The organism is Ruegeria sp. AJ12 (genome assembly GCF_056536245.1).
Map to the genome: position 1 here is coordinate 630,001 of NZ_JBQFJJ010000001.1, position 57,260 is coordinate 687,260.

The 57,260-nt window shown below is 57.8% G+C and carries 54 protein-coding genes, 1 tRNA gene and 2 rRNA genes (2 of these 57 only partly in view); 23 read left to right on the forward strand and 34 right to left on the reverse strand.

The annotated features are described in order from the left end of the window. From ACR3E0_RS03115 to ACR3E0_RS03125, 3 genes are all read left to right on the forward strand, one after another. Positions 1–2,353: ribosomal RNA gene (locus tag ACR3E0_RS03115) — 23S ribosomal RNA — on the forward strand; it begins 589 nt to the left of the window's first position. Between the two features lie 188 nt (positions 2,354–2,541). Further along, a 5S ribosomal RNA gene (rrf, locus tag ACR3E0_RS03120) occupies positions 2,542–2,656 on the forward strand. A gap of 125 nt (positions 2,657–2,781) precedes the next feature. Next, positions 2,782–2,858: transfer RNA gene (locus ACR3E0_RS03125), tRNA-Met, on the forward strand. Between the two features lie 107 nt (positions 2,859–2,965). Here ACR3E0_RS03125 and ACR3E0_RS03130 read toward each other — a convergent pair. Then, positions 2,966–4,006 (reverse strand): GlxA family transcriptional regulator, encoded by a 1,041-nt coding sequence (locus ACR3E0_RS03130; protein WP_480476068.1) that lies wholly within the window; start codon positions 4,004–4,006, stop codon positions 2,966–2,968. Positions 4,007–4,138: 132 nt separating this feature from the next. On the opposite strand from ACR3E0_RS03130, the gene ACR3E0_RS03135 reads away from it, so the two are divergent. The 5 genes from ACR3E0_RS03135 to glnT all read left to right on the forward strand — a co-directional run bounded on the left by ACR3E0_RS03135 (position 4,139) and on the right by glnT (position 9,409). Continuing rightward, positions 4,139–4,768, forward strand: coding sequence for a helix-turn-helix domain-containing protein (locus ACR3E0_RS03135; RefSeq protein WP_480476070.1), 630 nt, complete (start codon positions 4,139–4,141; stop codon positions 4,766–4,768). Positions 4,769–5,039: 271 nt separating this feature from the next. Beyond that, the gene (locus tag ACR3E0_RS03140; protein WP_480476072.1) at positions 5,040–5,969 is read left to right on the forward strand and encodes a class II glutamine amidotransferase; all 930 of its coding nucleotides are present in this window, start codon (positions 5,040–5,042) and stop codon (positions 5,967–5,969) included. A 1-nt stretch (position 5,970) separates the two neighbouring features. Next, positions 5,971–6,654, forward strand: coding sequence for a protein GlxC (locus ACR3E0_RS03145; RefSeq protein WP_480476074.1), 684 nt, complete (start codon positions 5,971–5,973; stop codon positions 6,652–6,654). Positions 6,655–6,673: 19 nt separating this feature from the next. Further along, positions 6,674–8,002, forward strand: a complete 1,329-nt coding sequence (locus tag ACR3E0_RS03150; protein ID WP_480476076.1) for an FMN-binding glutamate synthase family protein — start codon at positions 6,674–6,676, stop codon at positions 8,000–8,002. 78 nt (positions 8,003–8,080) lie between these two features. Further along, on the forward strand, positions 8,081–9,409 hold the full coding sequence (gene glnT / locus ACR3E0_RS03155; RefSeq protein ID WP_480476078.1) for a type III glutamate--ammonia ligase: 1,329 nt from the start codon (positions 8,081–8,083) through the stop codon (positions 9,407–9,409). 213 nt (positions 9,410–9,622) lie between these two features. Here glnT and ACR3E0_RS03160 read toward each other — a convergent pair whose 3' ends face one another. The 7 genes from ACR3E0_RS03160 to ACR3E0_RS03190 form a co-directional block, all read right to left on the reverse strand. Continuing rightward, a complete protein-coding gene (locus tag ACR3E0_RS03160; protein ID WP_480476080.1) occupies positions 9,623–11,749 on the reverse strand; it encodes an acetate--CoA ligase family protein in 2,127 nt (708 codons plus the stop codon). After that, positions 11,746–12,894 carry an acyl-CoA dehydrogenase family protein gene (locus ACR3E0_RS03165; protein WP_480480934.1) on the reverse strand — a complete coding sequence of 383 codons (1,149 nt, stop codon included), beginning with the start codon at positions 12,892–12,894 and terminating at the stop codon, positions 11,746–11,748. The genes ACR3E0_RS03160 and ACR3E0_RS03165 overlap by 4 nt, the downstream gene beginning before the upstream one ends. A 38-nt stretch (positions 12,895–12,932) precedes the next feature. Continuing rightward, on the reverse strand, positions 12,933–13,706 hold the full coding sequence (locus ACR3E0_RS03170) for an ABC transporter permease (RefSeq protein ID WP_480476082.1): 774 nt from the start codon (positions 13,704–13,706) through the stop codon (positions 12,933–12,935). Positions 13,707–13,717: 11 nt separating this feature from the next. Next, a complete protein-coding gene (locus tag ACR3E0_RS03175; RefSeq protein ID WP_480476084.1) occupies positions 13,718–14,548 on the reverse strand; it encodes an ABC transporter permease in 831 nt (276 codons plus the stop codon). A gap of 131 nt (positions 14,549–14,679) precedes the next feature. Then, on the reverse strand, positions 14,680–15,786 hold the full coding sequence (locus ACR3E0_RS03180) for an extracellular solute-binding protein (RefSeq protein WP_480476086.1): 1,107 nt from the start codon (positions 15,784–15,786) through the stop codon (positions 14,680–14,682). A 61-nt stretch (positions 15,787–15,847) separates the two neighbouring features. Beyond that, positions 15,848–16,852, reverse strand: coding sequence for an ABC transporter ATP-binding protein (locus ACR3E0_RS03185; protein ID WP_480476088.1), 1,005 nt, complete (start codon positions 16,850–16,852; stop codon positions 15,848–15,850). Then, the gene (locus tag ACR3E0_RS03190; RefSeq protein WP_480476090.1) at positions 16,849–17,745 is read right to left on the reverse strand and encodes a beta-keto acid cleavage family enzyme; all 897 of its coding nucleotides are present in this window, start codon (positions 17,743–17,745) and stop codon (positions 16,849–16,851) included. Before ACR3E0_RS03190 ends, ACR3E0_RS03185 begins: the two co-directional genes overlap by 4 nt. A 139-nt stretch (positions 17,746–17,884) precedes the next feature. Between ACR3E0_RS03190 and ACR3E0_RS03195 the strand changes: the two genes are divergently transcribed. After that, positions 17,885–18,934 (forward strand): GlxA family transcriptional regulator, encoded by a 1,050-nt coding sequence (locus tag ACR3E0_RS03195; RefSeq protein WP_480476093.1) that lies wholly within the window; start codon positions 17,885–17,887, stop codon positions 18,932–18,934. Positions 18,935–18,951: 17 nt separating this feature from the next. On the opposite strand, the gene ACR3E0_RS03200 is transcribed toward ACR3E0_RS03195, so the two are convergent. The 4 genes from ACR3E0_RS03200 to ACR3E0_RS03215 all read right to left on the reverse strand — a co-directional run bounded on the left by ACR3E0_RS03200 (position 18,952) and on the right by ACR3E0_RS03215 (position 23,341). Further along, positions 18,952–19,893 carry a 3-hydroxyacyl-CoA dehydrogenase NAD-binding domain-containing protein gene (locus tag ACR3E0_RS03200; protein WP_480476095.1) on the reverse strand — a complete coding sequence of 314 codons (942 nt, stop codon included), beginning with the start codon at positions 19,891–19,893 and terminating at the stop codon, positions 18,952–18,954. 3 nt (positions 19,894–19,896) lie between these two features. After that, complete coding sequence (locus tag ACR3E0_RS03205) at positions 19,897–20,700, reverse strand: enoyl-CoA hydratase-related protein (RefSeq protein ID WP_480476097.1); 804 nt, start codon at positions 20,698–20,700, stop codon at positions 19,897–19,899. Positions 20,701–20,759: 59 nt separating this feature from the next. Then, positions 20,760–21,794: an LLM class flavin-dependent oxidoreductase gene (locus ACR3E0_RS03210; RefSeq protein WP_480476099.1), complete on the reverse strand. Its 1,035-nt coding sequence runs from the start codon at positions 21,792–21,794 to the stop codon at positions 20,760–20,762. Positions 21,795–21,883: 89 nt separating this feature from the next. Continuing rightward, a complete protein-coding gene (locus ACR3E0_RS03215; RefSeq protein WP_480480936.1) occupies positions 21,884–23,341 on the reverse strand; it encodes an aldehyde dehydrogenase in 1,458 nt (485 codons plus the stop codon). 164 nt (positions 23,342–23,505) lie between these two features. Here ACR3E0_RS03215 and ACR3E0_RS03220 point away from each other — a divergent pair, with 164 nt between their 5' ends. Genes ACR3E0_RS03220 through ACR3E0_RS03235 form a run of 4 tightly spaced genes read left to right on the forward strand, consistent with a single transcriptional unit; the run spans position 23,506 to position 27,460 of the window. Next, positions 23,506–23,916, forward strand: a complete 411-nt coding sequence (locus tag ACR3E0_RS03220) for a RidA family protein (RefSeq protein WP_480476101.1) — start codon at positions 23,506–23,508, stop codon at positions 23,914–23,916. Beyond that, positions 23,909–24,724, forward strand: coding sequence for an alpha/beta fold hydrolase (locus tag ACR3E0_RS03225; RefSeq protein ID WP_480476103.1), 816 nt, complete (start codon positions 23,909–23,911; stop codon positions 24,722–24,724). Before ACR3E0_RS03220 ends, ACR3E0_RS03225 begins: the two co-directional genes overlap by 8 nt. After that, the gene (locus tag ACR3E0_RS03230) at positions 24,721–26,835 is read left to right on the forward strand and encodes a CoA transferase (RefSeq protein WP_480476105.1); all 2,115 of its coding nucleotides are present in this window, start codon (positions 24,721–24,723) and stop codon (positions 26,833–26,835) included. Before ACR3E0_RS03225 ends, ACR3E0_RS03230 begins: the two co-directional genes overlap by 4 nt. A gap of 22 nt (positions 26,836–26,857) precedes the next feature. Beyond that, positions 26,858–27,460: an amino acid synthesis family protein gene (locus tag ACR3E0_RS03235; RefSeq protein ID WP_480476107.1), complete on the forward strand. Its 603-nt coding sequence runs from the start codon at positions 26,858–26,860 to the stop codon at positions 27,458–27,460. A 281-nt stretch (positions 27,461–27,741) separates the two neighbouring features. Here ACR3E0_RS03235 and ACR3E0_RS03240 read toward each other — a convergent pair whose 3' ends face one another. The 9 genes from ACR3E0_RS03240 to ACR3E0_RS03280 form a co-directional block, all read right to left on the reverse strand. Beyond that, positions 27,742–28,863: a hypothetical protein gene (locus ACR3E0_RS03240; protein WP_480476109.1), complete on the reverse strand. Its 1,122-nt coding sequence runs from the start codon at positions 28,861–28,863 to the stop codon at positions 27,742–27,744. Further along, a complete protein-coding gene (locus tag ACR3E0_RS03245; protein ID WP_480476111.1) occupies positions 28,860–29,576 on the reverse strand; it encodes an SDR family oxidoreductase in 717 nt (238 codons plus the stop codon). The genes ACR3E0_RS03240 and ACR3E0_RS03245 overlap by 4 nt, the downstream gene beginning before the upstream one ends. Before the next feature lie 35 nt (positions 29,577–29,611). Next, positions 29,612–30,361 carry an SDR family NAD(P)-dependent oxidoreductase gene (locus ACR3E0_RS03250; RefSeq protein ID WP_480476113.1) on the reverse strand — a complete coding sequence of 250 codons (750 nt, stop codon included), beginning with the start codon at positions 30,359–30,361 and terminating at the stop codon, positions 29,612–29,614. A 1-nt stretch (position 30,362) separates the two neighbouring features. Then, positions 30,363–31,160 (reverse strand): ABC transporter permease, encoded by a 798-nt coding sequence (locus tag ACR3E0_RS03255; RefSeq protein WP_480476115.1) that lies wholly within the window; start codon positions 31,158–31,160, stop codon positions 30,363–30,365. Further along, entirely contained in the window at positions 31,157–31,996 is an 840-nt protein-coding gene (locus tag ACR3E0_RS03260; protein WP_480476117.1) for an ABC transporter permease, read from the reverse strand. Before ACR3E0_RS03260 ends, ACR3E0_RS03255 begins: the two co-directional genes overlap by 4 nt. After that, positions 31,993–32,982 (reverse strand): ABC transporter ATP-binding protein, encoded by a 990-nt coding sequence (locus ACR3E0_RS03265; protein ID WP_480476119.1) that lies wholly within the window; start codon positions 32,980–32,982, stop codon positions 31,993–31,995. Before ACR3E0_RS03265 ends, ACR3E0_RS03260 begins: the two co-directional genes overlap by 4 nt. Before the next feature lie 3 nt (positions 32,983–32,985). Next, positions 32,986–34,173, reverse strand: a complete 1,188-nt coding sequence (locus tag ACR3E0_RS03270; protein WP_480476121.1) for a mandelate racemase/muconate lactonizing enzyme family protein — start codon at positions 34,171–34,173, stop codon at positions 32,986–32,988. Between the two features lie 80 nt (positions 34,174–34,253). Continuing rightward, entirely contained in the window at positions 34,254–35,252 is a 999-nt protein-coding gene (locus tag ACR3E0_RS03275) for an ABC transporter substrate-binding protein (RefSeq protein WP_480476123.1), read from the reverse strand. Positions 35,253–35,291: 39 nt separating this feature from the next. Continuing rightward, positions 35,292–35,918 (reverse strand): GntR family transcriptional regulator, encoded by a 627-nt coding sequence (locus tag ACR3E0_RS03280; RefSeq protein ID WP_480476125.1) that lies wholly within the window; start codon positions 35,916–35,918, stop codon positions 35,292–35,294. Between the two features lie 63 nt (positions 35,919–35,981). Here ACR3E0_RS03280 and ACR3E0_RS03285 point away from each other — a divergent pair, with 63 nt between their 5' ends. Beyond that, positions 35,982–36,770 (forward strand): SMP-30/gluconolactonase/LRE family protein, encoded by a 789-nt coding sequence (locus tag ACR3E0_RS03285; protein WP_480476127.1) that lies wholly within the window; start codon positions 35,982–35,984, stop codon positions 36,768–36,770. Positions 36,771–37,171: 401 nt separating this feature from the next. Here ACR3E0_RS03285 and ACR3E0_RS03290 read toward each other — a convergent pair whose 3' ends face one another. Next, positions 37,172–38,209, reverse strand: coding sequence for a LacI family DNA-binding transcriptional regulator (locus ACR3E0_RS03290; RefSeq protein WP_480476129.1), 1,038 nt, complete (start codon positions 38,207–38,209; stop codon positions 37,172–37,174). A 232-nt stretch (positions 38,210–38,441) separates the two neighbouring features. Between ACR3E0_RS03290 and ACR3E0_RS03295 the strand changes: the two genes are divergently transcribed. From ACR3E0_RS03295 to ACR3E0_RS03330, 8 genes are read left to right on the forward strand one after another with little or no spacing between them, the layout of a single operon-like run. Beyond that, entirely contained in the window at positions 38,442–39,500 is a 1,059-nt protein-coding gene (locus ACR3E0_RS03295; RefSeq protein ID WP_480476131.1) for a sugar ABC transporter substrate-binding protein, read from the forward strand. Beyond that, a complete protein-coding gene (locus ACR3E0_RS03300; protein ID WP_480476133.1) occupies positions 39,481–40,305 on the forward strand; it encodes an ATP-binding cassette domain-containing protein in 825 nt (274 codons plus the stop codon). The genes ACR3E0_RS03295 and ACR3E0_RS03300 overlap by 20 nt, the downstream gene beginning before the upstream one ends. Next, positions 40,302–41,279: an ABC transporter permease gene (locus ACR3E0_RS03305; RefSeq protein ID WP_480476135.1), complete on the forward strand. Its 978-nt coding sequence runs from the start codon at positions 40,302–40,304 to the stop codon at positions 41,277–41,279. Before ACR3E0_RS03300 ends, ACR3E0_RS03305 begins: the two co-directional genes overlap by 4 nt. Positions 41,280–41,320: 41 nt before the next feature. Beyond that, entirely contained in the window at positions 41,321–42,610 is a 1,290-nt protein-coding gene (rhmD, locus tag ACR3E0_RS03310; protein ID WP_480476137.1) for an L-rhamnonate dehydratase, read from the forward strand. 29 nt (positions 42,611–42,639) lie between these two features. Beyond that, positions 42,640–43,386, forward strand: a complete 747-nt coding sequence (locus ACR3E0_RS03315; RefSeq protein ID WP_480476139.1) for an SDR family NAD(P)-dependent oxidoreductase — start codon at positions 42,640–42,642, stop codon at positions 43,384–43,386. A gap of 27 nt (positions 43,387–43,413) precedes the next feature. Next, entirely contained in the window at positions 43,414–44,259 is an 846-nt protein-coding gene (locus ACR3E0_RS03320) for a fumarylacetoacetate hydrolase family protein (RefSeq protein ID WP_480476141.1), read from the forward strand. A 35-nt stretch (positions 44,260–44,294) separates the two neighbouring features. After that, a complete protein-coding gene (locus tag ACR3E0_RS03325) occupies positions 44,295–45,110 on the forward strand; it encodes a sugar phosphate isomerase/epimerase family protein (protein WP_480476143.1) in 816 nt (271 codons plus the stop codon). A 1-nt stretch (position 45,111) separates the two neighbouring features. Further along, the gene (locus ACR3E0_RS03330; protein WP_480476145.1) at positions 45,112–45,429 is read left to right on the forward strand and encodes an L-rhamnose mutarotase; all 318 of its coding nucleotides are present in this window, start codon (positions 45,112–45,114) and stop codon (positions 45,427–45,429) included. A 3-nt stretch (positions 45,430–45,432) separates the two neighbouring features. On the opposite strand, the gene ACR3E0_RS03335 is transcribed toward ACR3E0_RS03330, so the two are convergent. The 7 genes from ACR3E0_RS03335 to ACR3E0_RS03365 all read right to left on the reverse strand — a co-directional run bounded on the left by ACR3E0_RS03335 (position 45,433) and on the right by ACR3E0_RS03365 (position 51,901). Continuing rightward, positions 45,433–46,194 carry an SDR family NAD(P)-dependent oxidoreductase gene (locus ACR3E0_RS03335; protein ID WP_480476147.1) on the reverse strand — a complete coding sequence of 254 codons (762 nt, stop codon included), beginning with the start codon at positions 46,192–46,194 and terminating at the stop codon, positions 45,433–45,435. 302 nt (positions 46,195–46,496) lie between these two features. Beyond that, complete coding sequence (locus ACR3E0_RS03340) at positions 46,497–47,240, reverse strand: aspartate/glutamate racemase family protein (protein WP_480476149.1); 744 nt, start codon at positions 47,238–47,240, stop codon at positions 46,497–46,499. A gap of 9 nt (positions 47,241–47,249) precedes the next feature. Then, a complete protein-coding gene (locus tag ACR3E0_RS03345; RefSeq protein WP_480480938.1) occupies positions 47,250–47,972 on the reverse strand; it encodes an ABC transporter ATP-binding protein in 723 nt (240 codons plus the stop codon). 2 nt (positions 47,973–47,974) lie between these two features. After that, positions 47,975–48,757 carry an ABC transporter ATP-binding protein gene (locus ACR3E0_RS03350; protein ID WP_480476151.1) on the reverse strand — a complete coding sequence of 261 codons (783 nt, stop codon included), beginning with the start codon at positions 48,755–48,757 and terminating at the stop codon, positions 47,975–47,977. Further along, a complete protein-coding gene (locus ACR3E0_RS03355) occupies positions 48,754–49,740 on the reverse strand; it encodes a branched-chain amino acid ABC transporter permease (protein WP_480476153.1) in 987 nt (328 codons plus the stop codon). Before ACR3E0_RS03355 ends, ACR3E0_RS03350 begins: the two co-directional genes overlap by 4 nt. A 4-nt stretch (positions 49,741–49,744) precedes the next feature. Beyond that, positions 49,745–50,614, reverse strand: coding sequence for a branched-chain amino acid ABC transporter permease (locus ACR3E0_RS03360; protein WP_170437940.1), 870 nt, complete (start codon positions 50,612–50,614; stop codon positions 49,745–49,747). Between the two features lie 99 nt (positions 50,615–50,713). Beyond that, positions 50,714–51,901 carry an ABC transporter substrate-binding protein gene (locus ACR3E0_RS03365; RefSeq protein ID WP_480476155.1) on the reverse strand — a complete coding sequence of 396 codons (1,188 nt, stop codon included), beginning with the start codon at positions 51,899–51,901 and terminating at the stop codon, positions 50,714–50,716. 214 nt (positions 51,902–52,115) lie between these two features. Here ACR3E0_RS03365 and ACR3E0_RS03370 point away from each other — a divergent pair, with 214 nt between their 5' ends. Beyond that, positions 52,116–52,820: a GntR family transcriptional regulator gene (locus tag ACR3E0_RS03370; RefSeq protein WP_480476157.1), complete on the forward strand. Its 705-nt coding sequence runs from the start codon at positions 52,116–52,118 to the stop codon at positions 52,818–52,820. A 248-nt stretch (positions 52,821–53,068) separates the two neighbouring features. Here ACR3E0_RS03370 and ACR3E0_RS03375 read toward each other — a convergent pair whose 3' ends face one another. The 5 genes in view from ACR3E0_RS03375 to ACR3E0_RS03395 are tightly spaced (at most 54 nt apart) and all read right to left on the reverse strand, a layout consistent with a single transcriptional unit that may run on beyond the window. After that, positions 53,069–53,749, reverse strand: a complete 681-nt coding sequence (locus ACR3E0_RS03375; protein WP_480476159.1) for a GntR family transcriptional regulator — start codon at positions 53,747–53,749, stop codon at positions 53,069–53,071. Between the two features lie 45 nt (positions 53,750–53,794). Next, positions 53,795–54,820 carry a trans-3-hydroxy-L-proline dehydratase gene (locus ACR3E0_RS03380; protein ID WP_480476161.1) on the reverse strand — a complete coding sequence of 342 codons (1,026 nt, stop codon included), beginning with the start codon at positions 54,818–54,820 and terminating at the stop codon, positions 53,795–53,797. Between the two features lie 14 nt (positions 54,821–54,834). Next, positions 54,835–56,085: an NAD(P)/FAD-dependent oxidoreductase gene (locus ACR3E0_RS03385; RefSeq protein ID WP_480476163.1), complete on the reverse strand. Its 1,251-nt coding sequence runs from the start codon at positions 56,083–56,085 to the stop codon at positions 54,835–54,837. 54 nt (positions 56,086–56,139) lie between these two features. Continuing rightward, positions 56,140–57,072: a 4-hydroxyproline epimerase gene (locus tag ACR3E0_RS03390; protein ID WP_480476165.1), complete on the reverse strand. Its 933-nt coding sequence runs from the start codon at positions 57,070–57,072 to the stop codon at positions 56,140–56,142. After that, positions 57,063–57,260: the 3' portion of a dihydrodipicolinate synthase family protein gene (locus tag ACR3E0_RS03395; RefSeq protein WP_480476167.1), read on the reverse strand. 762 nt of this gene lie beyond the right edge of the window; the window shows 198 of its 960 coding nt (coding positions 763–960); its start codon lies off the right edge, out of view; its stop codon occupies positions 57,063–57,065. The genes ACR3E0_RS03390 and ACR3E0_RS03395 overlap by 10 nt, the downstream gene beginning before the upstream one ends.

Here is a 57,260-nt window from a genome sequence, read left to right on the forward strand (position 1 = left end):
TATAATGGGTCATCGACTTGGTCTCACGAGCAAGCTTAAGCCGTTAGGTGTAGGCGTAGCGAAAGCGAGTCTTAATAGGGCGAATGAGTTCGTGGGATCAGACCCGAAACCGAGTGATCTAGGCATGGCCAGGTTGAAGGTAAGGTAACACTTACTGGAGGACCGAACCCACATCCGTTGAAAAGGATCGGGATGAGCTGTGCCTAGGGGTGAAAGGCCAATCAAACTCGGAGATAGCTGGTTCTCTGCGAAATCTATTTAGGTAGAGCGTCATCCGAATACCCCGGGGGGTAGAGCACTGGATGGGTAATGGGGCCCCACAGGCTTACTGATCCTAACCAAACTCCGAATACCCGGGAGTACTAGATGGCAGACACACTGCGGATGCTAACGTCCGTAGTGGAGAGGGAAACAACCCTGACCTACGACTAAGGCCCCCAATTCATGGCTAAGTGGGAAAGCAGGTGGGACGACCAAAACAACCAGGAGGTTGGCTTAGAAGCAGCCATCCTTTAAAGATAGCGTAACAGCTCACTGGTCTAAATAAGTTGTCCTGCGGCGAAGATGTAACGGGGCTCAAGCCATGAGCCGAAGTCTAGGGATGCGTAAGCATCGGTAGCAGAGCGTTCTGTGAAAAAACGTCCTGCCTCTTCATAAACCTTTGTTTGACGGAAGATCGGGCCGCCGCGACGCTGGGGCGGGTTCCTGTGGAGAGATCTGCAGGGCCTCAAGTAGCGAAGCGATAGGCCAACAAAAGATCTTCTGATCTGCAACATGTGGTTTATGCGCAGGCATGGACGTTTGCGATGAAGCCAGGCTGTGAGGCACTGGTGGAGCGATCAGAAGTGAGAATGATGACATGAGTAGCGACAAAGAGTGTGAGAGACACTCTCGCCGAAAGTCCAAGGGTTCCTGCTTAAAGCTAATCTGAGCAGGGTAAGCCGGCCCCTAAGCCGAGGCCGAAAGGCGTAGGCGATGGGAACTAGGTTAATATTCCTAGGCCAGGAGGATGTGACGGATCACAGGTGTAGTTCAATCTTATCGGATTGATTGGGCTGCTGAGTGGTTCCTGGAAATAGCCCTCCATCAGACCGTACCCTAAACCGACACAGGTGGACTGGTAGAGCATACCAAGGCGCTTGAGAGAACGATGTTGAAGGAACTCGGCAAAATACCTCCGTAAGTTCGCGAGAAGGAGGCCCGGTTCCTAGGCAACTAGGGGCTGGGGGCACAAACCAGGGGGTGGCGACTGTTTATTAAAAACACAGGGCTCTGCGAAGTCGCAAGACGACGTATAGGGTCTGACGCCTGCCCGGTGCCTGAAGGTTAAAAGGAGAGGTGAGAGCCTTGAATTGAAGCCCAGGTAAACGGCGGCCGTAACTATAACGGTCCTAAGGTAGCGAAATTCCTTGTCGGGTAAGTTCCGACCTGCACGAATGGCGTAACGACTTCCCCGCTGTCTCCAACATCGACTCAGCGAAATTGAATTGCCTGTCAAGATGCAGGCTTCCCGCGGTTAGACGGAAAGACCCCGTGCACCTTTACTACAGCTTCGCACTGGCATCAGGATTGTGATGTGCAGGATAGGTGGTGGGCTTTGAAGCCGGGACGCAAGTCCCGGTGGAGCCTCCCTTGAGATACCACCCTTCGCACTCTTGATGTCTAACCGCGGTCCGTTATCCGGATCCGGGACCCTGCGTGGCGGGTAGTTTGACTGGGGCGGTCGCCTCCTAAAGCGTAACGGAGGCGCGCGAAGGTTGGCTCAGAGCGGTCGGAAATCGCTCGTTGAGTGCAATGGCAGAAGCCAGCCTGACTGCGAGACTGACAAGTCGAGCAGAGTCGAAAGACGGCCATAGTGATCCGGTGGTCCCGAGTGGAAGGGCCATCGCTCAACGGATAAAAGGTACGCCGGGGATAACAGGCTGATACTGCCCAAGAGTCCATATCGACGGCAGTGTTTGGCACCTCGATGTCGGCTCATCTCATCCTGGGGCTGGAGCAGGTCCCAAGGGTACGGCTGTTCGCCGTTTAAAGAGGTACGTGAGCTGGGTTTAGAACGTCGTGAGACAGTTCGGTCCCTATCTGCCGTGGGTGTAGGAGACTTGAGAGGAGTTGCCCCTAGTACGAGAGGACCGGGGTGAACGATCCACTGGTGGACCAGTTGTCGTGCCAACGGCAGTGCTGGGTAGCTATGATCGGACAGGATAACCGCTGAAGGCATCTAAGCGGGAAGCCCCCCTCAAAACAAGGTCTCCCTGAGGGCCGTGGAAGACCACCACGTCAATAGGCCGGAGATGTAAGCGCAGTAATGCGTTCAGTTGACCGGTACTAATCGCCCGATAGGCTTGATTTGATCCAGTAATGGAAAGACAAATCACCAGAAGCATACACACCTTGAACAAGGACAGCGTCGCAGCGCCAAGCCGCGATGTTGGTTGATTATATAACCGTGCGGCAACGCGCCTTTATCTGCGATAAAGACGCTGCCTGCCGCGCGTCGCGCTTTGCTCCGCAAAAGTCGCGACGTGGGCTTTTCCTCGGTTTGGTGGTCATAGCGCAAGTGAAACACCCGGTCCCATCCCGAACCCGGTCGTTAAGCACTGCAGCGCCAATGGTACTTGGGCTTAAGCCCCGGGAGAGTAGGTCACCGCCAAACCTAGCAAAAGCCCACAATCTCTCTAAAACGATATCAGAATTACCGACCCCGGCCTCAAGTAGCGTAAGCGATAGGCCAACAATGGTCTCAAGTAGCCGAATAGGCGGTAGACCAAACCAAAGTGTCGCGGGATGGAGCAGCCCGGTAGCTCGTCAGGCTCATAACCTGAAGGTCGCAGGTTCAAATCCTGCTCCCGCAACCAAATCGGAATAGCCCAGATCAGCCCGGTCGATCTGCAAGTAAGCCCCAAGATCAATCGCTTGATCCTTCCTTCGCGATCTTGTTTGGGTGTGTAAGCAGGCTGTGATTTCAACCGACATCTGAACGGTAGCCTCCGGATAGGTTTGACGGCAACGGCGTGTTACCCTCGATCCGAAACTGGTTGATACGACGGCGATCTTCACTGGGGGTGAGGCCAAAAGCGGAACGGTAGTGTGTGACGAGGGGGCCAACAGAGCTGTATCCGATTGCCGTGGCGATATCGGCAATTGAATCCCTTGTATAGATAACCATCTGCCGAGCGGCCTTCATGCGCATTGCGCGATAGTAATGACTGGGGCTCAGCCCCGTTGCTTTTTTGAACGCGCGTTCAATCTGGCGAGGTGTCACACCCGTCCGAACCCCGATCTCTGCGATCGAGATCGGGTCACCAATGTGACTTGCAAACAAATCAATGCAGGCTTTCACGAGCGCTGGCAGCTTTTCGCCCGTGTCTGACCGGGTGGTGTTTGGCACCTCTTGTCTCACACCCGCCCCCCGCATCAGAGGGTGCTGAAACCAGCAGGCAACCTCGTGCGCGATCTCGCAGCCCAAACGGTGTTCGATCATATGCAAAGCCAGATCAAACGCAGCCGCCGCGCCGGCCGCAGTGTACCGTGAGGCTTCTGACACGATCACCTCGCGTCGCGCATCAATTTCAGGAAACTCGGCTGTAAATGCAGCTTCGTAGCACCAATGCACTGACACTGAGTGGCCGTTCATGACGCCGGATCGTGCCAAGGGGAAAACGCCTCCGCTGATGGCCCCGAGAACAGTTCCGTGACGCGCCAGGGCGCGCAGCTTGCCGTCACCTTGCCCCGGATTCTCAAACCCCGAGGTTGGGCCGCCGAGCAAGAATAATACGTCAACTGATCGGCAATCGGACAAGGCGAGTTCAGCTTCCAGCCGGACATTCGCACTCGATATGACTTTGTTTCCATCCTCAGTTACCAGCGACCAGGAAAACGCAGCCCGTCCAGCAATCTCGTTTGCTGCTCTAAGAGGTTCGATCACCGAAGTTAAGCAGGCCAGCGGGAACCCATCGAACAGTAAAAATCCAATCCTGCTTCTTTTTTCTGTCGGAATTGTCATTAAGCTATCGGGAGCAAAGATGTACAAACGGTCAATGCCGGACGTCCACCCCTTGGCGCGTTATTGCAGAACTGGTTCGCGCAAGTGTAGCAAGATACTGAAAGAACAGAATAGAAAAGTTGCAATGCAGAAATGGTGAAAAACCTGACGCAAAATCCACATTCCGTTCGGACGGGTGAAAAGGAAAAAGTGCTCGAGGTGGCAATCGGGCGCGAAGTACGCACCTTTCGTAAACGGCAAAACATCACTGTCGCAGAGTTGGCCCAATTGACGGGGCTGTCGATCAGCATGTTGTCAAAAATTGAAAACGGCAACACTTCGCCGTCCTTGACGACATTGCAGGTCTTGGCGGACGCGCTGTCAGTCCCGTTGACCGGCTTTTTTCGCCAGTTTGAAGAACGCCGCGAAGCGGTGCATACCAAAGCCGGAGAAGGCGTGGAGTTGGAACGCCAAGGAACGCGGGCCAACCATCAATACAATCTCTTGGGGCACCTAGGTGCAAACGGGTCCGGTGTGATTGTCGAGCCATATTTGATTACGCTGACCGCAAAATCGGATGTATTTCCGGCCTTCCAGCACGGAGGTATCGAGACGCTCTACATGTTGGAAGGTGAAGTTGACTATCGCCACGGGGATCAGATTTATCCTCTAAAACCGGGCGACACGCTGTTTTTTGACGCCGATGCTCCGCACGGTCCGGAACGATTGGTCGTTCTTCCGGCGCGTTACCTTTCGGTGATCAGCTACCCTCAGACAAGCTGATCAACCTACATCACGCAAAGTCACTGGGTTCGTCGTTGCGTTGATGCGCACACCAGCAAGCGAGAATTCGAACTCTGATAAGACGGCCTGGTTTTCTGTGGGGTTGCGCGCGTTTCCAGTTCCGGGACCGAAGGCCGAGCAAACACAAGGCGGGTGCTTGATGCCGTGTTTATTTCCTAGAGGGAAATAAATTTTCCTTAAAATATTGATGTCATGCAGATTTGTTGGTACCGTCCGCCCTTGATGAAAAGTTCAAGGAGGGCTGTCGGTCATGTGCGGAATTGTTGGATTGTTCCTGAAAGATCAGTCTCTTGCGCCCCAATTGGGCACGATGCTGACGGATATGCTGATCACCATGTCGGATCGCGGGCCCGACAGTGCAGGGATTGCCGTTTATGGCGATGCTTCACACGGGCAAACCAAACTGACAGTTCAATCCGCCCGTCCTGAAACAGATTTCGCTGGTCTGGCGGAAGATCTGAGTGAAGCCTTGGGTGCGGCTGTGACACAGTCAGACAACGACACGCATACAGTTTTACACATTCCGGCAGACCAATTCGATGCGGCGCGTGCCGCGCTGGCTGACATCCGTTCCTCGGTCCGGATCATGAGCCGCGGCGAAGTGCTGGAAATCTACAAGGAAGTTGGCTTGCCGAAAGATGTTGCTGATCGCTTTGGCATTCGTGACATGTGCGGAACGCATGGGATTGGTCACACGCGTATGGCAACCGAGTCTGCAGTTACGACGATGGGTGCACACCCCTTCAACACCGGACCAGACCAGTGTCTTGTCCACAATGGCTCGCTTTCGAACCATAACGCCTTGCGTCGCAAACTGCGGCGCGAAGGTGTGATCACCCAGACCGAAAACGACACCGAAGTTGGCGCTGCCTACCTGACATGGAAGATGATGAACGGTGCAAGCCTGGGCGAGGCTTTACAATCCGGTCTGAGCGATCTGGACGGGTTCTTCACCTTTGTCGTCGGTACAAAGGACGGCTTTGGCGTTGTGCGTGATCCAATTGCATGTAAGCCGGCTGTCATGGCCGAAACAGACGAATATGTCGCATTTGGCAGTGAGTACCGCGCCCTCGTGAACTTGCCGGGCATCGGGCATGCAAGAGTGTGGGAACCCGAACCCGCCACGGTCTATTTCTGGTCCCATGAAAACAGTCCCACGACCCACGAAAGGGCGGCCTGACATGCAAAGGTATGATCTTGAAGCAGATGGCCTGCGGGGGCTGAATTCAACGCTGCAGTCGCAGACCGTTGAGACCAATCAGACGAGCTGGGAAATTGTCAACCCAAAGGGCAGTCATGCGATTGCTGTTGGATTGGATGCGGCAATCGAGGTGACCGTCAAGGGCTCGACCGGGTATTATTGCGCCGGCATGAATCAACAGGCGACCATCAAAGTTGAAGGGTCCGTGGGGCCGGGTGTCGCCGAAAACATGATGTCCGGTCAGGTCATCGTTGATGGCGATGCAAGCCAATACGCCGGAGCGACGGGTCATGGCGGGCTGCTGGTGATCAAGGGTAACGCAAGCTCGCGCTGCGGAATCTCGATGAAGGGGATCGACATCGTGGTGCACGGCAATATCGGGCACATGTCGGCTTTTATGGCGCAAACCGGAAACCTGGTGGTTTGCGGCGATGCGGGGGATGCGCTGGGGGACTCGATTTACGAAGCACGCTTGTTCGTTCGAGGCTCAGTCAAAAGCCTCGGTGCCGATTGTATCGAAAAAGAAATGCGCCCTGAGCACGAAGAGATCCTACAGGACCTGTTGGACCGCGCTGGATCAGATGCAAAACCGGCAGAGTTCAAACGCTACGGCTCGGCTCGTAAGCTGTACAATTTTGACATCGACAAAGCCGCCACCTATTGAGCAAGAAGGTTACTAAAACATGAGTGACAAGCCTCCTGGTACGCTGCCTGTTCAGTCGGCAACATTCACCAATCCGATCAATTCTGAAATCCGCCGTGCAGCTGCGACCGGAATTTACGACATCCGAGGTGGTGGCGCTAAGCGTAAAGTCCCACATTTCGACGATCTGCTGTTTCTAGGTGCCAGTGTTAGCCGGTATCCCTTGGAAGGCTATCGAGAACGTTGCGATACGTCAGTTACACTGGGAACACGATTTGCCAAAAAACCGGTTGAGCTGGATATCCCGATTACGATCGCTGGTATGAGCTTTGGCGCCTTGTCGGGACCGGCGAAAGAGGCTTTGGGCCGCGGTGCCTCCATGGCCGGAACATCCACGACCACCGGAGACGGCGGTATGACACCCGAAGAAAGAAACCACTCTTCCAAGCTGGTCTACCAGTGCCTTCCTTCGCGCTATGGAATGAACCCAAACGACCTGCGCAAAGCAGATGCGATTGAAATCGTTGTCGGTCAGGGTGCTAAGCCAGGTGGCGGCGGGATGCTGCTGGGTCAGAAAATCAGCGATCGCGTCGCCGAGATGCGCACGCTGCCCAAAGGGATTGACCAGCGCTCGGCGTGTCGTCACCCGGATTGGACCGGGCCGGACGATCTTGAGATCAAGATTCTGGAACTGCGAGAAATCACCGATTGGCAGGTACCTATTCATGTCAAGGTTGGCGCGACGAGGCCCTATTATGACACGGCGCTGGCTGTGAAGGCCGGGGCCGATGTGGTGGTGATGGACGGGATGCAGGGCGGCACGGCGGCAACTCAGGATGTATTCATTGAACATGTCGGCATACCGACGCTGGCCTGTATCCGCCCCGCAGTTCAGGCCCTAGAGGATCTGGGCGTGCATCGCGAGGTACAGTTGGTTATTTCGGGTGGCATTCGTACCGGAGCCGACGTGGCCAAGGCGCTGGCATTAGGCGCGGATGCGGTCGCAATCGGGACTGCAGCCCTGGTCGCGATTGGCGACAATGATCCAAAATGGGAATCCGAATACCAGAAACTGGGCAGCACTACCGGCGCCTATGACGATTGGCACGAAGGTCAGGATCCGGCAGGTATCACGACACAGGATCCGGACCTTGCCGCACGTTTGAGCCCGGTCGATGCCGGTCGTAGATTGCGCAACTATCTCAAGGTGATGACGCTTGAGGCACAGACTATCGCACGTGCCTGTGGCCACAACCACCTGCACAATCTTGAGCCGGAGGATTTGTGCGCCTTAACGATCGAGGCTGCCGCCATGGCGCGGGTTCCGCTGGCAGGAACCAATTGGTACCCAGGCAAGGAAGGGATTTGAGAGAAGATACACGGCCACCGAACGGTGGCCGTGTTTCACTGTAAAAGACGAATAATCAACAGGGAAAGGAAAGCAATCGTGACGACAGATCTCGCAGCTTTCGCAAAAGAAAAAGATATCAAGTACTTCATGATCTCGTTCACCGACCTGTTCGGCGGACAGAGGGCGAAACTGGTTCCGGCGCAAGTCATCTCCGAGATGCAGGAAGATGGTGCGGGCTTTGCCGGGTTCGCCACTTGGCTAGACATGACACCCGCTGATCCGGATATGCTGGCGCTGCCGGATCCGTCTTCGGTGATCCAATTGCCCTGGAAACCCGAGGTCGCCTGGGTCGCAGGCAATTGTGTGATGGAAGGCAAAGACGTGGCCCAGGCCCCGCGAAATGTACTGCGACGCCTGATCAACGAAGCCGCCGAGATGGGCTTGCACGTCAAAACCGGTATTGAGGCCGAGTTTTTTTTGTTGACCCCGGACGGGGACCAGATCAGCGACGCGTACGATACAGCCGAAAAACCGTGCTATGACCAGCAGGCCGTGATGCGGCGCTATGACGTTGTGCGCGAAATCTGCGACTACATGCTCGAGCTTGGTTGGTGCCCATATCAAAACGACCACGAGGATGCGAACGGGCAGTTTGAAATGAACTGGGCGTTCGATGACGTTCTGCGCACTGCCGACAAGCATTCCTTTTTCAAGTTCATGACAAAATCAGTTGCAGAAAAACACGGATTGCGGGCGACATTCATGCCCAAGCCGGTTGAAGGCTTAACCGGCAATGGCTGCCATGCCCATATCTCTGTTTGGGATGCGCCGGGCGACGCGGCCACAACCAATGTTTTCGCGGGGGAAGGAAATGGTCCAACTGGTGAGGTTGGTTTGGGTGAACTGGGAAAACACTTCCTCGGCGGGATCATGAAACACGCCAGCGCTCTGGCGGCGATTACAAATCCCACGGTCAATTCCTACAAACGTATCAATGCGCCTCGCACACTGTCCGGTGCGACTTGGGCACCGAATACGGTCACATGGACCGGCAACAACCGAACTCACATGGTTCGCGTCCCAGGTCCCGGCCGGTTTGAACTGCGCCTGGCCGACGGGGCGGCCAATCCATACCTTCTGCAGGCGGTCATAATAGCGGCTGGACTGTCTGGTATCCGCTCGAAGGCTGATCCGGGGCGGCGGTATGATATTGATATGTATGCAGAAAGCCATATCGTCACCGATGCACCCAACCTACCTCTGAACATGCTTGATGGATTGCGTGAGTATGACAACGACACGGAATTGAAAGCGATGATGGGGCAGGAGTTTTCCAGTGCGTTTCTCAAGATGAAACATCGGGAATGGGACTCTTTCGTCTCCCATTTCTCGCGTTGGGAAAAAGATCATACGTTGGATATATGATCCACTGAAAGCCACATCACAAGAATTGGGGTTGAACCCGCACCTGCGTGTTCAGCCCGAGATTCTGCTATGCGACCATTCGCAGGTACAAAATCTGCCCAGTGAAATCGAGTTTCGGTCGCTAACTCCCGCCATGCCGATCTGACCAAGCGAACTTCCAGCGAGGGTGTGATTGAAACAGCTGAGGCGGGACACGCACCTCCGATCTCAAAGCTACGTGATCCTGTTTCCTGTGCCAGGTTGCCTTTTGCCGATTACATGAATCAAGGCATCCACGGCAGTTACACTGCTTTCATACACGAACAGCGGGTTGATTTCGATCTCGGCAATGTCCTTGGCATGGGCCAAAGCAAAATCGCCCAGTTCCACCAGCCGTGCGGCCAGCCCGTCCAGATCCACTTTGGATCTGCCACGGAACCCGCTCAGAAGTTTGCTGAGCTTCAGCCTTTCCAGCGCGCGCCGAATATCCGCCGCGCTTGTGGGCAAGAGCAGCGTTTCGGTGTCCCGCAACAATTCGACCAACACGCCGCCGCTGCCGATAGTCATCGCCAAGCCGAATTGCGGGTCATGGCGAATGCCCACAATCATCTCGGCTACCGGCTGAGCGACCATACGCTCAATCAAAAACAGATCCGAGACGGCCTCGGGATTATGTCGGGCCACTGTTTCTACCATTGCGGCAGCCGCTTCTGCGACCGCTTCGGCGCTGTTCAGGCCCAGTCGCACGGCGCCTGCTTCGGTTTTATGCGGCAGCTTGGGGCTCATCATCTTAAGCGCCACCGGAAACCCAAGTCCGACGGCCGCCGCAGGTGCATCTTTCTCGCAGACCAAAGCGCTGTCGGGCAGGGTCACTCCGCTACCGTCGAGAAAGGCCTTGCTGGCGGCTTCGTGCAGGACCATAACCTGATCAGGTGCTGGTGTCTGGAACAACGGCTCGGGAGGGCAGGCACTGATACGGTCGCGGGCTTTGGCCCAGCTGGCTGCCTGGGCGGTGGCATTCAACGCTTCGTGAATTCCCATCATTGGCGCGATACCGCGCGCGATCAACTCAGTCCTCGTGCCCACATCCATATTTTCATGGATTGTGGAGCAGATCGCGGCGGGCAGTCCGATTTCCTGTACCGCATCGGCCAGTGCCATTGCATCGGCAAGGTAACAGGGCCTGGTCTCGTCCAAACCCGGCGCTGGGTAATCCTGCACAAGCATAACGGAATCTGCGCCTGACCGGGTAACCGCTTCGGAAAAGACAGGTCTTGTATGGTCCGGCTGGCCCCAGATCGGCGTGGTGTAATCCAGCGGGTTGGACACAGTTGCAATGTCGGGCAGCAGGTCTTGCAGAAACACCCGGTCGGTTTCGTTGAATTCAGGGTAGGAAAGCCCGATGGTTTCAGAGTGATCCGCCAGCATGGTTGCGCCGCCGCCGGAGCAGGTGAACCCCATGACGTTGGGCCCTTCCGGCGCCCCGGCTACGCACAGGTATTTCAGTGTTTCCACAAACTGCGACGGGTTGGAAACCGCGATCACACCAGTTCGATCAAAAAGCGCATCATAGAGTTCGTTGGCTCCCGACAGTGATCCGGTATGGCTCTCGGTCAGTGCAGCACCGATCTGAGAGCGACCGGTTTTGAGTGCCACGATGGGGGTGCCGCTCCGGATTGCGTCCACCGCCGCGCGTTCAAAGCGGGCCACATCGCGCAAACCTTCGATATGGAGGCCAATGGCCCGCACGGCCGGGTTGCCGGCCAATACGCCGACAAAATCCTCAAGCGCCAGTACCGCCTGATTGCCAGCCGAGATCATATGGGTTAGCGGCAGCGACCGCTGGCACATGGTGATGTCAGAAGAAAACATGCCCGACTGGGTGATCACTGCAGCACCATATCCAGGACAGTCTCCGCCGTGGGCGAACGGCCACAGCGCTGCGGCGTCCAAGTAGTTGATGATGCCGTAGCAATTGGGGCCGATCAGAGCCATCCCGCCCGCTGCTTCGCGCAATGCCGCCTCGCGGATGGTCCCGCGCCCTCCGGTTTCCCCGAAACCGGCTGTGTAACAGACCACCCCTCCTGCGCCAAGGGTTGCAAGCTTGCCGACAGCTTCAATCGCTGGCTCTGGCGGAATCGCCAAGAATACGGCGTCCGGGGCGCAGGGCAAATCATCCAGCGAAGCAAAACAGGGCAGCCCGGCCATTTCAGTTCTACGTGGGTTTACAGGCAAAATGTCGCCCGCATAGCCGCGACGCCGCGCCTCGCCGATGGCCACGATGGCGTCCGCCCCACCGACAAATGCGATCTGTCTCGGCCGCAGCAGGCGTTCAAAGTTTCGTCTCTGTTCCGGTGTCATGCGCCAAGCGGCCTCAGGATCGAGCGCGTCACGATGTGACGCTGAATCTCGCTGGTGCCATCCCAGATGCGCTCGATGCGGCTGTCGCGCCACATGCGTTGCACCGGAACCTCCTCCATCAGCCCCATGCCGCCAAAAATTTGCACCGTGTCGTCGGCGACCTTGTTCAGCATCTCAGAGCAGAACACCTTAACCATGGCTGCGTCTTCGTCTTTGAGACTGTCCGCATCGGCCCGGCGCACCGCATCCCAGACCAGAAGATCGGCCGCCCGCAGGTTGATCGCCATGTCGGCCAGCCGGAAACCCGTCGCCTGGAAACTGCCAATGGGCTTGCCGAACTGCCGGCGCGTGGCAGCCCAGTCCGTGGCCATCTCCATCATCCGTTCGGCTTTGCCGCAGCACGTCGCTCCGACCCAGATCCGGCCCATCCCAAGCCATTGACCGGCCAAATCAAACCCGCGACCTTCTTCGCCGAGCACCTGATCCGGCCCCAGTCTGACATCATCGAAAATCAGCTCGTAGGTCCTGTACCCCCGGTTGGAGACACATTTGTTGCCTTCCCGGAACGTGACGCCCGGCATATCCCGGTCGACCAGAAACGCCGTTACCCGTTTGCGCGGACCGCGTGGGGTATCGTCTTGTCCGGTCGCCGCAAAGACGATGGCAAAATCCGCTAGGGTCGGAGCTGAGATGAAATGCTTCATCCCGTTCAGAATCCAATCGTTTCCGTCCCTCTTTGCATTCGACTTCATGCCCATTGCGTCTGACCCGGCCTCAGGCTCGGTCAGGCCAAACAGTTCACGCTTTTCCCCGCTCACGCAGGGCAGCAGGTATTTTTCGACCTGATCGCCGTCGCACGCGAGCAGCAATTCGGTCGGGCGCGCAATCCAGGAGTGCAGCGCATGGCTGGTGCGGCCGAACTCCCGCTCGATGATCGACATCTGGGTATGGTTCAGACCGCCGCCGCCGATCCGTTCCGGCAGATTTGCAGCAAAGAGCCCCAACGCCTTTGACTTGGCCTCGATATCGCGACCGATCTCGTCGGGCACCTCGCCCAGACGGTCGACCATCTCTTCATGCGGCAGGACATGATCGTCGAGAAACGAACGTACCGTATCGCGCAGCAGTTCATCTTCGTGGGACATGAGAATACTCACTAGAGAGTCCTCCTTGGAATGGATTGCTAAGGGCTGTTGCGCCGCCGACCCAGCCAGGCCGTGAGCGCAAAGATGACGAGTGTCAGGGCCACCAGTACGACAGCGGCGGCCGCCACGGTCGGATCGGTGTTCTCACGAATGCCGTTCCACATCCGGCGCGGCAGAGTGAAGACCGTGAATTTCGAGATGAACAGCGAGACGACGATTTCGTCCCAGCTGAGAATGAAGGCAAACAGCGCCCCTGCCATCACGCCCGGTCGGATTGACGGAATGATGACCCGGCGCAGCGTTGTGAAGCCACTGGCACCCATCCCGCGCGAGGCCTGTTCCAGCTTGGGATCAAAGTTGGCCAGCGAGGCGCTGACTGTGATCAGCACCATCGGCGCCGCCAGGATCGAATGCGCCAGGATCAGCCCGGCATAGCTGTCCAGCAGGCCCAGAGGAATCCACAGCCTGTAGAAAGCCATTGCCGAAATGATCTGCGGAATGATCAGCGGCATCAGCAGCAATGCACGAACCAGTTCGCTGTATTTCGAGGTGATCCGCCACAGGCCAACCGCCGCCAGCGTGCCCATTACGGTCGCCAACACGGCGGTTGACGTGGCAATGACCGCGCTTTGATAGAAGCTCGACAACCATTCGGGGCTGGTGAACAGGTTCTCGAAGTGGCGCAGCGACACCTCTCCGCTTGGAAAAGACAGGAACCGCTTTGGCGTGAGCGAAATCGGGATGGCGACCAGTGCGGGCAGGACCAGAAACAGCAGGAAAGCCCAGGCACCTGCGCGAAGGAGGCGTGTCATGGCGGACGGCCTCATTGCGTCGCCCCCCCGAACACCGTGCTGAGCTTCATAAAGCGCGACATGATCCACAGCAGCGCCATGACACCAAGCAACATCAGCGCCGCCAGCATCGCCGCCGTGCCCCATTGCAGGGTCACCAGCAGTTGCACCGAAATATACTCGGCCGCCATCAGCACCTTGCCGCCGCCGAGGATGGCAGGGGTGACATAAAAGCCCAGCGACAGAATGAACACCAGCAGCGACGCGGCAACGATACCGGGTCGGGTCAGCGGCAGATAGATGCGGCGGAAGGTGACCGCGCCAGAGGCCCCCAGATTGCGCGAGGCCTGAAACACCCGCTGGTCCAGCCCCTGCATATTGGCCAGCAGCGGCAGCACTGCGTAGGGCACCATGTAATGTACCATGCCGATCAGCACGCCAAGCTCATTCCGAACAAAGGCAATCGGCTCGCTGATCACGTTCATCGCCTCCAGCGTGTTGTTGATCAGCCCGTTATTTCCCAGCAGCATCAGCCAGGAAAACGTACGCACCAGAACCGAAATCCAAAATGAAATCAGCAAAAGCGCCAGCATCACGTTTTGGTTTCTGGCATCCGCATGCACCATCGCGTACGCGATCAGGTACCCGATCAACACGCTGAACAGCGTGGTCAGGAGGCAGATGCGTAACGTGGTCAGGATAATCCGGATCAGGGCCTCGCTGGTCGCCAGTTCCACGTAATTGCCCAGACCGGGCTCAGGGTCGGTGAAGCTCAGCCAAAGGATGTTCAGGATCGGGCCGATATACAGCGCGATCAACACCCCCAGAAACGGCAGGACCAAAAGCCAACCCGAGTCGGTCAAGGATCTTAGACGATTTTGCACTTGGCTGAGTTCCGTTTCAGGTGGGGGTTTGCGCCGCCGCGCAAGGTCAATCCTTGCGCGGCGGTCTTGGGCGGTGCGGGCGACGGGGAGAAGGGTTCGCCCGCTCCCGGTTAGCTGATCGCTTCGAGGAAGGCGTTGACCGCGTCACCGGCATGCTCGGCCCACCAAGCGGGGTCGTTAAACACCACGTTCCCGACATTCTCGGCCGACGTGATCGCATAAGGGGACAGGGCCTCGGGGATCTGCGCAAAGGCCTCGGGGTTCGACGGCGTCATACCCAGGCATTCCAGCAGCGCAAGCTGCGAAGGTACTTCCTGGGCCTGAGCAATGAATTTCATCGCATCGGCCCCACCGGGGTTGCCGCGTGGCACCACATAGGCACCGGGCATCGCCAGTGCCTCATTCATAACAAGCTTGAACCGTCCATCGGTATCTTCCTCGATCGCGCGGGCGCGGTTCTGCCAGACCATGCCCATCACGACTTCTTCGTTCACGATCATCGAATGCGCCTCGGATCCTGAGCCCCAATACAAGCTATCGTCCTTGATCGCCTTGATCTTGTTCAGGGCGCGGTCCATGTCCAGCGGATACAACGCATCCTTTGAGACCCCGTCTGCCAGCAATGCGCCTTCCAACGCGCCATTGGCCCATTTGTACAGCGATCGCTTGCCGGGATAGTTTGCGGTGTCGAAGAAATCCGCCCACGAGCTTGGTGGGTTGTCGCCGAACTTCTCGGTATCGTACATAAAGGCATAACCGTAAAAGATGACCGAGACCCCGAATTCCCAGGCGAAACCGTCCAGAACCCTGGTCTTGTCAACCACACTGTAGTCAATCGGTTCCAGATGGCCCGATTTTCCCAGCGCGATTGCGTCGAACGCATCCGCATCGGCAACGTCCGCAGTCACGTTGCCAGAGTCGACCATCTCGCGGATCTTGCCCTGAAGCGGGCCCGATGTGTCGATCCTGAGTGGAATTCCCGTATTCGCTGAAAACGGCTGCCCGATCGCTTCGCCGTGGCAGCGTTCCGCGTCACCGCCCCAGTTCCATAGTACGATCTGGTCTGCTGCAGCCTCGGCGTCTCCGGCAGCCACAGCGGAAACCGCAACCCCCGCCATCGTACACAGCGCCAGAAAGGACCGTCGGTCCATCCTTCCGGCCTTGAATGCCTTGGCGCCTTCAACCGCCGCTTCCTTCATGAACGTTTTATCAACCATGTTTTCCTCCCGATCTCCGTTGGATGTGGCTGTGTGGTGCACGGTTTTCCGTGTCTGTGCGTTATCTGTCAGCGACCGGTACCGGAGCGTCATCGCTCCAAAACAGGTCAACCTCTTGGCCTGGGATTGGCTCATCGCTCTGGTGCCACCCGACCAAGTCGATTTCAAAATCGTCCTCACCTTCAACCTGAACCATGCATTTCAGCATTGACCCAAAATAGGTTACCGATCGCACTGTACCCGCCTTTCGGGCATGCTCTGTTCGGGACCCTGACGGCGCCAGATTGATCTTTTCGGGCCGCAGCGCGTAGAGCCGTCCGTCCGCGTGCAAAAAATTGCTTTTGCCCAGAAAGCTTGCGGCGAAACGTGTGTCAGGTCGTTCGTAAAGCTCTTGCGGAGTGCCGACCTGCTCAACCTGGCCATTGCGCATGATCACGATCCGGTCGGACATCGACAAAGCCTCTTCCTGATCGTGGGTCACGAAAATGAAAGTGGTGCCAATGCGGTGGTGAATGTCCTTCAGTTGCTCCTGCACCTCGATGCGTAACTTCTTGTCCAGCGCACCCAGCGGTTCGTCCAGCAGCAGCACCGGCGGTTCAAAGGCAATCGCACGGGCCAGGGCCACCCGCTGCTTCTGTCCGCCCGACAGCTCGTCGGGCTTGCGGTGACCAAAGGCCTCAAGCTGAACCAGCGCCAGCATCTCATCCACCCGCGCCTCGATCTCCGAGCGGGGTCTTTTGCGAATCTCGAGAGGGTAGGCAATGTTCTGACGCACGGTCATGTGCGGAAACAGCGCATATCCCTGGAACACCATGCCGAAGTTTCGTTTTTCGGCCGGTGTGCCCGCGATGGAACGGCCCGCCAAGGCGATGTCGCCCGCAGTGACATCGAGAAAGCCGGCGATCATCATCAGCAACGTTGTCTTTCCGGAGCCGGACGGTCCGAGCAGGGTCAGAAACTCACCTTGCTGGATATCCAGATCGACGGCGTTCACGGCCTGAAACGCGCCAAAGCTCTTGGATACTTTTTGCAGCTGCAAATCGCCCGCACTCAAGCCGTCTCTCATCCGGCAGCCTTTCCACCGCGCAGCTTCAGCTTGTCGCGCGCCTCTTGGGGCGTGACGGCGCGGGCCCCCATACGTTCGATGATTTCAACCACCCGGGTCACAAGCTGCCCGTTGGAAGCCAGAACCCCGCGATCCAGGAACAGGTTGTCCTCCAGACCAACCCGGACATTACCGCCCGCCGCCACGACAGCAGCCGCCATAGGCATCTGCATCCGACTGATCCCAAACCCGGCCCAAGCGGCATCCGCGGGCAAATGCGATTTCATCGCCATCAGAGTTTCAAGTGTCTGATCCGCGCCCCATGGAATGCCGAGACAAATCTGGTACATTGCGGGGTCGTCGATCAGCCCTTCGGACTGCATCTGCCGCGCAAAGCGAATATGGCCCAGTTCGAAGACTTCCATCTCTGGCTTGACGCCCCACTCGCGAATCTTCGCTGCCATGTGCCGTAGGGTAGGTGGGGTCGAGATGTAGATGTTGTCTCCATCTCCAAAGTTCAGCGTGCCGCAATCCAGCGAGCAGATTTCCGGGCGGCACTCCTCTATATGGATCAGCCGGTCATCGGCACCGATCATGTCGGTTCCCGGCCCCGGCATGGCGGGGTTTTCGGCGTCCGGAACCCAGTCGCCGCCCATGCCTGCAGTCAGGTTGATGACAACATCGGTTCCGCTGTCGCGCACCCTGTCCACCACCTCCTTGAACAGTTTGGGATCTCGAGACGCCCGTCCGGTTTCCGGGTCGCGGACATGAATATGAGCAATTGCCGCCCCTGCCTCTGCGGCTTCAATCGCGGCTTCGGCGATCTGTTTTGGTGTGATCGGAACCTGTTGGCTGCGGTTGGTGGTGTCCCCGGCACCGGTAACGGCGCAGGTCACGATGACCTCGTGATTCATCAGTTTCTCCAATATGCGTTATGTTCACGATGTCGCAGGAAATCTGCGGAAATGTTCTTTTTTTCGACACCAATTAATTATATAAGGCGAAAAAAGACAAAATCTGGATAAATATCTAGTAAGAAATGTATCTATGGAAATGATGGATGCAAAGCACGAGACGTTCGGACAAATCTGGAACTGTGCTTTCGTGCTGACGCCGCGTTTCAACATGATGACACTGAACTCCCTGATCGAGCCGATTAGGGTCGCCAACTACTTGTCGCTCTCCAAAATCTACGAGCACGGTCTTTATTCTTTTGACGGTACTGACGTGCCGGCCAGCAACGGTCTTTCCACCAAATGCAGTCTGCCCCAGGCGATTCTGCCTCGGAACACGACGGTTTTCCTTCTCGCCAGCTGGGGCGGCGAGAACTACAGGAATCAGGAGTTGATGGCATGGTTGCGGCGCCAGCATCGGAACGGTGTCCAGATTTGCGGTGTTGAGATCGGCGCCTACATTCTGGCCGAAGCGCAGCTTCTGACCAATCTGAAAGCGACAACTCACTGGTCTTACTTGCAGGGGTTTCGCGAGCGCTTTCCCAATATTCATGTTGTTGAACAGCTCTACACCGGAATTGGCCCTGTGATGACTTGCGCCGGAGGCACTGCGGGCTTCGACCTGATGCTGAGTTTCATTGAAACCTATCGTGGTCGCGCATTGGCTGGCGAGATCGCCGATCAGATCATGCACCACCCCTTGAGGCCACCGGAGACACCGCAGAAAATCACCCACGGGCGCGGCTTGGCCACGCTCCCGGATGGCGTGCGCGCGGCTGTGCAACTGATTGAGGAACACATCGAAGACCCGCTGCGGATTGGCGAGATCGCTGCACGCATCGGCATCTCACAGCGACAGCTGGAGCGTCGGTTCAACGCGAATTTTAGCTGCAGCGTGAGCCGTTTCTCTCAACTCCTGCGGCTGCAGCACGCCCGGGTTCTGCTGGTGTCGACAAGTCTCGGTATCGGTGAGATTTCAGTGGCATCCGGCTTCAACACCCAGTCGCATTTCAACAAGGCCTTCAAGGAGTGCTTTGGCCGCAAACCCAGCGCTTACCGCAACGCCTGGCCCGACAGCGAGCCGAACCCGCAATGGCCGGGAACATTGTCCTCGTTCATCGAATCCGTGCGCCAGGCTCCCCCGGACTGAGCGACCACAGGCCCGTGTCAGCCCGGGTTGCGGATTGCATTCAGCAACGCCACGATCTGACGGTCCCGCTGTTCGGCCATTTCTTCAAACCCTCGGCCCGCAGCGATCTCATTGCAGCCGTCCACCATTCGGTCACGCAGTTCCTTGGTGAGTTCCGGCGCTTCCAGCCGAGTCCAAGGCAGCTTCAGCGCCGGACCGAACTGATCTAGGTTGGTGGCCATGCCACCCTCTCCGCAGGCCGTGTGAAAGGCCATGCACTGCCCTTGAACCACCATCCTTGGCGCCGGTCCATTCATAAGCGCGATATCGATGTCCTCCGGTGTCGCTTCGCCATTGGCAACCATATGCAGTGCCTCGCGCCACAAAGCCTCTTGCAGGCGGGTGGCGACAAAGCCAGGGATTTCCTTTTTCATCACCAGCGGCGCCTTGCCCGCCGCTTTGTAGAATGCGGCGGCCCAGTCGACGGCCCTGGGGTCAGAGCGCTTTCCGCCTACGATCTCGACCAGTGGCAGCAGATAAGGCGGGTTGAACGGATGTCCGATAACCGTGCGCTCTGGCGTTGCGCACCGGGCCTGTATCTCGGTCATTGTCAGGCCCGAGGTCGAGGAGCCGATCACGACGTTTTCCCGCACCATCTCTCCCAACTGCTGATACAGCGCCTGTTTGATCTCCAATCTCTCCGGCGCGCTTTCCTGAATGAATTGCGCCTCGGCGACCGCCTCTTGAAGGTCGTGCACAATCCGCAACCGGTCCAGTGACGCGTCGGGCGCCAGACCCAGACCCGTAAGGCTGATCCAGGCGGTGTTCAGGATGGCCTGGGCCGCGGGGACTTCATCTGCATCGTGCAGATACAGCGTCACATCATACCCGCGGGCCAGAAAATGCGCCGCCCAACCCACACCGATCGGGCCACCGCCGATTGACGTGACACGGGTAATCTCTTCAGGCTTGGGATACATGCGTCACCTACCCTTGAAGTTGGGTTCGCGTTTTTCCACGAACGCTGCCACGCCTTCGGCGGAGTCCTCGGATTTCAGCATCTTCCGGTAGGTTTCCAACTGATCGCCGCGCATTTCCAGGAAAGCTTGTTCGAGGGGGCGGCATTCAATGGCGCGCAGCACCTCCTTGACACTCTGCATCGCCAGCGGCGCAGAGCCAGCGATCTGGTCGGCCCAAGCGCGCGCCGTGTCCATAAGATCCGCCATGGGCACAACCTTGTTGATCAGTCCATAACGTGCAGCTTCTTCCGAGGTCATACGACGACCCAACAGGAACATCTCCATCGCGATGTTGTGCGGGATACGCCGTGGCAGGCGCTGCAACGCACCCGCATCCGGCACAATGCCCAACGGCATTTCCGGAAGTCCAAATTCCACGTGATCGGCGGCAATCAAAAGGTCGCACGACAGGGCCAGCTCAAACCCACCGCCGATCACCAGGCCATTCAAAGCTCCGATCACGGGTTTGTTCAGTTTCCAGTTCTCGGTCAGCCCGGCAAAACCGCCCTCGCCATAGTCCGCAGTTTCCCACCAGTTATCTAGCTGCATTTCGCCATCATTCAGCGCTTTGAGGTCCCACCCGGCGGAAAAAATCCGCTCGCCCTCGGCGGTGATGATTCCGACCCACAGATCTGGATCGTCGCGCAGTTCGGCAAAAGCGGCCCCCAGCGCTTGGCTCATGGGGATGTCAATGGCGTTGACCTTGGGCCGGTTCATCTTGACCTCCAGCACCCGACCCCGCCGTGTGACCTCCACTCCGTTTGTCATAGTAGCTTTCTCCAACCTGTTGAGTTTACCGGCGCTTTGCGACCGGGCATTTCTTTGCCTTAAAGGAAGTTCGGCATGACTTTGTCACAGAACAGCTCGAGCGAGCGTTTCTGTTCCTTGTGCCCAAGGCCAAGGCTTGCGTAATAGATAAAGCTGTCCACTTTTAATGCCTCGTATTTGCGAAGCTTTTCAGTGACTTGCTCGGGCGTGCCGAACATCAGATTCTCCGTCAGCATATCGGCATCGTATTCGGCCCGGTTCTCCAGGCTTTCCAGCGGAATCTGCTTGGCGAAACCGTTTTCGACATCGCCCAGATTCTTGAACAGGTTTTCGAACTGCCCCAGCTGGCGGCGGGCGGCGGAGAGCGCCGCATCATGGCCCTCGGCCCCGTCATAAGCCGCAGTGTGCCGCATCATCGCCATACGTGGACGACGCTTGCCGGGATGAGCGGCCATCGCATCCTCAAGACGCTGAACGTAGAGCTCCGCTTCGCTCATCGGGCGGGTCAGAGGCCAGGACATCACATCACAGCCGTTCTGCACTGCGTATTCATAGGTGATGGGCGCACGCGCAGCGACCCAGACCGGCACTTCCTGCTGCACTGGCTTGGGCACCGACGTGGAGGCCGGGAATGACCAGTACTCGCCATCATGGGTGTAGTCACCTTGCCAAAGCGCTCGCACCGCAGGTAGCATTTCCTGCATATATCGCCAGGCATCGGACTGTTTCAGCCCCGGATGCATCCGATCGAACTCCCGCTGATATGCGCCAGACCCGATGCCGAACTCTAGCCGCCCATCGGTCAGGAGATCGGTCATCGCCGCCTCACCCGCCAATCGGATCGGGTCCCAATACGCCGCCACCGCGCAGGCCGTACCCAGCCGGATCCGGCTGGTGTTTTCTCCCCACCAGGTCAGGATCTGGAACGGGTTCGGCGCAATGGTCATTTCCATCGCATGATGTTCCGCCGCCCAGACAATTTCGAACCCGCCTTCGTCGGCCATCCTGACCATATCCAGCGTATGGTCCCGTACGGCCTTCATATCCAGAGACGGGTCCAGCCGTTCCATGTTGATCGCCAGTTGAAACTTCATTGAGAGTGTCTCCCTGCAAAAGAGTGGACGTTTTTAGTGTTTCGAGGATGAGTGACACCGGATCCGCCGTGCTGTGACGGTCCGGCAACTCACCGCATGACAAAGGGGTTGGCCATCGGCTCATCCGACGTGTTCATCCAGACGGTCTTGGGTCTTGTGTAGTCATACATCGCCTGAAAGCCGCTTTCGCGGCCATAGCCGGACCCCTTGATGCCGCCGAATTCGGCAATCGGCGACACCGCCCGGTAGGTGTTGACCCAAACGATCCCGGCCCGCACAGCAGCGGACAGGCGTAGCGCGCGGGCGTTGTCGCGGGTGAAGATGCCGGCCGCCAGCCCGTGCGTCGTGTCGTTGGCCAGTTGCAGCGCCTCGTCCTCGGTCCGGAACCGTTGCACGCACAGTACCGGGCCAAACAGTTCCGTATCGACAATCCGCATGTCCTGGCGCGGGCATTCAACGATGGTCGGCTCATAGAACTGCCCGGCCATATCCGGGGGCCGTTTCCCCCCGCACAAAACCTTGCCACCCTGCTCCACCGCAAAGGCGACCTCACGTTCGATATGCGCCAGTTGGCCGGGAGTGCAGAGCGGCCCCATTTGAGTGTCTTCTGCCAACGGGTCGCCAATCTTTACTGCCTTGGCAATGGCGACCATCCGCTCCAGAAAGTCATCGGCGATATCTTCGTGCAGGTACAGCCGGGATCCCGCGACACAGCTCTGGCCCGCAGCGCCGAAGATGCCAGCAACCGAGCCGTTCACGGCACTTTCGATATCGGCATCCGCAAACACCAGAAACGGTGACTTGCCACCCAATTCCAGGCTGACTTCGGCAAAATTGTTTTTTGAGTTCTCCAGAATCATTCGCGCCGCGTTCGGCCCGCCGGTAAAGGACACCCGTGCAACCAGCGGGTGGGCGGTCAGCGCCCGCCCGCAAGGGTCTCCGTGCCCGGTGACAATATTGACGACACCGGGCGGAAACCCGGCCTCGGCGATCAGTTCGCCGAATTCCAGCATTGCGGCGGACGCATATTCTGACGCCTTCAACACCACCGTGTTGCCCGCCGCCAATGCCGGGCCGATCTTGACCGCGACCAGGAACAACTGAGAGTTCCACGGCACAACGGCGGCAACCACGCCCAGCGGCTCCCGCCGGGTGAAGACAAACAGGTCGGGCTTGTCGATGGGCAGTGTCTCGCCCGAGATCTTGTCGGCGCAACCGGCATAGAATTGAAAGAACTCGGCAATGTACTTTGCCTGCCAGCGGGTCTCTTTCAGCATCTTGCCGGTGTCGACCGCCTCGGTCCGGCCGAGTTGCTCGGACCGTTCGGCCAGCAACTCGGCTAGACGGCGCAGACACTTGCCGCGTTCGCTGGGCGACATCTTGGGCCAGGGGCCTTCGAGAAACGACCTGTGCGCCGCCCGTACCGCGCGATCCACATCTTCTTCCGTGGCTTCCGGCACCCGGCACCAAACATCACCCGTGGCCGGATTGACGCTGTCGAACCGCCCGCCATCTGACGCATCGCACCAATCCCCATCGATCAGCATCTTGTAACCGGGCACGTCGCTCACAGTTCTTCCTCCCACTCGTTTCCGCTCATCGTGCGTTTAATCTCAGCCGGAGTTTTCGCTTTTTTCGTCGCTATGCGACGGGAAATCCCGAGTTCTGCGTCGGGAAAACACCAAACTGGGAAAAACGCGAGGAAACAGAAATGACCCAAACCAAACAGATCATCGGCGGCCCGCTTGAAATTGGCGGTCGCGTTCTGACATTGTCCCGCGCCATTCGCGCAGGGGATTTCGTTTTCCTGACCGGACAGATTCCGATGCGCGACGGCGCTGTGCTGACCACCGGAGACATCGAAGAGCAGACCCGTGCCGTTCTGGATGACATCCGGGCGACCCTGGCCGAGGCGGGCTGCGACCTGGCCGATGTGGTCAAAGCCATGGTGTGGCTGCGCGACCGGGCGGACTTCCCGGGTTTCAATACTGTGTACGGAGAGTATTTCCCGGACGAACCGCCCACCCGTTCTGCCGTTGTCAGCGACCTGCTTGTTGATTGCCGGGTCGAGGTCGAAGTCGTCGCCTACAAACCCCAACCGACGCCGGATACCCATGCTTGAGCGGTTGCAGGACGGAACTGCCGTCGCCTCTGTCGGTCCTGAGCAGGCCCCGGCTGTGGTTCTGATTCATGGTCTGGGGCTCAACCGGGACTGCTGGCAATGGACCGTGCCTGCCCTGCTGGAGGCCGGTTTCAGGGTCATCGCCTATGACCTGCACGGCCATGGCGGCAGTACACCGCCGCCGGATCGGCCGTCGCTGATGCTGTTTTCCCGGCAACTTTGCTGCGTGCTGGACCACTACAGCTGCGACCGGGCAGCCATCGCCGGGTTCTCATTGGGCGGAATGATCGCCCGGCGGTTCGCACAGGATCATCCTCAACGGGTCGCCGCCCTGGCCATCCTGTTTTCCCCCCACACCCGTTCACCCGAGGCACAGGCCGCGATCCTGAAACGGGTCGAGCAAGCCCGCGAAAGCGGCCCGACCACGACCGTCGAGGCGGCGTTGGAGCGGTGGTTCACCGCCGCCCACCGCGCCGCCCACCCTGAACAGATGGATCTTGTTCGGAGCTGGGTTCTGGCCAACGATCAGGCAGTTTACCACCGTATTTACAGTGTCCTTGCGGATGGGATCGAAGAAATCGTGGCCCCGCACCCGGCCATTGTCTGCCCCGCGCTGGTGATGACCGGAGAAGAAGATTTTGGCAACGGCCCTGACATGTCGCGAGCCATCGCCGCCGAAATTCCCGGAGCTGAACTGCATATCCTCAAAGGCCTCAGACATATGGCGCTGGCCGAGGATCCGGAGGCCGTCAACGCGCCTCTTGCCGCTTTTCTGAAACGGGTCTACGCACGGAGCGCCACAAAATGACAGCACTTACCCAACCCAAGGGCATCCTGCATGGTATCCGGGTCATTGACCTGTCGCGCATGCTATCGGGCCCCTATTGTACCATGATGCTGGCCGATCACGGCGCCGAAGTGATCAAGATCGAAGGCGCCATGGGCGACACCAGCCGGTCCAACGGCCCGTGGCGCGACGATGATCCCGAGCGGGAAATGGCCGGGTACTTCGTCAGCCTCAACCGCAACAAGAAGAGCGTGCAGCTGGACCTGAAAACCCCAGACGGTCAGGAGGCTCTGAAACGCCTGGTCGCCAGCGCCGATGTCTTGGTGGAAAACTTCCGCCCCGGTGTGATGGAGCGGCTGGGTCTGGGGTATGAAACCCTGGCCCAAATCCGTCCCGGGCTGGTTTATGCCGCGATCCGAGGGTTCGGCGACCCGCGTTCCGGTGAAAGCCCCTATGCGCACTGGCCCTCGTACGACATCGTGGCTCAGGCAATGGGCGGTATCCTGTCTCAGACCGGCCCTGATCCCGAAACCCCCTGCAAGGTCGGTCCCGGTATTGGCGACGTGTTCGCAGGCATGATGATGAGCTTCGGTATCATGGCGGCCCTGCGCCAGTCCGAAGCGACAGGCGAGTCGCAATTCATTGACGTCGGCATGTATGACGCGATTCTCAGCCTCTGCGAACGTGCGGTATACCTACATGATATCGAAGGAAAGATTGCAGGACCCGAGGGCAACGATCACCCGCTTCTGGCGCCTTTCGGCCTGTTCCCTGCGCGCGATGGACAGGTGGCCATCGGGGTTGTCGACGACAGCTTCTGGCAGGCGTTGGCGCAGGCCATGGACCGCCCGGATCTGGCATCCGACGCCCGGTTTGCCACCCGCCACCAGCGGGCGCAGCATACGTCGGCTCTACGGCACAAGGTATCCTCCTGGACTTCGACCCGCAGCAAGGCCGAACTGACGGCTGCCCTGGGTGGGGTGATCCCGTTCGGGCCCCTCAATACGGTTGCAGACATCATTGCCGATCCACATACCGCGGCCCGTGGCCTGCTGGCACAAGTCCCGCATCCCGACCCGGCGGCGCCGCCATTCACGGTCGCAGCCAATCCGCTGCGGTTCAGCAGCTCGCCCCTGCCGTCGCCACAGGCTGCACCGTTGCTTGGCGCACATACCGAACACTATCTTTCGAAAGCCGAGCCGCCCCAAATGAGCGATGACCGCAAGAAGGCGCTGCGCAACGCATTTGGAACCTTCCCAACCGGGGTGACGGTTGTCACCACCCGCCAGCACGATGGCACGCCGCGCGGGTTTACAGCAAATTCCTTTACCTCAGTATCGCTGGACCCCCCGATGCTGCTGGTCTGCCTGGCCAAGACTGCCCACAGTTGCGAGATCTTTACCCAGGCGCCACATTTCGCGATCAATATACTGACAGAAGACCAGAAGGAGATTTCCAACCTTTTTGCTTCGCGCAGTCCCAGCAAGTTCGACCAGGTCAGCTGGCGCCCGGGCCCCTCTGGGGGCGCACCGCTGGTTGACAACACGCTGGCCTGGTTCGAATGCGCGCGGCACCGGTTGGTCGATGCGGGCGACCATCTCATTCTGATCGGCACCGTGTCAGGTTTTGATACCTCAGACAGCAACCCGCTTGGATATCATCGGGGCGGCTATTTCTCGCTCGGCGTGGGAGACACACTGGTGGAGGCCGCCGCCAAGCACGGCCCCGTGCGGCTGAGCGCTTTGCTGCGTATCGGCGATCAGGTGCTGCTGCGGCAAGAGCTGGACGGTTCGGTCTCGGTGCCCAAGGCTCCGCCCGGCGCATCCACGCAACAGGCCCTTATGCGCCATCTATGTACGCTTGGGCTGGCCCCGGGTTCACAGGCACTTTACGCGGTCTATGACGATACCGATGCCGGGTTCTTGGGTGTGGTCTTCCGTGGTACTGCCACAGGGAATGCCCCGCCCGGGCACCTGCTGTTCCCAATTCAGGATATCCCCCTGGATCGCGTGCCGGACCCAGCCGAACGCAGCATGCTGGAACGGTACGCCGAAGAAGCCCGGATCGACGATTTCGGCATCTACCAAGGCACTACGGCCAACGGCACTGTGCACCAACTTTCATCCACCTGACATCGTGAACCAAGGAGATTACATGCTTCCCGAATTGCGCAAGATCGTCGCCTTTGACGAGGACATTTACCGTGACGGCGACAGGGCCGCAGACCCGACCCTGCGGGTGATTGGTGTTGCCGCGGTTGTCCGCAACCCGTGGTATGGCAAAGGCTATGTCGAGGATCTGAAACCCGATATCAATCGCATGGCCCCGATCCTGGGTCAGGTACTGACCAACCGGCTGACCGATCTGGCTGGCGGTGCCGACAAAATCGAGGCCTATGGCAAAGCCTGCGTGGCCGGCACGGACTGCGAGTTGGAACACGCCTCGGCGTTGATCCACACCCTGAAATTCGGCAACTTTTACCGCCAGGCTGTAGGCGCAAAATCCTACCTGGGGTTCACAAACACTCGCGGTCCGGCGGGTATTCAAATCCAAGTGCCGATGATGGGTATTCACGACACCGGTCGCCGCTCACACTACCTGACATCACAATTCTCGATTTATGATGCCCCGGGGCATGACGAGCTTGTTGTCGCCCTGGCGGGTGCCACCGGTGGTCGGCCGCATCACCGTATTGGTGATCGGTACTCGGATTTGGAGGAAGTCGGGGCAGAGGTTGATAATCCCGCGGGTGTCTGACGGGGCTTTTGTGCCACATCCGGAAATCGCTGCTGTATGGCACAGTGCGGGCATTTCGACCCAAGCTTTAAGGATGCCTGCTGTGTCCTTTCGACAGTTTCACCTGCTTTGTCCGGATGTCCGCCGATCTCTGTTCCTTGCGAACAACACAAGGCATATGCGTGTCGAACGCGTTCCAAAGGTCATGGGAGAGACCATCAGTCTCGTGCTGGTCGTTTTGGGTGCGGTTTTGAGCGTGCTTTACATACACACTTCTGCCAGCCGGCATCGTGGTATCCGACTTAAACTGGATAATCGCCCTCAGGGCTTGGGTGCTGGGACGGGGCGGCTTCGGTGTCTCCGTCCCGGTGCCAAAAGCCTCGGTCGAATGGCAATTCAAGGGCATCATCGCCACAGGCAATTTGCAGTACATCGCCGGTCTTGGTGATCCGGTCGACGCTGTGCCAGTTTGACGGGCGAGGTATAGCGCCGATCACATGGTGCAACGTCGCGGTTCCGCCAAGTTTCAGGGCTGACGGCCAACCAAGCGCATTGACACGGTTCGGTGCGAGCGCCGCACTGTGGCCGCTGTGAATACCACTCGCCGCGTCTTCGATTCCCAATACTCCCCGATGCCGACCGTTCCAGGGGGGATCCATTCTTGCGCCATGCGAATACCAGTGCAGTGTGACCGGTAACTCCGTGGGGCGTTTTAACACGAACAGGATGTCATCTTCTGCCTTTCGCATCACTGCTGTCCATCCGATCTCGGCACCTGGGCGCTCAACCAGGCCCACAATATCCTCATGTTGGTCTGCCAATGGGAAACGTGTGAGATCGGCGATGCCGCCTGTTCGTGTCGGAAACGAACAAAGCTGCCGCGCTTCTTCCGGGCAGGCCAGGTGGTTCAGCCCTGGATCAACTGCAGACTTGGGCGACAACGCGACGAGCTTTGGCGAATGAAAGACCCGGCCACCCGCCGCCATCCGCGTCATTACGTGATGCGCAACCGGTACCGCACCTCTCCCGCCAATGAACCGGTGCTTTTGGTACAGCAGCGGCGCGTCCATTGCGCAAGTCAGGGTTTTTTCGACGCGTGCCCCCATGACTTTGCGACCAAGCGCAAATGTGCTGGTCCGGTCACCCTCGGCCACAAGAAACCAGGCGCTGTTGGCCGTCCAGCCATGTGGTGGCGCGGGCTCTATATCCGACTCTGCAAACGGTGCGCAAAGGAAGTCGCCGGACAAGAGCCTCTCGACAGGTGGCGAATTGTCCGGAAACTCGGCATCCGGGGCATTGACCCAAGGTGCCGTGTGCAGCGGCGAAAACTGTAGCCCGTCCCAATTGAATGTGCAGTCGCACAGATGTCCGACGCGGTCGTCCAGCCCGACGGACACGTGATCGGAACGCAGCCGGTGGATCACCCGCTCCAGCCTCCGTCAATCGCAATCGCCTGGCCGGTCATGAACCGAGAGGCATCTGACAACAGATACAGGATAAGCGGTGTAATATCCTCAGGTCTGGCGATGCGACCCATCGGCTGACGGGCTGTAAAAGCGGCCAGTGCCGTTTCGTAGTCTCCGGTTGCCTGTAGCCTTTGTTCCAGAGACGGGGTTTGTACTGTGCCTGGGCAGACTGCATTGCAGCGCAATCCTTGCGTCACATAATCCTTGGCCACCGATTTTGTCAGGCCTATCACGGCTGCTTTGGTACTGGCGTAGACGCAGCGATCCGGTGCGCCAACGACAGACGAGACCACGGAGGCCATATTCACAATGGACCCGTTGGCCGCCAGCAAAAGCGGCAAACTTGCCCGGATGCAGTGAACAGCGCCCAGCACATTGACGTCATAGGCGAGTTGCCAATCTGCATCAGTTGCTGTTTCAACAGTGCCTGAATGCACGATACCCGCACAGTTGAACAACCCGTCCAGCCGGTCGAGCCCACCGATCACCGTCTGCACCTGGCTGTCATCCGTGACGTCCATTGCATGCGCCTCCACCCCGTCGAGCCCGGCCAGTGTGTCCGGATCACGGTCTGTCGCAATGACACGAACACCTTGGGCCAAAAGCGCCTCGGTCACATCGCGGCCCATGCCTTGCCCGGCTCCTGTAACGAGCACTGTTTTGTCCTTCACGTCGCAATCTCCTGTGCTTGAGCTGATGCAGGGCCTTAGAATATCGCGGTGAGGCCGCCATCGACCGGCAGATTGGCCCCGGTTACGTAGCTTGCCGCGTCCGACAGCAGAAAGAGAACAGGTCCGGCAATTTCCTCGGGCTTTGCAGCACGCGCCATTGGTATTTTGCGATGCGCCAGATAGACCGTTTTGAACCAATCGGTGTCGTGCTCATGGCTGCCGTCCTCCATCCGGGCCATGCGAGTGTCAATAAAGCCCGGCGAGACGGCGTTCACCCGCACGCCCTTAGGCGCGAGATCTGCCGCTAGGCAGCGGGTGAGGTTCAGAGTCGCGCCCTTGGCCATGGAGTAGGGGGCCGAGGCCTCGGACCCCACCATCCCCATAACTGAGACGATGTTCACAATTGCGCCATTGGTTTCGGCCAACGCACGAGTCGCGGCATGACAAAGCATCAGCACACTCGATTGATTTGTGTCGATTACGCGCTGGTAGCGATCAAAATCCAGCCGGTCCCAATGCGAGATGTCCCCGATGGCAGCGTTGTTTACAAGGCCGTCAAGCTGGCCATGCGCGTCAAGCACTTCGGCGATCAAAGCGCTGGCCGCTCCGCGTTTGGACAGATCGGTCGTGTGGAGACTCGCGGTGTCGGGCAAATCCAGATCAGCCAGCGCCGCACCATCGATATCGGCCAGGGCCACCCGCTGACCCTGAGCCAGTGCGCGCCGCACGATCGCCAATCCAATGCCGCGTGCCGCCCCTGTGACCAAGATCACCTGTTCTCTCATATCACTCTCCTGCTGGTTCGCCGGACCGGCTGCGGTTCAGTGCAGCCAACACGGCGGTCAAGATGCCGGTCATCACCAGAACCAGTGTGACTAGTGCCGATATCTCGGGCGTGAACCCATAGCGCATCATGCCGTATAGCCGGATCGGCAATGTCACTCCGTCACCGACCAAGAAAAGCGTAATCATTGTTTCGTCAAAAGAGATGGCAAAGCACATGATCGCCGAAGTCGCAATCGGAAGCCAAAGCTGTGGGAGAACAACCTGGCGGAACGTGCGCCATCGCCCCGCCCCCAGATCGCGCGCGGCCCAGACCAATGCCGGATCCAAGGACGCCAGGCGAGCCTGAAGCGTACGAAACCCAATGGCCAGAACAAAAACGACATGACCAAGGATGACCGCATTCACACCGCGTGCGATCCCCGCCTCCTTCATTGCGACAAGCAATGACATGCCGGTGATGATCGGGGGCAAAAGGAACGGCAAAAAAACAATCGCCGAAATTGCGCCCACCTCCCAACGTGGTGACCGTGTGCTGGTGACGTAAAGCGCAAAGGCCAAGCTCAGACCGATGGCAATCGCCACGGCAATTGCCCCAACCTTGAGCGAAGCTAGGACCGCGACACCAATATCCTCGTTCTCCAGGAGTTTGGCGTACCAATTAACAGAGAAGCTGTCCCACCGGATTTTGCCGCGCCGCACCGCGAAGAAAGAAGTCAGTGCCACCATCAGGATTGGTGCGTAAAGGGCAAAGATTGCAAGGACTGCGATTGCATTCAGTATCGGCCGGGCGAGTCTCATCCCTGCCTCCGCATCCATCGTGGCTGACTGATCCAGCCCGCTATCAGGATGATCACAAACGAAATCAACAACAGCAAGAGTGACAATGCCGCGCCCAATGGCCAGTTGAACGCGATACCGAACTGGCTGAAGATCAGCCGACCGTATGTCAGACCATTAACTCCCCCCACCAACTCGGGCGCAAGAAAATCGCCGACCGACAAGACAAAGGTGAACATGGCGCCGACAATCGCTGCGGGCAGTGACAGGGGCAGAACAATCTTCCAAAAGATGCGGGTGCTGCTGGCCCCAAGATCACGGGCGGCATTGATGTAGGCGGTTGGAATGCGTTCGAGCCCGGAAAAGGTTGTAAGGATACAGAAAGGCAACAGGGCAAAGACCAGCGTCATCCGCACTGCTGTCAGGTTGAAGAGGAAAACCGACAATGGCTCATCGATAAGCCCGGTCCAAATCAACGCTTGGTTCAAAAAGCCCGTATGCCCCAACAACCCGCGCATTGAGTAAATCTTGATGACATAAGACATCATCAGTGGAACGGCGATTGCGAAAATCAGCGTGTATTTCAGCCAGACCCGTCGCTGCCAGATAAAGACTGCAACAAGATACCCCAGGACAAAGCAGATTAAAGTGACCTGGGTTGCCATCACAATCGTTTGGCGCAAAACCTGCAGGTAGACCCCTGTTCCAAAAATCTCGCGATAATTGTAAAGCGAGACTTCGTAGATGATCTCACCGTCCTCGGACGAGTAAAACCCGTAGAGCAAAAATGCACCTATCGGTAGCAGGACCGTTCCGGTTAGCAGAACCCATATCCCGATGCGGACCGCGCGGGTCATGCGCCGACTTCCGCGCAGGCTTCGGGCTGAAAACCCAATCGTGCCGCCCCCCCGATCTCAATCGGTTCGCCGCGACCCGGACGACGTACCATCATCTCGCGGCCCGTAGCCGTTTTGAAGGTCATCAGCGTATTGTCACCATGAAATCGCCGGTCGACCAAAGTCGCTTCGGCGCCGAAGGTCTCTGCGCCATCGATACCGATCGCCTCGGGGCGCACTGCGACAAATCCCGAGCCCGGCAGCATTCCGAATTCGCTGGCCCCGGCCTCAATCAGATTATTCACTCCGATAAAGCTCGCGACATGCCGCGTTGCCGGTGCATGATACAGGGCATCCGGTGTATCGACCTGCTCGATCTTGCCTCTGTTCAGGACGCAGACCCGGTCTGACAACGACATCGCTTCGTCCTGATCGTGGGTGACAAACACAAAGGTCAATCCAAGATCGCGGTGCAGATCTTTGAGAAAGCGCTGCATCTGGCCCCTGAGCGAGGCATCGAGCGCCGATAGAGGTTCATCCAAAAGGATCACCCTGGGCTCGCAGACCAGGACGCGCGCGATTGCCACACGCTGTTGTTGCCCCCCCGAAAGCTGCGCAGGAAATGCACGAATACGCTGTGACAGGCCAACCCGTTCCACCATTTCATTGACTCTGCGTTTAACCTCGATCGTATCGAGACCTTTGATCCGCAAACCAAAGGCCACGTTGTCAAAGACGCTCATATGCGGGAAAAGCGCGTAGCCTTGAAACACGGTGTTGAAAGGTCGGGCTTCCATCGGCACCGGCGTAATGTCCCGATCCTCGAACAAAAGCCGTCCCCGCGTCGCCTCCTCGATCCCGGCAATGATTTTTAGGATCGTTGTTTTGCCTGACCCACTGCTCCCCAAGAGCGAAAAGAACTCGCCGTTGCGGATTTCCAGATCAATATGATCCAGAACCCAGACTGCGCCATAGCGCTTGCCGATGCCGTCAAGACGCAAGCCCATAGGTCACTCCTGCGCAAAGGCGCGTACGGCACCCCAGTTCAGGTTCACTCCAAGGCCCCGCGCATCGTCAAGACCGACTATCTCGCCGCCCTCCATCATAACACCGCCTGAGGTCAGCTCTTTGCGCAAGGTTTCGATACACAGTTCTTGCGGCAGATATTCAATGTACTTGCAATGTGGGGTGACGGCGGCGAAATGGGCGGTTGCAGCCGTCGAAACGCCAGTCTTCCAGCAATGCGGTACAACCGTCATCCCAGCCTCGGCGGCCAAATCAGCAACCAGAAGCGCCTCGGTCAGGCCGCCAACCCGGCCAACGTCCGGCTGGGCAACGGCGATCCTGCCCCGTTCGATCAGTTCCGCAAATTCGAACCGCGTGGCGAGCCACTCGCCCATGGCGATCGGGATATCCACCGCGTCGGCTAATTTCCGGTATTCCCCTAGATCGTCGCACCGGACCGGCGTTTCGACAAAGGTCAAATTGTAGGGCTCCCACATGCGCATCACCGGCAAGGCAGTGGCGGCATCCGGGAACATGTATTGCACGTCGACCATCAGCGCGATGTCCGGTCCAACGACACGCCGCACTTCGGAGATCAATTCAGTGTGGCGTTCATATGGTTCCTGCATACCGTCATGGGCGTAGGGTCCATTCATCGTAATCTCGGCTTTCATGGCCCGAAAGCCCAAAGCCATTGCATTTTCCGCGGCTGCGCACAGCGCCGCGCGATACGCATCGAACCCATAGCCCTTAGGCTGAAGCGAAGCATAGGGTATCACCGGGTCACTGCGTCGGGGGCGACCCAACAACTGCCAAACCGGTTTGCCTTCGCGCTTACCCTTTAGGTCCCAAAGTGCCATTTCAACCGCGCCCAAGGCGTGGATAACCGCGCCGCGCCGTCCGTTCATCGCGGTTCCGATGTAAGCCCGTTCCCAGAACGCCCGGATGTCGTCAATTGGCTGCTCCAATATCATATCGCGCAGGGAACGGCCCATCGTGTGCGTGCCGGGCGCATCAATGCAGGCTCGGCCGATCCACGGGTTCACGTCGGATTCGCCGTAGCCCTGATTGCCATCTTCATCTTCAACGACGACCAACAAGCTGTCCTGGGCCGACGACGTCAGGGTCTCGTCATAGTCATCGGCAAGGAGGACGTGGATATCGAGTGTTTTGATCTGCATCCGGTCGGCCATGTCGTTATCTGGGCAAAAACGGCGCGCGAGAATCCCGAAGGACAAGCGCGCGCCGCCGGGAGGAGGCTTTTGCGCCGCGTCTAGTTGACTGCGGCTTTGACTTCGTTCCAGAGCTGTACGCGCGCATCCATGTCCTCGACCGGCTTCAGCCAGACAAGGCGGTCCGCGTAACCAAGCCCTTCGGCCTCAAGCGTGGTGGGACCATAGCCATAGGATGTGTTCAGCGCTTCCCCGACCTCCGACCGCAGCATGTAGTCAACCCACGCATGCGCACAGTCGAGATCGTTGGCCCCGGCCGACAGCGCCCAAGTGTCTAGCCAGCCGACGGCACCCTCTTCGGGGATTGAGTAGACAACGTTGTAGCCCCGCTCGGACAACTGGCCAAGCTGCGGTTCACCCATCGAGAACATCATGGTCACAGCGCCGCTTTCCCAAACGGCGACGCCGTCATCAAACCCGGCGTAATACGACAGGAGGTTGCCCTTTAGCTCGATCAGCTTGGCCTTGACTGCTTCCATCTGATCCGTGGACAGGGTGAAAGGATCCTCGTATCCCAAGAGCAGGGCGGTCATGACGATGTTATTGTTACTATCGTCCAGCGCGATCACCCGCTGTGCGTTTGCAGGATCCCACATCGCCGCCCAACTGACGGGGGCATCCGTCAGCTCATCAGCATCATAGATCAAGCCTTGCGAACCCCAGGCGATTGGGATTCCAAAAGCACCGTTTGCGTCCTTTACGCCGTCAATCACCTGGAAAGCTGGAAGCAGGTTATCCAAATTGCCCAGTTTTGATGTGTCGTAGGCCTGGATGAGGTTTGCACCGCGATAACGTGGATACAGGCTTGTATCGATCGAAATCAGATCGAAATCGGCCCCGTCCGAACCGGCCATTTTGGCAAACATCTCGTCTACGCCGCTTGCGTAGCTGACTGAGACCGTACAACCGGAGGCAGCCTCGAACGGATCTTTCCATGCATTATCGGCGTAGCCTTCGAATGCCAAAAGCCGGACTTCGCCCGCAACCGCCAGGTTGGCTGTTATGGCAACGAGGCTTGTTGCAAGTGCAAGGTTTTTCATGCGTCTTCTCCCTCGGGTTCATTCAGGTCGGTTGCCGGGTCATACCCAGACATGGTCGGCCAGAACGGCGTCAAGCCGGCTGAGATCGTCAGATAGCAAAAGGTCCCGCAATTCCTTGTGTTTGGGCACAACCTGATCGCGGGCCAGGGTTTCAGTGAGTTCCAGCCGGAAAATGATGACAAGCTGAAGCTCCAGCCCGGCCCATATCTGTCGAATGAGACGGTTGCCGGAAAGCTCGATCAAGTAACGGTGAAATGCGACATCTGCGGCGGCAATTGCCGCACGATCACCTTGCTCTGCGGACCAAGCGAGTTCCTCGATTATCGCATTCAGTTGAATGCGGTTCTCCGCGATTTTCAACTTTGGGGCTGCAGCGCGCATCGCCATTGGCTCAAGAGCCGCCCGCACTTCGGCGATTTCACGCACTTCATCAGGCGAAAATGCCTTCACGTTCATTCCGCCGCGGGGCCTTGGCTCAAGCACACCCTGGCTTGCCAGCCGGTTCATGGCCTCTCGCAGCGGAACGCGGCTGACCGACAAACGGTCTGCAAGCTCGGTCTCACGCGCACGTTCGTTTCTGGGCAGCAGACCATCGGCAATCAGGTTAACGATTTGCGTCGTTGCTGTTGCTGCGGCAGTCCGAGATTGGTTGTTGGTGTCGGCCATGAATTCCTCTTTTGTATACATTTTTATTATTGTATGCATTTTAAAAATGCAACAGGAGAAATTATGGAACTGATCGAGCCCTTCCGCCGAATTGACAGCCCCAGCAATTCACTCCCTGAATCGCCTCATTGGTCGACCGGGTGTCTCTATTGGGTGGACCATGGCAGCCAAATTCTGCACTCGTTTGACTGGGCGGCACAACGCTATTCCGGTGAAACACTGGATGTTTCGGGCAATCTGCGCTTTGTTCGCACCTTGCCGGACGGTGCACTTCTGATCGGATCCGAAACCGGGCTTTATCGCCGCTCGGATGGACAGCTCAGCCCATTCGGCCCGACCCTCCCTTTGATTGACGCGACCTGTATCAATGATGGTTGCGTGGGACAGGACGGCTCAATCGTCATAGCGGTGAGTGACCGGGCCGAAGCCAAGCCAATCGGCGGGTTTTACAGGTTGGAAGGCGAGGGGTGGCGTTCCATTCTCCCGGGTATATCCGTTGCCAACGGCCCTCAAGATGCCGGGAGGTCTGTCTATTTCAGCGATTCACTTGCACAGAAGCTCCTGGTGGCGGTGGACGGGTGCGCTCCCGAGGTGCTGCTGTCATTTACGACAGGCCTTCCGGATGGATTGTCGATTGACGGGCGTGATCGCCTCCTTGTGGGGCTATGGGGCGGCAGCCGCGTTGCAGTGCTCGATAATGGCGAAGTGGCTTCGGAAATCCCTGTGCCGCTTCCCAATGTAACCTGTCCACTTTGGTTCACCGTGGGCGGTAAGGGCATGCTTGCGGTGACAGCCTGCAAAGACCATGACGACCCACAGAACGGGCTCTACGTTGCTGAAGCGACAGTGTAACAATTGTAAATTCCCATCTCACGCCCCGCCTTGACCATGGCCGATTTTGCAGCAGCAAGCCTCGGCAGGCGGCTGCGCCCGGGTCTTTTTGTCCGGCTTTGCTCAAGAGCTCATGGATCAGCCGTGTTTCCAGACGCTGATCGTGTCTGCAAAATACAGGATGCGCCACAGCACAGATATGGCTATTGAATTCACGCTATGCGCGTAAGGGTTCCAGATGCATGTCACTGGACGAAATCGATTGGCCAGATTTGACTGGCCAGCAAGTTCGGGGCCACACACGGGTTCAACGCAACAGATCCTGATGCTCTGAGGCACACTGTCCCAAAACCTAAAAAGGCTAAATCAAATCTGACTGTTGGGTTGGGTGGTACGACCGTGAACGCCCAAAAGACGGCCGATCATCTTGTGCTGCCACGGACAACCAGCTTGAAGCCTATATTTTCGCGGCGTTCAGCCTTGCTTGAACCCCTTAGACGTTCCAGAACCGCCTCGGCTGATCGTCTCCCGATTTGTCTGCCGGGAATCCGGATCGTTGTCAGGCCCGGGCGTATCAAACCGGCAATGTTGGCGTCACCGATCCCGGCGACGCCGATGTCGCCCGGTACCGACCACCCGCAGTCCAATAGTTCCTTGATTGCTCCAACCCCGATGATCTCATTCGCACAGATAATGGCATCGAGCTTGTTATTATTCGCCAGAAAGTCTGCGGCGGCCGCACCGCATGTATCGATATCGAGCGGGTCCGGCACGTTCCGACGCCGCGGCGGCGGCAGGTTGGCATCGTTGAAGGCCGCGAGAATGCCGGCACTTCGCTTTGCAGCGCGGTTTTCTTGCCGTTCGTGGCTTTCGGTTCCCGCGACGTATCCGATGTTCTTGTACCCTTGCGCCAGCATGTAGGCTGCAATGTCATACCCCGCCTGAAAATTGTCGAAGCCCACGATTATGTCGATGTGCTCGTCGGCGATATCCCACATCTCGACGATCGGGATACCGGCGTTTTTCAGCAGGCTATTGGTTTGATCGGTATGGAGCGTCCCGGTCAAAATCACCCCATCGGGTCGCCGGCCGAGGAAAGCCCGCGTCAGTTTCTCTTCTTTGCTCAGGCTGTAGGACGTGCAGCCAAGCAACAGCTGATAGCCTGCAGCCTCCAAAACATCCGATACGCCCTGGATCGTGTCGCTGAAGACAGAGTTGTCTATTGTTGGAACCATCGCGACGATCACTCCACTGCGCTTGCGCCTAAGAGTGTTGGCCGCAAGGTTCGGCACATAACCCAGTGCGTCCAGGGCCGCCTCCACCTTTCGCCGGGTCGGGTCGGCCACTTTGCCCGGCTGATTGATCACCCGAGATACGGTCATGGCGGAAACACCGGCCCGTTGGGCCACCTCTCTGAGGTTTGCCTTACCCTTGTCTGAAACACTGTTATCGGTTGTCATTGCCGCCCTGTTGTTTTTTTGTATACAAAACGACTAGACAAAAGGTCGTTTGGTGTTAAGCTTAACATCAAGGGTATTTGCCTGCAAATGCCCTTCCAGCCACAAATAACGATATCGAGAACACAAGAAATATCGACCGAGAAACTGCGGTGACCAATACGGAGGAACAAAAATGTTAAGCTTAACATCGTCAGCCCTGGCAAAAATGAGCCTGGTTCTCTGCGGAACTGTTTTGACCCCACTTGCTGCGATTGCGGCAGACTTTCAGGCGCGCCCACAAGGTGGTATCGCCGGTGCTCTTTTGCCCGAGGAGCGCGCTCTTTGGACTTACAACACAGAAACAAAGGCCTTCGAAGTTGTTCCTGGGGATGCTTCGGCGCCCTATGTTCCTAATCTGCGCGCGCTGCCAGAGGGGACAAAGGTGGGCTTTGCAGAAGGTTGGGCGGCCATCCCCTTCTCCTACGCAATCAACCAGCGGCTGTATGAGCTGGCGGACGAACTTGGGTTCGAGGTCGTCTATTGCGACAATGATTTCAAGGCAGACAAAGCTGTGTCGTGCGCGGAACTGATCGTGCAGCAGGGTGCAGATGTTGTCATCGAATCAAACTGGCAGTCCGGCGCGGCTGCCGCGGTGATGAACATCTTCGACGAAGCCGGAATCCCGGTTATGTCCGTCGACGTTGTTCATCCCAACGCAATCTTCTTGGGTGCGGACAATTATGTCAGCGGCTTGATAGGAGGGCAGTCAGCTGCCGAGCATGCCAAAGCGCTGGGGCGCTGCGATGACGTGTCTGTATTGGTTGGCGTCAATCCCGGAGAGGGTGATGCCGCAAACCAGCGCTTGGCCGGTTTTGTCGACGGCGTTCAAACAGTATGTGGTGCGCTGCCCGAAGATCGAATTGACGATGAGTTAATCGATGGCGGCACCACAGATCAGGCACTGACAATTGTCACCGACTGGCTGACCGCTCATCCGGAGGCGGGCTTTGTTCTTGCCACGGCCATCGACGATCCGCGCGGGTTCGGGATGTCAAACGCACTGGCACAGGCTGGGCGCGAAGGTGTCGCCATTGGGATAGGCTGTGACGAAATCGGTGTTGCGGCAACCCGCACCCCTGTCGAGGAAAACAATTTCCTGGGTTGCGTGGCATACTTCCCTGAGAAATATCCTGACTATGCGGTTTCCGTTGCCGCCGACATTTTGGAAGGCAAGCCCGTGCCGCAGGAAGTTCACCTAGAACATGTCTTTCTCGACGCTGAAAGCATCGATGATGTCTACCCGGCAGAATGACATTGAGACATCCGGAGCGGGCGACGATATGGGCGCCCGCCCTCCTCTTATCGAGCTTTCGGGGGTCACCAAGGTATTTGGCAAGGTCGAGGCGCTTGCCGGGGTGGACCTGCGTATCGGCGAAGCGGAATCCGTCGGCATAATCGGGGATAACGGCGCGGGTAAATCGACTTTGGTCAAGGTGCTTTCGGGGGTCTATCCGCCCAGCGGTGGAACCATGCGTTTTCGCGGCAACCCGGTTCGGTTCAGCAGCCCGCTGGATGCCCGGCGCAACGGGATCGAGATGATTTATCAGGACCTGGCCCTCTGTGAAGATCTCGATGTCGCGCAGAACATTTTTCTGGGAAGGGAACTCACAAAAAGACTGGGGCCGTTCAAAATCCTGGACAAGCAGGCAATGACACGCGCCGCCGCCGAGGACATTGCCAGTATGGGTCTGGAGTTCGATGTTGAACGCGAGGTCGGCATGCTGTCAGGGGGGGAACGGCAAATGGTGGCCGTGGCCCGTGCGTTGCAATTTGCACCGTCAGTACTTTTGATGGACGAGCCGACGGCGGCCTTGTCTGCTGAAAAAATCCGCACCCTTTGGGAGTTGATCTCAGAACTCAAGACCCGCGGAGTATCCATACTGTTGGTGAGCCATCGTTTCACAGACATCCTCAGCATTTGCGACCGGATCGTAGTGGTGCGTGGCGGTCGGATCGCAGGCGAAATGAAACCGCATGAGCATCCGCCCGCGCAAACCATGGCCATGATGACGGAAATGATGACTGGCGACCGGATCACTGAAGAGACAGATACATGAAACTGCTTGAAGCGATGATGAATTCCAGGGTTTGGGGCCGCGGTGCGGCTTCGATCAACCCGGGGCTGGTTTTGGCAACCGTTGTTGTTTTTGTCGTGCTTTGCCTGGTGTCCCCTTATTTTCTGACCACCAACAATCTTATGAACGTCGCGAAGGCCCTCGTCATCGTGGGGATTGCCGCTGCAGGCGAGACGGTGGTGATCATAGCCGGTGGCTTTGATCTTTCTATAGGTTCAACCATGGCGGCAGCCGGTATGTTGGCGGCCTATCTTTTGGATATCGGATCGGGCGTCGGACCTGCTTTTGCCGCCGCGATCATGCTCGGCATTTGTATCGGTGCGGCCAACGGCACACTGATCGCATACTTCCGGATTAATCCCCTGATCGCAACGCTGGCGATGCTGGCGATCATTCGGGGTCTGGCCTTTGTGATCTCGGACGGGCGCGAGATCATTATCACCAATAAAACCTGGCTTAGTCTGGGAACAGGAAAATGGGCGGGTATCCCTTACATCGTTTTGGTCCTTTTGGCGGTGTATGTGTTTTTTGCTGTTATCATGCCGCGCACCACCTTTGGGCGCTACGTGTACGCAATTGGCTCGAACGCGCGGGCGGCCCGGCTCTCGGGGATATCGACCAAGCGCTGGAAGATGGCGATCTACATCACTTGCGGAGCGACCGCCGCACTTGCGGGGCTTATGCTGGCGGCGCGAACGGGTAACGCGCGCCCTGCTGCGGCAATGGGGTTTGAACTGGATGTGATCACCGCAGTGATCCTTGGGGGCGCCAGCCTGAAGGGTGGGCGCGGAACCATCTTGGGGACCGCTATCGGACTGGTTCTTTTATTCATGATAAACAATGGCTTAACTTTGGCTCAGGTGCCGTCTTTCTGGCAACAGGTCGTCAAGGGTTTCATCCTGCTGGCTGCTGTTCTTTACGATGAAATCCGAAGCGGCCGAAGTGACGACAGTTAGCAGACTTCAGGAATCTCCCTGTCAGGGACAAAGGAATTTACATGTACTTTCACCCACCCAAAACGGGCGATGTGGCTCCACAGCCGGGACAACCGATTATTCGCGAGGTCCGTGCCTTGGTCAGCAACGCAGATCAATATGGTGCAAGCGACGTTCACGATACACCGGATACACACTGGATATCGGGTCGCCCTGCGTTGGACGGGACATGGGATCACACCGTGACCCATCCGCCGATTGCCAACCCGATGTCGATCTACCCAGCGTATTCAGGTTCTCGTCAGAGCTGGGGCGTGTCCAACGTCCCTTCGGTCATCGTTGAGATTGAGGATGACGACGGACGGATCGGAATAGGCGTCAGTACCGGCGGAAAGGCCGCCGCCTTTGTCATCGAACACCATCTTTCGCTTTTTGTCGAAGGCCAGACGGCCGCCAATCGGACACTGATCTGGGAACAGATGTGGCGTGCTTCGATCCACTATGGGCGCAAGGGCCTGGGTGTCCACGCGATAAGTGCCATCGATCTGGCCCTTTGGGACCTCTACGGGCGGACCTTGGGTGTTCCGGTCTACGATCTCATGGGCGGGCGCACGAAAGAGCGGGTGCCCGTCTATGCAACAACGTCACGGCCGGACATTGCAAAAAAGCTGGGTTTCCACGGTGCCAAGATTCCGCTGCCCTTTGGCCCCGGAAACGGGATCAAAGGCATGACCGACAACATCGCTTTCATCGCAAATTGGCGCGACAAGGTGGGTCCCGATTATCCACTGATGTTGGATTGCTACATGTCCATGACAACGGACTACGCCGCCGAATTGGCGCGCCGAATAGCCCCATACAACTTTCAGTGGCTAGAGGAACCGCTGATGCCGGACGACTATGCGGGGCACAAACGATTGGCGCGCAAGATGGGTGTGCATGCGGGGGGTGCGGTGCTGGCCACGGGAGAGCACGAATATACCAGGTTTGGATACCAGCAGTTGATGGATGCAGGCGTCGGGTTGATCCAACCCGATGTCATGTGGATGGGCGGGCCGACCGAATTCATCCGCGTTGCCGGGCTGGCGAACGCCCGTTCGGTGGATGTGGTCCCTCATGGATGCGGCGTCTACGGCTACTACATGGCTATGGCGATGGACCACATCAGTTTGGCTGAGTTCATGATGATGAGCGAAGAGGCCGACAAGATCGAACCGAATTTCGGTAGCATGTTTCGATCGGAACCCTTGCCGGAAAACGGCTATATCTCGCTGCCTGACACTGCAGGTTTCGGGCTGGACCTGAACTATGAAGCCCTGAACCTGGTCCGGCCCTTTGGCCGCGCAAAATAGAGCCAAGAACCCGGATGGAGAGAGGACTCATGAAGAATCTGGACTTTGAATCCCGAACGGCGATCGTCACTGGAGGTGCCCAGGGTATCGGCAAAGCTGTAGCTGACGTGCTGGCCAGCGGCGGGGCGCGCGTGGCAATCTGGGACATGGATTTGCCTCTGGCTCGCGAGGCGGCACAGACCCTGAGTGGTGACCACCATGCAATTGAGGTCGACATCGCCGACTGGCAAGGCGTTCGGACCGCCTATGAGGATACAATCGATCTTCTTGAACATGTCGATATTGTCGTGAACTCTGCCGGAATTGCCGGTTCAAACGACCCGGTGGCAGACTATTCCGTCGATGAATTCAGACAGATCGTTGCAGTCAATCTGTTGGGCACGTTTCACGTCAACAAGGTGGTTGCGGCTGATATGCGCAGGCGGAATTACGGCCGGATTGTCAACGTCGCCTCAATTGCAGGAAAGGAAGGCAACCCTAACGCGGCAGCTTATTCTTCGTCCAAGGCGGGCGTGATCGCGCTGACCAAATCCCTGGGAAAAGAGCTCGCCGACTGCGACATTGCGGTCAACTGCGTTACACCCGCAGCGGCACGTACACGGATATTCGACCAGATGAGCCAGGAACACATCGACTATATGTTGTCGAAAATCCCCCGCGGCCGTTTTCTGGAGGTCGGAGAAGCGGCTGCGATGATTGCGTGGTTGGCATCGACTGAGAACAGTTTCACCACAGGCGGTGTGTTTGACCTCTCCGGTGGGCGAGCAACCTATTGACTTTCAGCTGAAGGAAACACAACGGACATGAAACTTCTGCGATACGGACCCCGGGGGCAAGAAAAACCTGCACTGTTGGACAGCACCGGTGTGATCCGGGATCTTTCGGACCATGTGGTCGATATAGATGGCGCGGCGATTTCCCCGGACAGCCTTGCCCGATTGTCATCGCTTGACCCGGAAACGCTCCCACGTCTTCCGCACGGTGGCCGTGTCGGGCCGTGCATTGCCAATGTCGGGAAGTTCATCTGCATCGGTTTGAATTACTCGGATCACGCAGCAGAATCCGGAATGGCGGTGCCTGAAGAACCGGTTCTTTTTTTCAAGGCAACCTCGTCGATCTGCGGCCCGGATGACAATATCGAAATCCCCAAAGGGTCTTCCGCCACGGACTGGGAAGTCGAACTGGGTGTGGTGATCGGACGGCATACCAAGTACATTGATAAGCAAGACGCGCTGGATCACATTGCCGGGTACTGTGTGATCAACGATGTCTCAGAACGGACCTTCCAGTTGCACCGTTCCGGTCAGTGGGTCAAAGGAAAATCAGCAGACACATTTGGACCGATAGGCCCGTGGCTGGTGACACGCGAAGAGGTGCCGGATCCTCAGAACCTCAGGATGTATCTCGACGTTAACGGAGAACGGTTTCAGGACGGTTCTACAAAAACAATGGTCTTCGGGGTTGCCGAAGTCGTTGCGTATATTTCTCAATTCATGAGCCTCCAGCCCGGGGATGTCATTTCAACAGGCACACCGCCCGGTGTTGGCATGGGGCAAAAACCGAACCCCATCTATCTGCGCCCTGGCGACAGGCTGGAACTGGGCATTGAGGGTCTGGGAGTGCAGCGGCAAACGGTGGTTGCGGCCTGAACCCGACCGACATTCAGTGAAGACGGGAGTTTGCAATGAACTTGAGCATATCAAGCTGGTCTTTTCCGCATCTTACACTGGCCGAGGCAGCGGCTGTCGCCAAGGCCATAGGCGCTGACGCGATTGACGTGGGGTATTTCTTCGAGCCCGCGCTCGACAAAGACCGGCTTTTGAGAGAGCCCGAGCAGTACGGTACAGAAATTGCGGCAAGCCTTCCTTTGCCCATCGCCAATCTGTTCCATCTCTTTGGCGCTGATCTGATGGATCGCAATCTGGCGGGACCCGCAGACCCCCGCAACCTGCAGGACCTGCAGGCAACCGTCGCTTTTGCCAGCGCGGCCAGCATACCTTCTGTGTTCATCCTGCCCGGAATGATCAATGCCGGTCAAACGCGGGAAGAGGCGCTGGCAGCTTCCGCAGAGGCGTTGAAGCCGATGGTGGCCGCAGGGGCGGCGGCATGTGTCAGCATTCTGGTCGAACCCCATACTGGGAGTATTCTGAACTCCCCGGCGCGAGCCCGTGAACTCGTGGATGCTGTGCCGGGGCTCGGTATTGTCCTTGATCCATCGCATTTCGTCGCCATGGGATTTCGCCAGGAAGAAATCGAACCTCTTATCGATATCGCAGGCCATGTACATCTACGACAAGCCAGACCGGGATTGATCCAGACAAAAATGGAAGACGGTATTATCGACTTCGCCGGTTTCTTTGGTGCTTTGAAAAAGGCCGGGTACAGCGGCTGGTTGACTTCGGAATACGAGCACGAGCCCGGAACGCAATCGCAGTATGATGATGTACTGTCCGAAACCGTAAAAATGCGCAACTGCCTGCGCACATGGCAGGGGTACTGAGATGTCGCGCTATGCGTGGGTGTTGGAGATCCGCCCGGGATACGAGGAGGAGTATAAAAGAAGACATGACCAGATTTGGCCGGACGTCGTCGCGGAAACCCGCAGGGCGGGTATCCGGAACTATTCAATATTTCGCCATGGCCTGACTCTGTTCGGCTACTTTGAAGCCGACGATCTGGAACACTCGATCCGTATCCTGACGGAAGGCGAGGCCAACAAGCGCTGGGACGAATACATGGCACCGATCATGAAGATCGAGATTGACGAGACAACTGGGTTTCCGTTTCTGCTGCCGCTGGTCTGGGAAATGGCGGACTAGCGGTCAAACGGTCGCGCCACCATCGACGACAAGGCTGGCTCCGGTTACGAATGACGCTTCTTCTGACGCCAGAAACAAGGCCGCATAAGCCACTTCCTCAGGTGTTCCCTGACGTTTGAAGAAACTTGCATTCGCCTCTTCGGCCAGGAATTCTTCGCGGTTCCGCCCATCAAATTCCAGATGTCTTTCGGTGGCGGCCGTGTAAATCGCGCCGGGACAGACACAATTGACGCGAATACCGAATGCGCCAAGATCCATGGCCAGCGACCGGGTGAGCTGAAGCAGAGCGCCCTTTGATGTGTTGTAGGGAACGAACGCCGGCGCAGCGACAAAGCTGCTGACCGACGCCATGTTCACGACGGCCCCTGCCTTGGCTTCCTTCAGATAGGGCAGGGCAAAGCGCACCATATTGGCAGATCCCACGACATTGACGCCCATTACCTTATCCCAGTCTGCTTTCCTGACGTCCTCGACTTTTCCAAAGACAAAAGCAGCCGCGTTGTTGACGACGATGTCGATCCCGCCGAGTGTGGATGCGGCGTGGTGAACAAGGTTGCTGACATTGGTCTCTTCGGAAACGTCGGTGGCTACGAATTCGGCCTGCCCACCAGCACTTTTAATTCCGGCGACGGTTGCGTGTGCACCTTCGGCATCAAGGTCCCCAATGACGATACGCGCGCCCTCGCGCGCGAAGAGCTCGCAAATCGCCCGGCCGATTCCAGACGCTCCCCCAGTGACAACCACGCGTTTTGATTGAAGTCGCAAAATGCTCTCCCTTTGTGTTTTCGAGGTTGCAACGGTGGACAGCGAGCCCGGCGAAACAACACGGTCATACCGTAACTTGTTTCCGGTTCGCGCGAAATCCGTTTCGGGAAAATATGCGGTCGACTGTCTCTTCTGCAATTAGCATTCCGCGTCGGCAGAAGTGTTTGTACAGGCATCAGAATTTGGCACAGGCAATCCAAGTACTTGCGCGTGGAGCGGGCGGGTTTTGCCCGCACCCACGCGCGAAGCTCACAGGTAAGTTTTGCTGCTCGTTATTCCTTGATCCGTCCCAAAAACCGGGCTCATTCTGCACTGAGTTGGGTGAGCGCTTCGGCAGTGTCCGCCGAAGCGTTCTTTTTGTGGATAATGGGTGCGTAGGCCCCCACCTTGGAGGTCGAAAGCCCGGCTGAAACCAAGGCCTCTGCCATACCGACCGCGCATGAAATCCCGTCTATCACTGGCACACCGAACTCTTCGGAAAGCTGCTGCATCAAATCGGCCATTCCGGCACATCCAAGGACGATCGCCTCGGCTTTGTCCTGCTCGATGGCGGCTGCTAACTCGGATCGGATCTGATCAAGGCATTCAGGATCATTCTCTTCAAGCTTCAGTACGGGTATATCGGTTGCCCGAACACTGGCGCATTTTGCCTCCAGTCCATAGCGCTTGAGGTTGTCGGTAATCCCTGCCACCGACCGACTTAAGGTCGTGACGACCGAGAACCGATGCGCCAACAAGGCTGCCGCGTGAAATCCGGCCTCGCCGATGCCGATCACGGGCACATCGAACCTGCAACGCATCGCATCCAGACCGGTGTCGTCGAAGCAGGCAATGACGATTGCGTCCACATCGCGATGTCGTTGGGCTTCGTCCAGCAGACCTGGCACGCAGATCGCAACATCGTAAAAGCCTTCGATGCTGGGCGGGCCGGACAGGGAGTTCGTGGCGATCACTTCCGTGTCCGGACGCGCGACTTCAAGCGCCGCCATTTCGGCCTTTCGGGTCATCGACACAGTGGTGTTGGGATTGATAAGCAAAAGTTTCATGCCGCGCCCCTACACATCGCCGCCGAGATAGGCGGCCTTGATGCGATCATCGTGGAGCAGCTCCTTGGAGTTGCCCTCGATCACCACGTTGCCCGTACTCAATGCGTAGGCACGATTCGAGATCGACAACGCCATGCGGGAATTCTGTTCGACAAGGAGGACTGATACCCCTTCGTCGCGGTTGATGGCCACGATGGACCGGGCAATATCCTGAACGAGTTTCGGGGCAATCCCGAGCGATGGCTCGTCCAACAGCAACAGCCTTGGCTTGGCCATCAGGGCGCGCCCGATAACCATCATCTGCTGTTCTCCGCCGGACAATGTGCCTGCGGATTGTTTGAACCGTTCCTTCAGACGGGGGAAGCGTTCCAAAACGCTTTCCAGCGTATCCTCGACACCGGAGCTTTTGTTTCTGGTAAAAGCACCCATCAGGAGGTTGTCTTTCACGCTCATGTAAGGGAACACCCGGCGACCTTCCGGGACCATCGCGATGCCGCCGGCCACAACATCGGCGGGGTTCTTGCCGTCGATCTGTTGTCCTTCGAACGTCACGCTGCCAGATGCGAGTTTAGCCAGACCTGTAATGGCACGCAGGATTGAGGTCTTGCCAGCGCCATTGGCACCAATTAGCGCAACGGTTTCCCCCTGTTCGAGGTCAATCGACACCCCTTTCAGCGCATAGACGTGATCGTAGTAAAGCTCGACATCCCTGAATTCCAGCATCTTGCTCATAGTCATATTCCAATCTCGTCGTCGGCGCTGCCCAGATAGGCCTCGATCACGCGCTCGTCGTTTTGGATCTCCGAGGGCGTGCCTTCGGCGATCTTTTCTCCGAAGTTGAGAACCACGATCCGATCTGAAATCTTCATCACGGCGGGCATGTCGTGTTCGACAAGCAGCACAGTGACCTCTCGCTCATCGCGCACCTTGCGAACCAGGTCGACCATTCTCATCGTTTCGTCGTGATTCATGCCTGCAAACGGTTCGTCCAAAAGAAGAACCTTGGGGTCTGTTGCCAGCCCGATTGCGATACCCAGTGCACGCAGATTGCCCTGCGGCAGGTTCGACGCCTGTTCGTCCGCGATCTCGGACATCCCCAGGAATTCGATCAGATCATCTGCGTAGTTCCCGAAGCTTTCGACATCCTCATGGGCCGACTTGCTGCCCCAGAAGTATCCGGTAAGCGTTGCGTTTGCGCGCAAATGCTGGGCGACAATCACGCTCTCGCGCACCGTCATGGACTTGAAGATCGTGGTTTCCTGGAATGTGCGCACGATTCCCTTGCGTGCAACGATATGCGGCTTCAGGTTCGAAATACGCTCACCTTTGTAGAGTACCTCGCCGCTGGTCGTCGGCAGAAAGGAAGCGATCATCTTGAAAAGGGTCGACTTTCCGGCCCCGTTGGGGCCAATGACCGACAGCACTTCCTTTTCATGCACATCGAAGGAGATGTTGTTGTTGGCCGTCAGGCCACCGAATTTCTTGGTGACGTGACGGACTTCAAGAAGCGCGCTCATTTGCTTTTACCTCCCCACTTTGGAAGCCGCAGGCTCAGGAGGCCATTAGGCAGTACCAGCATCAAAATGATCAGCATGCTGGAATAGATCAGCAGTTGGTACTTGCCGAACTCGAACAACAGATCCCAACCAAAGTAGAGCACCAGTGTGCCGAGCATGGGGCCAAAGACATAGCCAAGCCCGCCGAGGAAACAGTTCAGCATGAAGTTCACGCTGTCGGCCACCTGAAAGCTGGAGGGGTAGACCGACTGCGCAATCGAGCCGAACATCGCCCCGCCGATACCGCCGAAGAAGGACGAGATCGCGAACACGATCACCCGGATATACGAGATGTTGACCCCGATGGAACTTGCGAGTTCTTCGTTCTGCTGCATCGAACGGCAAAGGTGCCCCAGGCGGGAGTTTACCAACCGATACATGGCTGCAAACGTAAGTACCATGAGAACCGCCGTCGCATAATAGAAGGCCAGGCGAGAGTTCTCTACCGTGGCGAAGTCAGGAATGAGGGTGAGCCCCAGGACCGATACCTCGCCCGGCAGCGGGATTGAGGTGATACCTTGCGCTCCGTTGGTGATGGGCAGCGCCAGTGCCGTCAATTCGAAGACCTGAGTCAGCACCAGCGTTATCATTGCGAAATAGACCCCGCGCAACCGCAAGATCGGCAATCCGATGACAACCGCGACCGCCGCTGCCACCAGACCCGCAATCGGCAGGGAGAGCCAGAACGACATCCCGGCTTTGGTGACCAGGATGGCGGACACATAGGCGCCGAGCAGTGCGAATGCCCCCTGCCCAATGTTGATGCGCCCGATATAGAACGTAAGCCATACACCTGCGCTGGCGATGGCCAGCAATCCGACAGATGTAAGCGTGAAAAGCAGATCGGTTCGACCAATTGCCGTAATGGTCATCGGCACGGCAACGAACAAGGCCAGAAGGAACACGCCGAGACCGATCCACTGCGGTAGGGAAAGCTTCAGCATCGTCTCAACCCCACGGCTTGCCCATCAGTCCCTGAGGACGGATGGCCAGGAAGATCATCAACGATACGAAGATGAGCAGATAAGTGATGTCGCCATATTGAGACAGCACCGCGAGACCGATGGCTTCGAGGAATCCCAGAATGATTCCGCCTGCGATAGCTCCGGAGATAACGCCGGCACCACCGATCATCACCATGATGAAGGCCTTGATGGAAGTTGGCTCGCCCATACCGAGGTTCACGCCGGTAATGGTGACGAGCAGCCCGCCCACCAATCCTGCCAGCATTGCTCCGAGGGCAAAACCGATCATAGAGTAGCGGTCGACATTCACGCCCATCAGTTGCGCGGCGGTGCGATCCTGGGCCAGGGCGCGCAGAGCACGGCCGGTCTTGGAGTATTGCATGAACAGGATGAAACCGACGATGGACAGGATTGCGAGAACGCAGATAAGGATCCGGTCATAGGGCATGATCAGCCGGAAATCCCAGTTGAAAACCCCATCGACGATCTTCGGCACGCCACGCTGTTTCTCTCCGAAGACCAACAGGATGACGGCGTCCAGAAAGAACGCGAGGCCCGCCGCAAGAAGCATGGTGCTTTCCTCGCGGGAGGACCGTTTTATCACTGGACCGAACAGGAACTTTTCAACCAAGGCCCCGAGGATGAACAGTGTGGCACAGGCCAGAAACAAAGCGACCACAAAGGGCAGGCCGAGCTGTCCGTAGAAGGTGTAGGTGACGAACCCACCGATGACGTACATTTGCCCGTGGGCGAAGTTGAGTACGTTCATAAGGGCAAAGATGAGGGTCAGGCCAAGGGCGATCATCGCGTATTGCGCGCCCAGGTAAACCCCGTTGGCGATTACTTGTTCCATGGTGTTCCAGCTTTTTTCTTATGGCTTCGGGCCAGAAGAACCGGCCCGAAGTGCAGTTAGCGGTCAGGAAGAACGTTAATTCGTGACGACAGGCGACGTTTAGTCAACCTCGGCCACGAACATGGTTTCGAATGCGCCGTCGCGGTAGACATTCACAACCAATGGAACGAAGAGTTGACGCTTCTGGCCGAAGGATGTCGTACCGACATAGCGCAGTTTGGCGTCGCCGACGACGAAGGGGTTGGGTGCTTCGAAATTATCCATCGCGGTCTGAAAGACTTCGATGTCGTCGATGGCTGCCGGGTTCGCTTTCAGTGTCTCCAGAATGTACTCCAACGCGTAGACCTTGGTATTGGACTCGTCGTTGTACTCGCCGAACATGTCGGTGTAGCGCTGAACGAATTCACGCATGTCATCGGAGGCAAGCTCAGGCGTTGACGCGCCACCCACCGACATGAACCCGTTGGCCAGATCCCCCGCGCCCTCGCGCAGCACCTGTGCGTCTTGCGCCGTTTCAGTGGAAATCAAACCCTCGAATCCCAGTTCCCGGGCCGAACGGATAAGCTGAGGGGCGTTGGCTGGCGACACCCCGGACAGGACCAGAAGGTCAGGTTGGGTACGCAGGACCGGGGTCAGGACCGGTGTGAAGTCCGTGGTGTCCACCTGATAGGTGACGTTGTCGGAAACCACCTCAAGCCCCAGCTCTTTTGCAGCTGCGACACCGCCATCCCGCTGGCTGAGAGGGTCGGATTCGTTTGCGGCCACAAACGCAACGCTTTGAACGCCTTCATTCTCCATCAGATGCTTGTAGATCGCCGGGCCGGACTGGTAGTTGGCGATCATGCCCAGCACCGCGTTCGAGGCCGGTGCAGAGTACAGCTCTTTCGGAAATGCATAGGGGAAGTACATAATGCCGTTTGCTTCGGCCACCGGACGCACCGCCGCAGCACCGTCGTCAACATTGGGTCCGACAACGTAGTGGATGCCTTCCTGTGCCATCTTTTCCATGCCGGCGATAGCGCGCTTGGGGTCTTTCTGGTCGTCGAACGAGACGATTTCGATGTCGTAGGTCGTGTCGCCGATGGTGTAGCCACCCGTCTCGTTGATCCAGGCTGCGCGCGTCTCCATTGAGCGCTGGTTTGAAATACCCCAGGCTGCGGCGGGACCGCTTGTCACACCCACAAAGCCAATCTTGAGTGTTGGGTTCTCGGCCCAGGCACCCTGGACTGCAACTGCTGACAGGACGAGCGCTGCTGCAGCGGATTTCATAACTGTTCTACGTTTCATGATCTCTCCTCTGTTGAGTTTGACCCGGCGCGTTTGGCCGAATTTCGCAAGCCATCTTGTAGCGGCTAATTCCCGTCAGCAAAGAATTGTTAACAATCTATGTCAACATAAATTTTACCTCTCGTTGACATTCTATACTATTTTGGTCGACGGGATTTGACGCTAAAATGCCCGTCACGGGCGTATAAAACTAAAAGTTACGGAGGCTAAGGCTTTGGTAGATCAGCAAATTTACAATATGGATTCGGCGTTGGAGGACGAACGCAAGATTGTTGATCGCATCTACAGTGCTGTAATGCAGCAAGATTTGACACCGAGGACCAAGCTGACCGAATCGACGATTTGCGAAAGCTTCGGGGTCGGTAGGATGAGGGCTCGCCGGGCGCTGCTCTTGCTGGCAAGTCAGGGAATCGTGGAACTCCGGTCGAACCGCGGAGCTTTTATCGCCTGTCCAAATCAGCGGGAAGCGGACGAGGTTTTTGAAGCCCGCGTTCATATCGAACCGAGTCTGACCGCACAGGTAGCCGAGCGCATTGACGCGAAAGGTCTCCAGATATTGATGGAGCATATCAGGGAAGAAAGAGCAGCGCGCCGGTCCGAGAATCGTCAAGAGGTCATCAGACTGTCCGGCGAGTTTCATATTCTCGTTGCCAATGTTTCAGGAAATGGCTTTCTGACCCGAACGCTCCGTGAACTCGTGACGCGTACCTCACTCATCGTGGCGATGTTCGGGTCGGGCAACTCGTCCTGCTGCCGGGAAGACGAGCACGAAGGAATTCTGGACGCTATCGAATCTCGAAATGCAGAGCTTGCTTCAGCACTTGCACGAGAGCATCTCGAACACATTCGATTGGATCTCGATTTTACCAAATCTCACGAACCGGTTCCGGACCTTGTGGGGTTATTGAGAGCAAGATAGCGCCTTTCGCTGACCTGTGGAGCGTTGGTTGTGAAGCTTTGCCGCGCCTGTGAACGCCGGATTGCCCCTGCCAAGAGGCACGCGGTGTTCTTGGATTGCGACCCATGACAGGCTTGCCCGGCACCGCCGGTTAGGTGATAGCTGCGTTGTGCGTGCTTTCGAAGCGGGCAACTTGGGCAGGCCGCCTGACAAGATCGCTGGTGTCGAACCAGCTATTTCCAAACAGATCCATCGGTGGGCGCGGCGCGCTATGTGGAACCCCTGGGACGTCTCGATGCAACCATCTTTAACAATTGATCCTTGGTCCGCAGGATGTGGTTTTTCAAGAGCGCGCAGGCCGCATCGACCTCGCCATTTTGCGCCAATTCCAACAACGCCCGATGATCCTGTCTGGCAGGCTCGCGTTGTTTCATGACACTCAGATGCATCCTGACATATCGGTCCGCCTGCAAGCTGATACGGTCCAGAATGTCGTTTGTCAGGGTCCTGCGGGAGGCGGCGTAGAGAGCCGTGTGATATTGATGATTGAGGACGCCCCATCTTTTGACATCATTTTCGTCATAAGACGTTTCCATTTCCGTCAGAATTTCTGAGCAACGGGCAAAGTCGGCCGGTGCCATATTTGGAATTGATCTGCGGAACAGGTCGACCTCGATCAGGCATCGCAAGTCAAAAATCTCCCCGATCTCCGCAAGCGAGTGCTGTGTCACAGACCCGCCACGGTTATTTGCCCAATGAACCAAGCCTTCCGCGCTCAGTCGTTTGAGCGCTTCGCGGACCGGCATGCGCGAAACGTCGTATTCGGCGGCCAAGGCTTCTTGCCGGATGGTTTCTCCTTCGGCCAACTCACCGCTGAGAATGCGCTCTCGCAGGTCATTTGCTATGAGATCCGGGAGGCTTTGTTTAGGGATCGCACGTTTACCGGTCATGTCAGGTGCCATCCGCATTCGATGTACAAACTGTTTCACTCATCCTCAGACTCCCCACGTATCTGAGAGCCGATAGCCGCCGGGCCAGGGGTCGTCCGGGTCCAGCATATGTTGATGAATGCCGGTGATCCATGCCCGGCCAGTGATCTCGGGGATGATGGCAGCACGGGATCCCACTTGCGTGGTGCCAACGATTTGGGCGGTAAATCGTGAGCCAATGATTGACACCGCCTCGAAGCACTGACCGCGGTTTAGCAGGCCCCTTGCCTGCATCAGGGCCATGCGGGCGGAGATGGCCGTCCCGGTTGGCGAGCGGTCGACTTTACCGGGTCGGATCGCCACAGCAGACTTGCCGGTCAGCCCGGTTTTGGTTTCGCGGACCGGGCCACAAAACGCACAGAACGAGATATGGTTCCAGTCCGGGTTTTCGGGATGTGAGAACCCGATCTGCTCATTTGCCGCCTTGGTGATTGCAACGCCCAGCCGGGCAATGTCACGGGCCTCGTGCTCAATGATCTCCAGCCCGATTTCTTGTGCATCGACGACTACGAAACTGTCGCCCCCGTAAGCCGTATCAACGGTCAGTGTTCCGAGACCCGGTACCTCCAGCGGGACCGACAGCTTGTCAGCAAAACTGGGCAGGTTTCGAACGGTGATGCGCTCGGCTTTGCCGTTCCGACAATGTGCACGCACCTTGACCAACCCCCCGGGTGCTTCGAGCACCATATGGGTTTCCGGTTCCTTCATCGGGATGATCCCGCCGTCCAGCAAGACCGTCGATACACAGATCGCGTTTGACCCGGACATCGGCGGCGTGTCTTCGGGCTCCATTATGATAAAGGCCGCGTCCGCCTCGGGGTGCAGTGGAGGCACCAACAGATTCACATGCCGGAACACGCCCCCGCGCGGTTCGTTCAGCACGAAGTTTCTGAGGGTTTCATCCTGCGCGATGAAAGTGCGCTGCTCCCACAGTGTTCCCCCGGGCGGTGGGGCGACGCCGCCAACGATAACGTCGCCCACTTCGCCCTCGGCATGGGCAGAAATCACGTGAAGGGTTTTGCTGCTTCGCATTTTTCCTCTCCCTATTAGAAGCGTGACGACGCAAAGGGAGTCAGATCAAGCGCAGGTTTCGTGTCCGTTGCCAGATCTGCGATGAGTTCCGCAGTTCCTGCTGATTGCGTCAGCCCCAGGTGCCCATGCCCGAAGGCATACAAAACCCGAGGCGCCTTGGGTGAGCGGCCGATAACCGGCAGGCTGTCCGGTAAAGAGGGTCGAAATCCCATCCATTGTTTGCCCTGTTTGGTACTTAGGCCAGGAAGGAACCTGGCAGCTTTGGCCAGCAAGGCATCCGCCCGTTGGAAGTTGGGGCTGAGATCCAGCCCACCCAACTCGACCGCTCCACCGACCCGGGCGCCGCCGTTGATCCGTGTCACGACGAACCCGTGATCCGCAAAAGTCAGATGTGTCCGCAGGTCAAACGCGCCCTTGGGCAGCGTTGTGTTATAGCCGCGTTCGGTTTCCAACGGGATCGTGTCTCCCAGGTGTTTCGCCAGTTTGTGGGACCATGCGCCTGCTGCGACGACCACTTTTTGTGCCGTGAACTCGCTGGTCGATGTATGCAAGGTGACGCCTGTCTCTGAGGGTGTCACATCTCTTATGTCACCGGTCTGAAGATCGCCGCCGCGCGCCTTGAACCGGGCCGCCAGATGGTTGGTCCACCGCTCCGGGTCGACGGTGTTCAGCCAGGTGGGTGTGAAACCAGCATGTGTAAAGCGGGGGTGCAGCCCGGGTTGGACCTCGGCAATGGCTTGCCGGTCTTCAAGCAGGTCAAACGCTACCCCACGTTCCTCACGCAACTTCCACGCTGGCAAGCTGGCGCGAAACCTGGCTTCGCCCTCATACAGTTGCAACTGGCCGTCGCGCTGCATCATCGGTTCACCGTCCACTTCGACAATCTGTCGTTCAAGAGCGGCAGAGCAGTGCACCATAAGGTCAGCTTGCGCATCCAGCGAGGCGGTGTACCGGTCCTGCCAACTTGCGCGCCAGAACCGGACCATCCATGGAGCAATCTTCAGCGCGTAGGACGGTGGTATCGACAACGGACCCAACGGATCCAAAAGCCATTTGGGGGCCTTGCGCAGTATTCCGGGATGAGCAAGCGGTTCGATCTCTGCAAAGGCGAAAGCTCCGGCATTGCCTTGTGATGCACCTGACGCAACACCTTGCCGATCCAGGACACACACCTGGCGCCCGCGCTTTTGCAGTTCGAGCGCTATGCTGATGCCGATGATGCCGGCCCCGATGACCGCGATGTCGGTATCTGTGTCAGCGTGCATGGTTCAGGCCTCTCCGGGTGAGGGCGCATCTGGTGGTTCTGTATTCAGCTTGTTTCACGGCGCAATACCTGTTCGAAACGGGTCATTTGGCGCGAAATACAACCGGCTCTCAGCCATAACATGAGCCTGACCCGTCAAGCTGGGGATGACCCCGCCGGCGAGACCCGGTTGATAAGACACTCGATACGGGCTGCCGATCACGCTTTCCTGCACGATCTCTTCACCCGGGTTCAGGCGCCCGTCAGCGGCGAGGCACGCCAGCCGAGCCGAACTGCCGGTCCCGCAGGGTGAGCGGTCATAGTGATTGTCGGGGCAGAGCACGAAATTCCGGCTGTGAACACCCGGGTTGGGGGAAACGCCCTGAAAGATGACATGATCGACCGGCTCGCCGTTTTCGCCGCTAAGCCCCCGTTCACTACAGGCCTCACGGATGGCAATCGTCATGTCGGTCAAGGCGCGAATGTTCTCACTGGTCACCGGGATTGGGCTGGGCTCGACGATAAAGAACCAGTTGCCGCCATAGGCAACGTCACCTGTGACTGGCCCATACCCCTTGGGTTCAACCGTCACCGAGCGATGGACCCGGCGGCTTTCCACGTTTGTCACCCGCACGGTGTTTGGATCGAGCAACTCGATTGAAACCACGCCCGCCGGCGTCTCGATCTTATGTGTTCCGATGTCGATCCGGCCCAGATATGCCAGCGTTACACCCAGGCCTATGGTTCCGTGCCCGCACATCCCCAACACGGCATCGGCATCGAAGAAGATGACGCCCGTTTTACAGGTCGGATCGTCCGGTTCCACCAGCAACGCCGCGACCATGCCGGGCTGACCACGGGGTTCCAGCAGGACGGATTTGTAAAACGTCTCATGGTTGTCGGCCAACCGGTGTGCACGCTGCGCCAGCGGTCCGCGCCCAAGGTCCGGTCGGCTGTCCAGAATGACCCGTGTAGGCATACCACCGGTATGGCTGTCGATTACATGCATTCGGCAATGATCCCGCCCTGACGTGACCAATCGGCAAACCATGTCCGGAACAATGTGTATTGCTTTTCGCAATATCTGCGTTGTGCGTCCGACAATTCATCGGTTTCGTTGAAGTGCAACCGATACTCTTCCTCGCCATTCAGCACGAGCAGGTGTTTGTAGTACAGAACCAGATCGGTTCCTTCGTC

Coding starts and splice junctions, on each gene's coding strand:
- ACR3E0_RS03215 (WP_480480936.1), bottom strand. CDS start 23,341: ATGCTGATCGATGGGGATTGGTGCGATGCGTCAGATGGCGGGCGGTTC.
- ACR3E0_RS03345 (WP_480480938.1), bottom strand. CDS start 47,972: ATGAGCAAGATGCTGGAATTCAGGGATGTCGAGCTTTACTACGATCAC.
- ACR3E0_RS03380 (WP_480476161.1), bottom strand. CDS start 54,820: ATGCGAAGCAGCAAAACCCTTCACGTGATTTCTGCCCATGCCGAGGGC.
- ACR3E0_RS03340 (WP_480476149.1), bottom strand. CDS start 47,240: ATGAAACTTTTGCTTATCAATCCCAACACCACTGTGTCGATGACCCGA.
- ACR3E0_RS03150 (WP_480476076.1), top strand. CDS start 6,674: ATGAGTGACAAGCCTCCTGGTACGCTGCCTGTTCAGTCGGCAACATTC.
- ACR3E0_RS03135 (WP_480476070.1), top strand. CDS start 4,139: ATGGTGAAAAACCTGACGCAAAATCCACATTCCGTTCGGACGGGTGAA.
- ACR3E0_RS03235 (WP_480476107.1), top strand. CDS start 26,858: ATGCTTCCCGAATTGCGCAAGATCGTCGCCTTTGACGAGGACATTTAC.
- ACR3E0_RS03275 (WP_480476123.1), bottom strand. CDS start 35,252: ATGAAAAACCTTGCACTTGCAACAAGCCTCGTTGCCATAACAGCCAAC.
- ACR3E0_RS03285 (WP_480476127.1), top strand. CDS start 35,982: ATGGAACTGATCGAGCCCTTCCGCCGAATTGACAGCCCCAGCAATTCA.
- ACR3E0_RS03195 (WP_480476093.1), top strand. CDS start 17,885: ATGATGGATGCAAAGCACGAGACGTTCGGACAAATCTGGAACTGTGCT.
- ACR3E0_RS03225 (WP_480476103.1), top strand. CDS start 23,909: ATGCTTGAGCGGTTGCAGGACGGAACTGCCGTCGCCTCTGTCGGTCCT.
- ACR3E0_RS03200 (WP_480476095.1), bottom strand. CDS start 19,893: ATGTATCCCAAGCCTGAAGAGATTACCCGTGTCACGTCAATCGGCGGT.
- ACR3E0_RS03165 (WP_480480934.1), bottom strand. CDS start 12,894: ATGTCCCACGAAGATGAACTGCTGCGCGATACGGTACGTTCGTTTCTC.
- ACR3E0_RS03220 (WP_480476101.1), top strand. CDS start 23,506: ATGACCCAAACCAAACAGATCATCGGCGGCCCGCTTGAAATTGGCGGT.
- ACR3E0_RS03260 (WP_480476117.1), bottom strand. CDS start 31,996: ATGACCCGCGCGGTCCGCATCGGGATATGGGTTCTGCTAACCGGAACG.
- ACR3E0_RS03325 (WP_480476143.1), top strand. CDS start 44,295: ATGAACTTGAGCATATCAAGCTGGTCTTTTCCGCATCTTACACTGGCC.
- ACR3E0_RS03320 (WP_480476141.1), top strand. CDS start 43,414: ATGAAACTTCTGCGATACGGACCCCGGGGGCAAGAAAAACCTGCACTG.
- ACR3E0_RS03210 (WP_480476099.1), bottom strand. CDS start 21,794: ATGAAGTTTCAACTGGCGATCAACATGGAACGGCTGGACCCGTCTCTG.
- ACR3E0_RS03365 (WP_480476155.1), bottom strand. CDS start 51,901: ATGAAACGTAGAACAGTTATGAAATCCGCTGCAGCAGCGCTCGTCCTG.
- ACR3E0_RS03180 (WP_480476086.1), bottom strand. CDS start 15,786: ATGGTTGATAAAACGTTCATGAAGGAAGCGGCGGTTGAAGGCGCCAAG.
- ACR3E0_RS03255 (WP_480476115.1), bottom strand. CDS start 31,160: ATGAGACTCGCCCGGCCGATACTGAATGCAATCGCAGTCCTTGCAATC.
- ACR3E0_RS03305 (WP_480476135.1), top strand. CDS start 40,302: ATGAAACTGCTTGAAGCGATGATGAATTCCAGGGTTTGGGGCCGCGGT.
- ACR3E0_RS03205 (WP_480476097.1), bottom strand. CDS start 20,700: ATGACAAACGGAGTGGAGGTCACACGGCGGGGTCGGGTGCTGGAGGTC.
- ACR3E0_RS03185 (WP_480476088.1), bottom strand. CDS start 16,852: ATGAGAGACGGCTTGAGTGCGGGCGATTTGCAGCTGCAAAAAGTATCC.
- ACR3E0_RS03270 (WP_480476121.1), bottom strand. CDS start 34,173: ATGGCCGACCGGATGCAGATCAAAACACTCGATATCCACGTCCTCCTT.
- ACR3E0_RS03230 (WP_480476105.1), top strand. CDS start 24,721: ATGACAGCACTTACCCAACCCAAGGGCATCCTGCATGGTATCCGGGTC.
- ACR3E0_RS03290 (WP_480476129.1), bottom strand. CDS start 38,209: ATGACAACCGATAACAGTGTTTCAGACAAGGGTAAGGCAAACCTCAGA.
- ACR3E0_RS03190 (WP_480476090.1), bottom strand. CDS start 17,745: ATGAATCACGAGGTCATCGTGACCTGCGCCGTTACCGGTGCCGGGGAC.
- ACR3E0_RS03350 (WP_480476151.1), bottom strand. CDS start 48,757: ATGAGCGCGCTTCTTGAAGTCCGTCACGTCACCAAGAAATTCGGTGGC.
- ACR3E0_RS03160 (WP_480476080.1), bottom strand. CDS start 11,749: ATGACACCGGAACAGAGACGAAACTTTGAACGCCTGCTGCGGCCGAGA.
- ACR3E0_RS03330 (WP_480476145.1), top strand. CDS start 45,112: ATGTCGCGCTATGCGTGGGTGTTGGAGATCCGCCCGGGATACGAGGAG.
- ACR3E0_RS03355 (WP_480476153.1), bottom strand. CDS start 49,740: ATGCTGAAGCTTTCCCTACCGCAGTGGATCGGTCTCGGCGTGTTCCTT.
- ACR3E0_RS03250 (WP_480476113.1), bottom strand. CDS start 30,361: ATGAGAGAACAGGTGATCTTGGTCACAGGGGCGGCACGCGGCATTGGA.
- ACR3E0_RS03265 (WP_480476119.1), bottom strand. CDS start 32,982: ATGGGCTTGCGTCTTGACGGCATCGGCAAGCGCTATGGCGCAGTCTGG.
- ACR3E0_RS03360 (WP_170437940.1), bottom strand. CDS start 50,614: ATGGAACAAGTAATCGCCAACGGGGTTTACCTGGGCGCGCAATACGCG.
- ACR3E0_RS03385 (WP_480476163.1), bottom strand. CDS start 56,085: ATGCACGCTGACACAGATACCGACATCGCGGTCATCGGGGCCGGCATC.
- ACR3E0_RS03390 (WP_480476165.1), bottom strand. CDS start 57,072: ATGCATGTAATCGACAGCCATACCGGTGGTATGCCTACACGGGTCATT.
- ACR3E0_RS03375 (WP_480476159.1), bottom strand. CDS start 53,749: ATGACCGGTAAACGTGCGATCCCTAAACAAAGCCTCCCGGATCTCATA.
- ACR3E0_RS03145 (WP_480476074.1), top strand. CDS start 5,971: ATGCAAAGGTATGATCTTGAAGCAGATGGCCTGCGGGGGCTGAATTCA.
- ACR3E0_RS03140 (WP_480476072.1), top strand. CDS start 5,040: ATGTGCGGAATTGTTGGATTGTTCCTGAAAGATCAGTCTCTTGCGCCC.
- ACR3E0_RS03130 (WP_480476068.1), bottom strand. CDS start 4,006: ATGACAATTCCGACAGAAAAAAGAAGCAGGATTGGATTTTTACTGTTC.
- ACR3E0_RS03170 (WP_480476082.1), bottom strand. CDS start 13,706: ATGACACGCCTCCTTCGCGCAGGTGCCTGGGCTTTCCTGCTGTTTCTG.
- ACR3E0_RS03300 (WP_480476133.1), top strand. CDS start 39,481: ATGTCTACCCGGCAGAATGACATTGAGACATCCGGAGCGGGCGACGAT.
- ACR3E0_RS03315 (WP_480476139.1), top strand. CDS start 42,640: ATGAAGAATCTGGACTTTGAATCCCGAACGGCGATCGTCACTGGAGGT.
- ACR3E0_RS03280 (WP_480476125.1), bottom strand. CDS start 35,918: ATGGCCGACACCAACAACCAATCTCGGACTGCCGCAGCAACAGCAACG.
- rhmD (WP_480476137.1), top strand. CDS start 41,321: ATGTACTTTCACCCACCCAAAACGGGCGATGTGGCTCCACAGCCGGGA.